The following is a 42,080-nucleotide window of genomic DNA, read 5'->3' on the forward strand; positions in this document are numbered from 1 at the left end:
AAATGAGCCTGATTGGCAGCTGCAAACATCCCGGATCCCTTGCGTAGGAACGGGCAAGCACGCCCGCTGAACGCAACGGAGATAACAAGAACAGTGCCATCTGGTATTTATTCAATAAAATCAAAGTGTTGATCAGAATAGGTACGCATCTGGGAGAATATTTCCCGCCACTGTCGACCCATACTGAGCAACCCTTTGCGCAGGTGCGCAAACAGGGGCAGGTCAGCATGACGGCTTGCTGTTCAACAGCGAAGGGCGTTTTTCAGGGGCTATGGGTGCGCAACAATTTGCGCACCCTGGTATTGGCTATTTCAGCGGTGCGAGCTGCTCTGGCAAGGCGATTTCTACCTGTATGTTTTTACGTGCCTTGAAGGGGGCGAGAAGCGAGTCGTCATCGACCGGGTTCGTGATCAGCGTCCAGGGCTGGCGCAGTGGCGTCCAGTGCTGCTGGCGAGCGCGGCCCAGCTTGGTGACGTCGGCCAGCACGAATGTCTGTGCGGCGCGGGCCAGCATGTTTTCCTTGAGGTAGGCCTGCTCGGCACTGGCCTCGCACAAGCCCAGGTCCGCCACCACGCCATCGGCGCTGATGAACAGTTTGTCGGCGCTCAGGTGCTCCAGCGCCGCCTGCGCCGCCACGCCATAAGTCGACATGCTTGAGGCGCGCAGTGTGCCGCCCAGCACCGTGACCCGACCGTCAGGGATCAGCGCCAGATCATTCAAGGCCAGCAGGTTATTGGTGATGACATGCAGGCCGCGTCGCTGGTTGAGGATGTGCGCCAGCGCGCTGGTGCTGGTGCCGCCTTCCAGAAACAACGTGTCGTGATCGTTGATGTGCGCCAGCGCGGCACGGGCGATGTCCATCTTTTCCTGGCTGTGCTGGCGACTGCGTTCTTCGAGGGAGGTTTCGGGTTCGCGCTGGCCGACATGCGCGGCACCGCCGTAGGTGCGCACGATCAGACCGTCTTCGGCGAGTGCGGTCAGATCACGGCGCACGGTGGCTTCCGAAACGCCCAATTGAGCGCACAGCTCGTCCACGTTGGATTTGCCGGAGAGAACCAGTTCGAGTATCGCGTGACGACGATTGGCGACTTTCATTACAGCCCTTGCGCTAAAACCTGGTAACGGGATGCAACCTTACAACGACGCACCGCCGCACACCACAAGGCTTTGCCCGGTAATTGCGCCAGCGTCCGGCCCCAACAGGAAGGCGGCCAGACCGGCGATTTCCTGTGGCTGCACAAAACGGCCAATCGGTGGCTTGGCAGGCGGCGTGCCGGGTCGAGCAGCATCGGGGTTTCGGTGGCACCCGGTGCGATCAGATTGACGGTGATCCCGCGCGGCGCCAGTTCCATCGCCCAGGAACGCACCATGCCTTGCAAGGCTGCCTTGGTCGCGGCGTACTGGCTGCGTCCGGCCGCGCCCTGCATGGTGCGGCTGCCGATCAGCAGGATGCGCGACCCGCTGCGCAGGCTCGGGTACAGCGCGTTGACCAAGTGACTGGCTGCCGCGACATGCAGGTGCCACATCGCTTGACCATCGGCGTCACTCAACTGGCCCAGCGGTGCGGTACGCATGAAGCCTGCCGCGTGAATCAGGGCGTCGATGCCCGGTGTCTTGCTCAGCGCCTGATCCAGCGCTTCAAAATCATTGAGGTCGCAGGGTAACCAGGTGAAATTCTCGTGCTGCAGGTCTGGCGCCCTGCGACTCAGGCCGATGACCTGCAGGCCCTGCTCCAGCAGGCGGGTGACGATGGCATGACCGATGCCAGAGCTGGCGCCGGTGACAAGGACGGATCGGATCGGTTCGGGCATGGTCGGGTTTCCGCAAAGGCGCCGCCACTCCCCATGAGGAAGGGCGGCGCAGGGGACGGTGTTGCTGAACTCAACGAATGGCGTTCAGCGGCAAGTGGACGTGTTTGATCTTCTGGCGGAAGTAGGTAAAGGCGACATGCAGGCTGCCATCGGCGGCCTGAATGATGCTGGGGTAGGAAAATTCGCGGTTGAGCTTTTCCTGTGAGTTGTTGGTCAGGCAAAAGCCATCGCCCAGTTCGAGGTCCAGCCGGGTAGGCCAGCTGTGACCGCCGTCACGGGAGATCGCCAGGCTCATCGGTGCCCGCGGGATGCCCCACACGGCGGATTTACCATCACTGCGCGCGCCGGGTGTTACACGATCGTCACCATCGTCCTCGATTTCGTCATACAGCGAAGCGCGTCGTTGCGCATGCCCTTCGGTACTGACCGGGTTGTAGACCAGCGCCAACTCATCGGTGGCCAGCCTTATGAACTGGATCGAGGAGTTGTTGTTGGGCAGTTCGGTCGGCGTCGGCACGCTCCAGGTGCGGCCTCGATCCTGTGAGCGGCTGCTGTAGATGAAGTCGGCCCAGCGGCTGCGAAACAGCCCGAGCAGGCTGCCGTCCGGCAATTGATGGACGTTCATGTGTACGCTGCCGGTGCTGTCCGGAACGTCATGGCGGGACCAATGATGGCCCTGATCGCTGGAGATCATCACTGCGCTGATGTCATGGTTGCCGACCCATTTTTCGCCTGGGCCGGTGATGCAGTACCAGACCGGCAACAGCCAATCGCCGTTATCGAGCACCACCGGAGGCTGGCGCACGAATGTGCCCGGCTCATCGAACAACGTTTCGATCGGGCCCCAGTGGTTGCCCTGGTCCAGCGACAGCCGACGACGGATGATCGCGGTTTCCTGGTTGCCGGACACCTGGGCGGTCCAGATCAGCCACAACGGACCGTCGGGTGCCTGGAACAGAATCGGGTTCTGCTCCGAGCGTGAGGTGTCTTCGGACATCTTCCGTGGCTCGCTCCAGACGCCGCTGACGGGATCGCGGCGCGACAACAACACGAAGATATCGGCCATGCCTTCCTGGGTTCCCGCAAACCAGGTGCAGAGCACCGTGCCGTCGGCCAGTTCGTGCAGGTTGGCAGCGTGGTTCTGCGTGTAGGGGGTGGGCAGGAACGCATCCTGACGGCTATCAGCGGTTGGCATTGGGAACCTCGGCTTGCGGATTTTTGGCCTGAGTGGACTTCGGCAGCAGGCGCTCGATGGCGATCACGACGGCCGGTGTCACCAGTGCGATATACATGTTGTCGATGCCGTACGGGTTGTTCAACAGGTACCAGGCGCTGGTGGTAATTGCCGAAGCGACCAGACCCAGTGTCGCGCCACGGCCCGAGCCGAAGAACGGCAGGTAGATGGCGATCATCGCGACCACGGCAATCGACAGGCGCAGGGCGCGAGTGAAGAACGAAAGGTTGAGGATTTCGGGGACGAAGAACACGAAGAACAGCGGGACGAAGCCGATCACCAGGGCGATCAGGCGAGTGGTCTTGAACTCCTGATCCACCGACGGTTTGCGCCATGGCACGTAGAAGTCACGCACCACCAGAGACGCAATAGCCAGCGCAACGGTGCTCACGCTGACGAAGATCGATGCGACCAGCGAAATGGTCACCACGCCGGCCATTACCGGGCTCATGGATTGCAGGAAGATCGGCAGCGCATACAGGCTGCTCATTTCCGGATGCAGGTACTTGGAGGCTACACCGATGAAGCCCAGCGCCAGCGCAATCGGGATGCACAGCAGCGACGCGTAGAACGTCGAGCGGCGTGCCGAGTCGGGGTTCTGGGTCGACGAAATGGCTTGAATGATGAACTGGGTGGAGAAGATTGCACCGACCGTGCCGATGATCCACGCCATGATCTTCGAGCCGCCAATCGCGCCGTCCCAGGTGAAGTAATGCTCAGGCATGTTCTGTACCACCGGTGCGAAACCACCGGTCATTTTCAACGCGACGCCGAGTACGATGAACACACCGATATACTTCACGCCGGTGTGCAGGATGCTCATGTAGGCCACGCTTTTCAGGCCGCCAAACACGTAATACAGGGTGCTGATGATTGCGGTGATAAACGCTGCGGTGGTGAGGTTGATTTTTAGCACGGTGGCAATCGCGGCGGCCCCGCTGACGTAGTTGCCGACGTTCACCAGCAGCAGCGCGTAAATCATGATGATCGAAACCGCGAGCTTGGTAGACGTACCGTACTTTCTGGCAATGAACCCGGAGATGGTGAACTCGCCCGAGCTGTACAGCTTGCGCGCCATCAGCAGGCCGAACAACGGGAAGCCGATGGCGGCGGCGATCACCGACCAGGAGGCGGCGAAACCGCTTTCGAACGCGGCCTGCGCGGTACCGACCGTGGACTTGGCACCGATGAACTCGGACATCATCAACACGCCGACCACGAAGGCCGGCATGGTCCGGGCTGCAACCATGTATTGCTCGCTGGTCTTGCTGCGCATGCGCATGCTCATCCAGGTGGTTATCGCGATGTAGACGACCACCATGGCGATGATGATCGAGGTGTCTTGTGCGTTGAAGGTATCCATCGGTCTCGCTCCATTGTTTTTGTTCTGGCGCGTTATGGGGTGTCGCACGTCCGGTCCGGTAATGACCTCAGACGGCGATGGAGTTACGGGTGTCGCGTTTGCGGGTGGCCAGCTCCACGGCCTGGCGCATGGCTTCGATCAGGCTGCGCTCATCGGCAATGCCTTTGCCGGCGATGTCGAACGCGGTGCCGTGGTCGACCGAGGTGCGAATCACCGGCAGGCCGATAGTGACGTTGACCCCGGCCTCCAGGCCCATCACCTTGACCGGACCGTGGCCCTGATCGTGGTACATCGCGACCACTGCATCGAAGTCGCCCCGGCCTGCGCGGAAGAACAGCGTGTCCGCTGGCAGCGGGCCTTCGACACGCCAGCCGCGAGCACGCAGCTCATCGATGGCCGGCTGGATCTTGGTGGCTTCTTCGCCGTAGCCGAACAGCCCGTTCTCACCGGCATGCGGATTGATGCCGCACACCGCGATCAACGGGTTTTCGATGCCTGCGCGGGTCAGGGTTTCCCGGGCCCGCTCGATGGTGCGCTTCACCAGCCCCGGTTCGATGCGTGCGATGGCGTCGATGATGCCAATGTGCGTGGTCACGTGAATGACTCGCAGGGTGGGCGTCATCAGCATCATCGACACTTCCTCGATGCCCAGCAGGTGCGCGAGCATTTCGGTGTGGCCGGGGAAAATGTGACCGCCCGCGTGCAGGGCCTCCTTGTTCAACGGCGCGGTGCAGATCGCGTCCAGCTCACCGGCTTCGGTCAGTTGCACGGTGCGCTCGATGTAGCGAAAGGCTGCGTCACCGGCTATTGGCGAAAGCTGTCCGTAAGGCAGGTCCGCGGGGATCAGGCCCAAATCGATGCAGTCCACAGTGCCTTGAACGAAACGCGCCTCGGCCGGGCTGGCAATGCTGTTGACCCGCAGTTGGCTACCAACGATGCGGTTGGCGTCTTCGAGCCGCTTGGCATCGCCGATCACCAGCGGGCGGCAGCTCGCGTAGACCGACGCGTGCGTCAGGGTTTTCATGATGATTTCCGGACCCACCCCGGCGGCGTCGCCCATGGTGATGCCAATGACAGGACGTTCAGACATAAGGAGCTTCCTCTTTGAAAGGGGTGCCGGTCGGGGCCGGTTCGTGCAGCCGTTGCCAGGCCGCGAGGAGGGTGTCGGGCTCACCAAAGCCGCCAGCCTTGGTCACCACATTGAGGGTGCGTCCCGCCAGGCTGGCATGGGCAAGCACGACGCCGGTGGCCAGTTCGCCCAACAGCGTCAGTTGCTCGATACCCGCAGCCACCAGCAGCGCGCGGGCGGTTTCGCCGCCGGTGGCGATCAGCGACCCAGCGTGCGGCAGCACGGGTGCCAGCCATTCGGCCAGAGCAGTGCTGAGCAGGACAGCCTGGCCGGGATCACGCTGCCGTTGGTCAAGACGTATCAGCACGTCAGTGCCGTTCGCCAGATGCTGGTCGAGTTGCAGGCGCAGTGCCTGGCGTTCGGCGTGTTTGTCAGTGTCGAGCAGCGTGGCGGCCTTCAAGGTGGCGCTGAATGGCTGGCTGGTGAGTGCCAGTCGGTCGGCCTGCACCTGCGAATGCCGGGACATGCTGCCCACCACCGTTAACACCGGAGAGCGCGGAATGACGGTGATCGGTGTGCAGGTCGCAAGGCCCAGGGCCTGCGGCAGATACCGGGCCAGGCCAGCAGAACCGACCCAGAACAGCTCGTCGTGCCACGCGGCCGACGCGGTCGCTAGTTGTTGCAGATCGCTGTCCAGCTGCGCATCACACACCAGCGCCTGAACACCGCTTTGCAACGCGTCACGCAAGGCTGCGCGCAAGGCCGCAGGGTCGCGAACGGTGTCCAGATCGAGCCAGTGCGTGCGCAGGCCCTGATGAGCAAACACGTCCAGCAGGTTGCTGGTGCCCGTCAGGTTTTCGTTGCGCCAGACATCGCTCTGATCGACCGGAACGCCGTCGATCAACTGCACCCCGTCAAGCGTGGTGCGTTTCATTGCCGGGAACGCCGGAGCCACCAGCGCCATGCCCCGCAAGCCCTGCAACGCATCCACTTCGCTGGCAACATTGCCGCGCAGGGTCGAGTCGATTTTCTTGTACAGCGCCATGCCTGCACGCGGTTGTTGCTGCAAGGCGGCGCGGTTTCGCTCGGCTGCCTGCTGCGGGCTCAGGCGTCGTGAGTCGGCGTCGATGGCGACCACGCTCGACGAGCCTTTGGCGCGACCCGCATGCATCACCTGAGTATCGATCCGCGAAGCAAAATCCGCTGCGCAGTCTGCGGCCCCCGACAAATCGTCAGCAATGATCAGCAGGCCGGGAAAGTCGGCGCGGTTCATGGCAGCAGGCAACGGTAAAGGCCCTGAATATCGTCCAGGCTGAGCGCCTTGGGGTTGTTGGTCATCAGGCGCGTGACTTTGGACGCGGCAACGGCCATGTCTGCAAGGTGCTCTTCTGCTACACCGAAATCGCGCAGGTTCTGGGGGATATCGAGCACCTGTGTCCATTGGCGGATCTGCTCGATCAGTTTGTGTGCGGCCACCTCGTTGCTGTCTTCCGGCAGCGCCACGCCACACACCAGCGCGGTGCGCTTGAGGCGCTCGGCGCAGCTGTCGAGGTTGAAAGCCATGACGTGCGGCAGCAGCATCGCGTTGGCCACGCCGTGGGTGACGTGGAACTTGCCGCCCAACGGGTAGGCCAGCGCATGCACGGCAGCGGTTCCAGCGGCCGTCAGTGCCAGGCCACCGTACATCGAGCCCAGCAGCATGTCGCCGCGTGCCCGCACTGAATCCGGCTGTTGATACGCCTCGACGATGCTGCCGGCGATGAGTCGCATGGACTCCAGAGCAAACGCATCACTGATCGGGTTGGCCTTGGTGGAAATGAACGACTCCAGCGCATGCGTGAAGGCGTCCATCCCGGTCGCGGCGGTAATCGGGCGTGGCAGGCTCAGGGTCAGCAGCGGGTCGAGCACGACCAGTGTCGGCAACAGATGACGGCTGACCACGCCGATCTTCAGCTCTTCATCGGGCAGCGTGACGATGGCGTTGGGCGTCACTTCAGAGCCCGTGCCGGAGGTGGTTGGCACCAGCACCATCGGCTTGCCGGGGTGGGTGACCTTGTCGATGCCCAGCAAGTCCCTGAGCGGCGTGTCATTGGTGAGCATGACCGCGAACAGTTTGGCGGCATCCAGCACGCTGCCGCCGCCGATGGCGATCAGGGCGTCGGGGGCGTGCGGTGCCACGTCTTCGCGGAATACGCGTTCGATGTTCTCGAGGGTCGGTTCGATCTCAACGTTGTCGAGCATGTGCACGTGTATGTTCAGCGCATTGAGCTGATCAGTCACGCGCTGGGTCACACCCTGGCGATGCATGGCGTTCTGGGTGACCAGTATCACGGTCTTGATCGGCACATCGAGCAGGGCCAGTTTTTCAGTCAGCAGGTCGAGGCTGCCGGGGCCGTGGACCACATGCTTGACGGTCTGAAAATGGTAAGTAGCGGGCATCGCGAATCCCTCATGCCGTCGGCGTGCAACGGCTGTATTGGTTGGCTGTCGGTGGCGCTGTCAGCGGTAGGTGGCGAGCATGCCGCGAAGCTTTTCCAGTGCGGCCGCGTCGAGCGGTTGCACAGGAAGGCGGCAAGGCCCGACAGGCACATTGAGCAGTTGGGTCGCGGTCTTCAGTACCACTGGCATGGTCCCGAGCGCGAACGCATCACGCAGTGGTCGCAGGGCTTCCTGCGCGACGCGAGCGGCGTCGTGGTTGCCTGACTGGAAGTTATTCCAGATGGACATGACAACATGCGGCACCGCATTCGCTGTGGCGGCAATCGCGCCGTCGCCACCGGCCAGCAGGTTCCAGTAGATCAGCGAGTCGGTCCCGGCAAACACGGCGAAGTCCTCGCTGCGGTATTGCATCATCTGCACGAGTGCGTCGAAGTTGCCGGCGCTGTCCTTGATGCCTTTGATCTGCGGATGCTGGCTGAGCGTTGCGACGGCGTTGATGCCGATCGACATGCCGGTCTTGGCGGGAATGTTGTACATCATCAGCGGCAGTCGGGATGCGTCGGCGATGGCGGTGTAGTGCGTGATCAGCTCGGACTGGCTGATGGCGTTGAAGTACGGCGTGATGATCGACAGGGCATCAGCGCCCACATCGATCATTTTTTTGTTCAGTTCAATCACTTCGTGCGTGGCGAAGGCACCGGTGCCGACGACTACCGGTACACGCCCGGCGGCGGCATCGACCGTGATGCGCGCAATCTGCAGTTTTTCCAATTCGGAAAGAGTGAAGAATTCACCGTTGGTACCCAGCACAAACAGCCCGTGTACACCGGCTTGAAGAAGGTTTTCGATCAGGTTGCGCAGGGCGTTTTCGTCAAGCTTGTGGTCGTCGGTAAACGGCGTGACCAGAGCCGGGATGATGCCGCGAAATTGCATGGCCGGATTCTCATTTTATTGTTAGTGGCCTGATATTGATCGAATCAATCATTTATCGCAAGTCTTCTGATCGTTTTTTTCATAATTTTGCGGTCGGTAATCAAAATTAGGTGATGGCACTTATTTTTTTCGCTCGAATGATCAGATCATGCAAATAAAAAACCAGACACGATGTCTGGTTTTTTGAAGCAGCGACAAGGTCAGGCAGGCGCAGTGACCCTGGCTGCGGATTGACGGCTGATACGCAGGGCAACGAGGCTGCCTACGATGGTCAGCGCGGCCAGCGAGTACAGTGCCATGGTGGTCGAACCGGTCTGGTCCTTGATCCAGCCCACCAGGTAGGGGCTAAGGAAGCCCGCCATCTGGCCAATCGAGTTGATCAACGCGAGCCCACCGGCGGCAACGCTGGCGCTCAGCAGGGCGGTTGGCAATGGCCAGAACATCGGCAGGCTGGTCAGCGCGCCCATGGTGGCAATGGTCAGCCCGAGAATGGCAATGATCGGGACCGTCGCAAAGTTGGCGGCAATGATCAGACCGGTCGCACCCATCAGCATCGGCACCACCAGATGCCAGCGCCGTTCGTTGCGCAGATCTGCGGAGCGGCCCACCAGCAGCATGAACACACCGGCCATCAAGTACGGCACGGCACTGATCCAGCCGATCACCAGTGCATCGCTGAAGCCGAGGTTCTTGATGATCGATGGCAGCCAGAAGTTGATCGCGTACACACCGCTCTGAATGCAGAAGTAGATGAAGCCCAGTATCCAGATGAATGGCATGGTCAGTACCGAGGCCACCGAGCTCTTGCCTTGCACCGGGCGGCTCAACTCATCGTGGGTGATGTCGGCCTTGACCCGCTGGCGCTGCTCCGCTGTCAGCCAGCGTGCGTCCTCTACCTTGTCACAGAGCAGGAAAAACGCCAGCAGGCCCAGCGCAACGGTCGGCAGACCCTGGATCAGAAACATCCACTGCCAGCCGGCCATGTCACCCTGGCCGGCAGCGAAGTGGTTGAGAATCCAGCCGGAAAACGGCCCGCCCAGCAGCCCGGACACCGGAATCGCCGACATGAACAGCGCCATGATCCGACCGCGTCGCTGATTGGGGTACCAGCGCGAGAGGTACAGCACGATGCCGGGAAAGAAGCCGGCTTCGGCCATCCCGGTCAGAAAGCGCAGTACGTAGAACTCGACAGGCGTGGTGACAAACAGCAGGCAGGTCGAGAACGTGCCCCAGGTGATCATCATCAGGCCGATCCAGCGCCGCGGACCAAAGCGGTTGAGCGCCAGGTTGCTGGGCAGACCGCACAGCACGTAACCGATGAAGAAAATACCGGCACCAAGGCCGTATACCGTCTCGCTGAAGCCGAGGGCGTCGAGCATCTGCAACTTGGCAAAGCCCACGTTGACGCGGTCCAGGTAGTTGAACAGGTAGCAAATGAAAATGAACGGGATAAGGCGCAGCGTGATGCGACGATAAATATAATCGCCGTCAGCGTCGCCAGCCTTGCTGATCGCAGGGTTGGACATGGCGTGTGTTCCTCAGTGCTTGTTGTTTTTATGAAGCTTTCTGGGTGCCAGCCGATCATAGGGGCCCTGCAACCAAAACGCTTTGGGGCTTTGCACTGCGAAACAGGCGCTGAGTTGTGACATTGCACAAAAAAAGATGGGCGCAGACAGCGTTGCAGGCAGTCACCACCTGCAACGCGAGTTTCACCCGTAGCGGCAGATTACTCGATGGCTTCGTAGGGCAGGCCGACGTAGTTCTCGGCGATGGTCTTGCGCCCGGCTGGCGAGCCGACGTAGTAGTCCAGTTCCGTCTGCTGAATGCGCTGACTGAACGCGTCGGTGTCGGGGAATTGATGCAGCACCGAGGTCATCCACCACGAGAAGCGCTCGGCCTTCCAGACGCGACGAAGGCAGATCTGCGAGTACTTTTCCAGCAGGTCGGTGCGACCTTCCTGATAGACCTTGAGCAGGATCCGGTACAGCGTGCTGACGTCACTGGCAGCAAGGTTCAGGCCTTTGGCGCCGGTGGGCGGGACAATGTGCGCGGCGTCGCCGAGCAGGAAAAGGCGCCCGTACTGCATGGGTTCCACCACGAAGCTGCGCAGCGGGGCGATGCTTTTCTCGATGGATGGTCCGGTCACCAGACGTTCTGCCAGATGCGTCGGCAAGCGTGACTTGAGCTCATCCCAGAAGCGCTCGTCAGACCAGTCCTCGACTTTTTCATCCGCGCTGACCTGCACGTAATAACGCGTGCGAACGGCGGAACGCATGCTGCACAGAGCAAACCCGCGTGGGTGATTGGCGTAGACCAGCTCTTCGTTGACGGGTGGCGTGTCGGCCAGCACACCCAGCCAGCCAAACGGGTAGACGCGCTCGAAAACCTTGAGCGTTTCAGCCGGGATGGATTGGCGGGACACGCCATGGAAGCCGTCGCAACCCGAGATGTAGTCGCAATCCAGGCGTACCGTTTCGCCGTTCTTCACAAAGGTGATGTAAGGCTGTTCGGTTTTCAGGTCGTGCGGCTGAACGTCCTCCGCGTCATAGACCGTCATGGCGCCTGCCTCGGCGCGGGCCTGCATGAGGTCGCGGGTGACTTCGGTCTGGCCGTAGACCATCACCGTCTTGCCATCTGCCAACTGCTTGAGGTCGATACGTTCGCAACGGCCGTCAAATGCCAGCTCGAAACCGTCATGGATCAGGCCCTCGGCGTCCATGCGCTCGCTGACGCCGGCCTCGCGCAGCAGATCGACCATGCCTTGCTCAAGCACGCCTGCGCGGATGCGCGACAGAATGTAGTCGGGGTCCTTGCGCTCGATAATGACGTTGTCGATACCGGCACGCTGCAGCAGTTGGCCCAGCAACAGCCCGGACGGGCCTGAGCCGATGATTGCGACTTGGGTTTTCATGGTGTGGTCCTGTCCTGTGATCCCTGCCAGGCTTGCCAGCGGGATACGTTTGTTTTTGTCTCCTGCATTTTTAATGGATGACATCGAGATAAGAAGGCACTATCCAGTGCATTATCTGTACTTTCCGAGGTTTTCATCGAGGGTGGTCGAATGTCCAGAACAGCCGTGACCAGTGTGCCGGTGTTCAAGCTCTACGGCGAAACCACGGCCTGGCCAACGCCCGACCTGATCCATTGCGAGTCCATCCCTGAGCGCAGCCAGATGCACGAATGGGAGATCAAACCACACCGGCACAGTGATCTGGTCCAGTTGCTGTATGTGCAGTCGGGGAGGGCTGTGCTGAGGGTCGAAGACGTGGTCAACGAAGTGCAGATACCTTCGTTGCAGGTGGTTCCTGCGTTGAGCGTACACACCTTCAAGTTTGCTGAAGACATACAAGGGCACATTCTCAGTCTGGCCCGGCCTCTGGTCGAGCAACTGGAAGCCGCGCTGGATGCTTCAGCGTTCAGCGCGGCGCGCTGTCATGCGCTGGGCGCCGACAGTCAGTATGTCGACACGCTGTTCAGTGCCATTGCGCTGGAGTATCGCCAGCGCAAACCGGGCCGCGATCTCATGCTGCAATCGTTGATCAACGTGCTGATGGTCTGGCTCAGTCGACGCGGCCTGGAGACCACCGCGGACGATGTGCAGACACTGGACCGTGGTCGCGAACATCTGCAGGTGTTCATGCATCAGCTGGAAGTGAATTTCCGCGAGCACTGGCCCATCGAGCAGCACGCGCGTGCCATGGGTATCAGCGCTGCTCATCTGAACGCCTTGTGCCGTCGACTGTGCAACCAGTCGGCGTTGCAGATCATCAATCAGCGCCTGCTGCTGGAAGCCAAACGCAACCTGGTTTACACCACCATGACGGTCAATCAGGTATCGGACAGCCTGGGGTTTTCCGAGCCGGCCTATTTTTCGAGGTTTTTCAAGCGGGCGACGGGGCAGTCCCCTCGCGAGTTTCGCCAGCAGAAATGAAAACGGGGCGCTCGAAAGCGCCCCGTTTTTTGATGACTCACAGGTTTCAGGTCACAACCTGATAGCAGGGCACGTAAGCCGCGCCACCTGGCAGTTTCATGCGGTGCTGGTCGACGAAGGCCTGCAGCAGCTTGTCCAGCGGCTGCATGATCGTCGGGTCGCCATGAATCTGGTACGGCCCGTGTTGTTCGATCAGGCGGATGCCTTTGTCTTTCACGTTGCCGGCCACGATGCCGGAAAACGCCCGACGCAGGTTGGCAGCCAGTTCGTGAGGCGGCACGTCGTGGTTCAGCTGCAGTTTTGCCATGTTTTCGTGAGTCGGATCGAAGGGGTGCTGGAAGCTTTCCTCGATCTTGAGCAGCCAGTTGAAGTGGAACGCGTCGTTGCGCTCGCGACGGAACTGGCGCACGTCCTTCAGGCCCTTGGCCATATGCCGGGCAACTTCTGCCGGGTTGTCGATGATGATCTCATAATGACGCTGAGCGTCTTCGCCCAGAGTGGCACCGACGAATGCGTGCAATTGTTGCAGGTAGGGTTCGGTGTTCTTCGGCCCCGTCAGGACCACCGGAAACGGCACGTCCTTGTTGTCCGGGTGCATCAGGATGCCCAGCAGGTACAGGAACTCTTCAGCCGTGCCTGCGCCGCCCGGGAAGATGATGATGCCGTGGCCGACACGCACGAACGCTTCCAGACGCTTTTCGATGTCCGGCAGAATCACCAGCTCGTTGACGATCGGGTTGGGCGCTTCGGCTGCAATGATCCCGGGCTCGGTCAGGCCCAGGTAGCGACCGCCGACGATACGTTGCTTGGCGTGGGCAATAGTGGCGCCTTTCATCGGGCCTTTCATCACGCCAGGACCGCAGCCGGTGCAGATGTCCAGGCTGCGCAGGCCCAGCTCGTGACCGACTTTCTTGGTGTACTTGTATTCTTCGGTATTGATCGAATGACCGCCCCAGCAGACCACCATCTTCGGCTCGACGCCGGCACGCAGGGTGCGGGCATTGCGCAGCAGGTGGAACACATAGTCGGTGATGCCCTGAGAATTGCTCAGGTCGATGCGCTGGCTGTCCAGTTCGCTTTCGGTGTAGACGATATCGCGCAGGGCGCTGAACAGCATCTCACGTGTACTGGCGATCATCTCGCCATCAACAAAGGCGTCTGCCGGAGCGTTGAGCAGCTCGAGGCGCACGCCACGGTCCTGCTGATGAATACGAACTTCGAAGTTCTCGTACGCTTCAAGAATGGTCTTGGCGTTATCGACATGGGCGCCGGTATTGAGAATGGCCAGGGCGCACTGGCGGAAGAGGGTGTAGGTGCTGCCTGAACCGGCAGCGCTGAGCTGCTGCACTTCACGTTGGGAAAGCGTTTCAAGGCTGCCTTTTGGGCTGACCGAGGCGTTGATGACTTGTCTTGGGATCATTCTATTTTCCATTAGAGCGATGCGGCCGAGCCAGCAGGGCTTGCGCATCAGGATGGTGAGCATCAGTGACGTTCACGCCTGACGGCTATTTTCTACAGCAGTTGGGCGGGAAAGCAAACGCCCGGCGCCTCAAGAGGATTGTAGAGAACTGTGCGTCAGCCCTGGTGGGGTTGGCGGCATCGGCGCGCAGTGGCCGGTTTGGTGCCGGGCGGTCGGGTAATAACAACCACGTGGCTGAATTTTGACGCTGAAAAGGGCCCACAGTGAACCTGACCCCTTTCGCAAGGTCTGTTAGCTGATGGACTTTTTGGACGGCCTGCACACCTCTGCGTTCACACAGCGCTGTTCAGACGATTTTTCAGCCCGTCTGAAGCACAGACAGCCCGTTCCGGCAGGAGTTGCAAACCTTTCGCTGCCTGCTTTTCCATCGTTAGCCGCCCCTTTTCTCAGGGCTTTGTGTTCATCTCGACAAAGATAATTATCGCCATGTCTCTTCATCTTTCCGCACTTCTTTCCCGTGCCCCAGGCCTTTTCTCCGTTTCGCGCCGGCTTCTGGGCGCAGGCCTCATCGGTGCCGTGCTTACCGTCATCACGCCTTTGAACGCCGACGCAGCCGACAACGATCGCTGGGTCAGCGACAGCCTGACCACCTATGTGCGCAGCGGACCTACCGACGGGCACCGGATCGTTGGTACGTTGAAGTCTGGACAGAAGGTTGAGTTGCTGACCACTTCCGGCAATTTCAGTCAGGTTCGCGGGGAAGGCGGTGCCACCGTCTGGATCCCCTCCGGCGATCTGCAGGAAGCGCCCGGCCAAGCTGAAAGGGTGCCGCAATTGACCCAACAGGTTGCCGAGCTTACCGAGCAACTGACCGGCATCGATAACACCTGGAAGACCCGAGTGCAGGGCATGCAGGAAACGCTGGATGCGCGCAAGAAGCTCATCGACGAACTGGAAGTCCGCACCAAGACGCTCAACGACCAACTGGCCGATTCTCAGGCAGAACTGCGTTCAACCCAGGCGCGCCTTGGCGACGAGAACAAGCAGGTGATGATGCGTTACATGGTCTACGGCGGCAGTATTGCCGGTGCTGGCCTGTTGGTTGGCTTGATCCTGCCTGCCCTGACGCGCGGTCGTAAAAAGAACGACGGCTGGGTGTGACAAAACGTCGCCGGGCAATGTCGACGTTTACGTAAGGTTGACATCGCCCGATGCAGGGTTGCCCGTGTTTCCTGTTTCTGCGTCACTGAGTATTTGCGGGCCGCGAAGTCTCGCGGGTTAATGTGACTCAGCGCTCTACCTTTCCCTTCTTACCTCCGCCTTTTCGATCCAGCGCTCAAAAACGCGCTTTGTCGGCCCTCGATCGCTCGCAACTTTGATGTTCGTTCTATAGTTTCTACGGAAATGGTCGAAAAACTGGCTGTTGTTCGGCTTTTGCCGGTATGTGGCGAAGCAGCGAATGACATGACGTGTTTGATGGCGTATAGCCAATTGCTGACCTGCGCGTCCTTTAAACGGCTGAAGAGCCGGGTCTGTTATTTTTCGCAGACCACGAGTTTTCTATTTTCACCTCTCCCGTGCAGGTTTCCGGATGCTGGCGTACAACCAAAAAAGCTTTCTTATCGTCGATGACTTTTCCGACTTCCGCAGCTCGGTCAGGTCGATGCTGCGCGAGCTGGGCGTCAAGGAAGTGGATACCGCCGACAACGGTGAAGAGGCGCTGCGCATGTGTTCGCAAAAGCGCTACGACTTCGTGCTGCACGATTTCAATCTGGGAGACGGTCGCAAGAACGGTCAGCAGGTGCTCGAAGACCTGATGGTCGAGCGCCTGCTGAGCCACGAAAGCGTATTTATCATGGTCACCGCCGAGAACAGCCAGGCGATGGTCATGAGCGCTCTTGAGTGGGAGCCCGACGGCTATCTGACCAAGCCGTTCAATCGCGCGGGGCTGGCCCAGCGTCTGGAAAAGCTGGTGCAGCGCAAAACCCTGCTCAAACCGATCCTGCAAGCCCTGGACCGTCGCAAGCCGGTCGAAGTGCTTGCCGCCTGCAACAAGCTGATCGAGCAGGACCCGCGTTATGCGCCGTTGTGCCTGCGCTACAAGGCAGACGCTCTGCGTGACCTGAAGCAGAACGAGCCGCTTGAAGTGTTCCTCAGAACCATTCTCGCCGACCGTGCTACGCCATGGGCGTATGGCGCGCTGGGCAGTCTGCTGCTCAAGCGCGGCAAGGCTACCGAAGCCGAGGCAGTCTATGAACAGGCGATCAAGGCGTTTCCAACCATGCCTGCGTTGTTTGATGGCCTGGCCGACGTGCTGGTTGCGCGAGGTGACGCCAAGCGCGCGCAAACCGTGCTGGAAAACGCCGTACGCCTGTCGCCGCTGGCAGTCCGTCGGCAAAAGCTGTTGGGCAAGCTGGCATTGGGTAACGAGGACTTTGACAGTGCCTCCAAGGCCTATCGTCAAGCGGTTTCCCAAGGTGCTCATTCGCGCTTCAAGGACCCTGAAACCAACCTCGGTCTGGCGCATGCGCTGATCAGCAAGGGTGGCGATCAGGGGCTGGACGCGCGCACGCGCGTGGAGATCAACAACGCGTTGGGCGACGTTGCCAAGGAGCACACCAAGGATGAAGGTCTGCAGGTCCGCACGCGTCTGATGAAGGCCTCGAGCCTGCGGCATTCAGACCCGGAAACCGCAGCCAAGCTCACAGAACAGGCCATGTCCAGGCTCGAAGGCATGGAGCAGTTTCTCAGTGCCGACGCAGCCTTGATGGTCGCGGCACAGCTCAAGCAGCTCGGTCAGGAAGAGGCGGGCGCCGGTGTTCTGAAAAACTGCGCTGAAGTATATGGCGACGATCCTGCCGTCATGAAAAGCGTCGCCAGCATGACCGACGATCCGGCGATTCTGGGTGCCAACAAGGCGGCCATCGATTTCAACCTGCAAGGTGTGCGCAGTTACAAGGCTGGCAATCTGACCGAGGCTCAGGGGTTCTTCCGCCGGGCGCTGGAGTTGCAGCCTAAAAACATCAGCATTGCGTTGAACATGGCGCAATCGCTGCTGCACCCTGGACAAAGTCTGGGTGAAGCCGGGCTTGAAGAATGCCGTACCAGCCTGAAAATGGTCGGCAAGATCATGGACAGTGATCCACGTTACGAGCGTTATCAAAAACTCAAGGAAAGGGCGTTTGGCGCATGAGTGAGGAGATGCAGCAGGGGCTCGATTTTTCGATGGTGATTGCCTCCACCGTGCATGACATGAAGAACTCGCTGGCAACGCTGACCCAGGCGCACAGTCACTGGTTGACCAAGCTCTCCGGCGAGCAGCGCGATAACCCGGAACAGGCTGTGATCGAGTACGAGTTCGCGAGCCTCAACGGCATGTTGGTACAACTGCTGGGGCTTTATAAATTGGGCGTCAACCAGTTGCCGTTGCGCCCCGATTATCACGAGCTGGACGACTTCATCGAAGCGCAACTGGCGCACCACGAGGAAGTGCTGCTCAGTAAAGGCATAGTCGCAAGCTTTGAGGTCGACAACCTGAACCCGCTGGGTTTCTTTGATCGTGAGCTGGTCGGGTCGGTGGTTGCCAATATTCTGGTCAATGCGGTTCGCTTTGCCCGCCACAAGATCGTGATCAACGCAGGCGACCACAACGGCCAGTTGAAAATCACCATAAACGACGACGGTCCCGGTTATCCGGCGCACATGATCGAACATCAGACCGACTACGTACTGGGCATCAATCAGGGCAGCGGCAGTACAGGCCTGGGCCTTTATTTCGCGTCGCACATTGCGCGGCTGCATGCGCGCAACGATATGCAGGGTCGCATCGAAATCGCCAATGGTGGCTCGCTGGGTGGTGGTCTGTTCAGTATTTTTCTGCCCTGAAGAAACCGGTACGTGAGGATCGAGATGGCTCCGCGCTACTGTTTAGTTTGCTGCTTGCTGGCCGATGAATACGTCAGCGAGATATTTCAGGAGCAGAACCGTGAATTTGTATATCAACCAACTGCAAAAAAAAAGCAGCTTTCGAAGCTCGATTTACGCAGGTGATATTTTTCTGAACACTGACCTGCAGGCGCCTGCAAAGCTGTGTGCTTTTGCCAAAGAAAGCATCACGGCTGCTTTCGACGGCGAAACTGACCATCCGGCGCTGCACACGCTGATGCCGGTCGAGGAGTTTGTCGACAAGGTGACGCGCCTCAAAGGGCAGTTCACAAATTGCCTGGAGGTCAAGGAATTGATCCAGCGGTTTGTGCTGGAAATCGGTGCGGATCCTGATGATTACCTGTTCGATGTGCCCCGCATAAGGGTAGTGCCGAACTATAACTACCTGCATGCTGGCGTCAGTTATGCTTACAAACCTCATCGTGATACCTGGTACGGTGGCTCTAGCGCCCAGATCAATACCTGGATGCCGGTCTACACCATTGATCCGGACCAGACGATGATGATCAATCCGGAATACTTCTCGAAGCCGGTCAGTAATACTTCAGCCAATTGGGATCTCGCCGACTGGATCAATGTGCAGCGTCCCCTTGCTCGGGAGAACGTAACAGAAGAGGTTCGGGTGCATCCGGTTCCCCTGGAGGATATTTCCACTGCGTCCGAAATACGCATTGCAGCCAATGCAGGTGAAATCATCACTTTTTCGGGTAGCCATCTTCACGGTACCGTTCCCAATTACACTGATCGGACACGTTTCAGCATCGACTTCAGACTGATCCACATTGGCGACTTGCATGCAGGTCATGGCGCCAACAACGTTGATAGCGGTGCGCGAGATTCTGAAGCCGGATTCAAAGACCTCTTTCATGTCAGCGATTTTTCGCAATTCCAAGGAGTCAGCCAATGACCAAGCGCCGCCTGACGGGGCCCGAGGCCGAGTACAACGAAAAACGTGCAGACGTTCTGAAACGTGTGGATTCGCAATACGTGGCCGACGCCCCGTTTGTCTTTGCGAATCGTATCGCAGTGACCGCTGCTTTATCGCGCATCGAGCTGTTCAAGATGGTTCAGGATATTCCTGGCGCCATCATTGAGTGTGGTGTGTACAAAGGCAACTCATTGATGCTTTACATGCAGTTGTCGATGATTCTCGAACCCTATGCGATCAACCGTTCGATCATTGGTTTCGATACGTTTTCAGGCTTTGCAAGCATTGATGCCAAGGAAGATCCGGCGGACATCAACGAAAAAATGTTTTCCGACACTGATGAATCGATCATTCAGGACATGATCGATGCCAATGATCTTGTCCGTCCGGTCAACCGTATTCCACGTTGCGAGATCATCAAAGGCGACATCATGGAGACCGTTCCGGCGTTCCCCAAGACTCGCCCGGACCTGGTCGTAGCCATGTTGATCCTGGACACAGACCTGTACTCGTCGACCAAGGTAGCGCTGGAGACATTCCTGCCGTTCATGCCCAAGGGTGCAATCGTGGTGCTCGATGAAGTGGCTTACCGCAACTTTCCGGGGGAGACAAGCGCATTGCGTGAAGTGCTGGACTTGAACAAGGTCGAACTCAAGCGACTGCCTTTCGATTCGTGCGTCGGCTATTTCCGCATTTGAATCCGCGCCAGTCCTGTGGAGGTTGTTCACAGGACTGGCTGCTTCTCGCTCTACCTCTCAAGCCAGGCTGTACGCAAGCCATGCAGGTGATCGCCTTCCAGCATCCAGTCTTGAAGCACCTGACGTCTCAATTCGTCACCTGATTGCGCTGCAGCGTCCAGATCGTTGATGTGCGCTCTGATTGCGGCTATCCAGTCTGGCGCTTCATGCCTGATGCGGGTGACTGGCAAAGCGCTGTTCATATCAGCCTCGCCAGCGTAGATCACCGGAAAGCCACAAGCGCCATACTCAAGCAATTGAAGAAAGTCGGTGTCAGTTCCGGTACCCGGCGCAATGATCGCCACGTCCAGCCACATACCAGCTACCGCACTCGGATAAAGCTCTCCGGATACAAGGCTGCGTCGTTCATGTAGCCAAGGGGCCAGTTCAGCAGGGCATTCGCCCATTACAACCCATTCGACTTCATGGGCGAGCGCCCTGACTACGTCTTGAATCATGTTCCAGTCAGTCGCCTTGAAGCTGCGATATGTAGTCCAGCCGACCCTGGGCTTCAACCCTGAGCGTCGAACGATCCACTGATTGCGCCATGCCGGTGAGAGCCTGCTCTCCAGCACTCGGATCTGTGGATGGATGCCATCCAGTGCGCTTGCCAGCGATGCAGATGCGACGACCAATTTGTCGATAAAACTCAACGCCTGCTTTAACGACTGTCGCGATTCTGCGGATTTCGGGTCTGAAAAAGCCGGATACTCAATCATGTCCATGATCTTCAGGGCCGATGAACAACGGGTGCTCTCACGCAACTGGTGCAGGTCTTCCAGTGTCGCCGCGCCTTGAAGAATGATCGTGTCCGGGTGCAGGCGTTCCACGTCTACAGGATTCAAGGTGGCCGTGCACGTAGCGCCTTCTACCGAGCCACTTTCCTGCAGGGTTTTCAGCGGCCTTGCGATTCGGCTTTCGGCCAGGATCGAGTGCGCTTGGCTGTGGCTCAGAATAATCGGCAAGGGCCGCCAGCACAGTGGCTGCCAGCTGAGACTATTGTCGGTGTTCAGCTCAAAGCCGGCGCCCGTCAGAGAAAGATTGCTGTTGTAGGCTCGATCGCGCGCCAGGGCTGGTAGCCATTTCTGTTTGATATGCTGACGTTCCAGTGCCATTTGCTGGCGAGCTTCATCAGGCTCATACACAACTGCAGCGTGGCGCTCCTGAAGCAGTCTGACATGAGGAGTCCAAACGATCAGATGGCCTGTTGCCGACACTCTCAAGCACAAATCCACATCACTGAAGGTCAGCACCAGGGACTCATCAAACCCACCCACGGCGTCAAAAAGCGATCTGCGCACCATCATGCAGTCTGAGGTGACTGCGCTGTAGTTCTGATCCACGATAAGGCGCTGCATATAGCCACTGGATGTGGGTTGTTCGCCGCAGAACACCCTTGAAGCGATACCCCCCAGACCCAGGATCATGCCCGCATGCTTTACGCTGCTGTCAGGATTGAACAGTTTCGCGCCGACCAGACCTACCTCCGGACGCAAGGCATGATTGAGCAGGTTCTCCAGCCAGTCGCTGTGCAGCACAGCGGTGTCACCGCTCAACAGCAGCAGATATTCACCATGTGCCTCTTCAGCGGCCAGGTTGTAAATCCATGAAACATTCAGCGGGCCGGTATAGCGGAGGATCCTGATCCTGTCGTCATCCATTGACTCGACGGCTGCCAGCCAATCCATCGCATCAGGGGCTTGGCAACCGTTGTCGATAATCAGAATTTCATAATAGGGGTACGCACTTTTCTCCAGAATGCTTTCGATACAGCGTTGCAGCAGAGCCAGGCGATCCGGGGTGGGTACCAGAATGGAGATCAGCGGGCGGTCCTGATGGCCATAGCACAATTGGTAATGACGGTCGTGGGTCTGGATGATATCGCTGTGGGGATAGCCGCGAGCTTCAAGGTGGCGCTGCAAGGCGCGGACTTCATTCGCACTTTGCTCCAGAACCGGTGAAGGGCAGGTCAGCAGTGGCTCGCAGATATGCTCCAGTCCATCGAGACCGCTGTCTTCGATCAAACGCAGGATGAGGTCCAGTTCCAGTGCGTCAGAGAAGGTCTCGTCGATGCCGCCGATGTCCATCACTGCCTGACGATTGAACAACCAGTGCCGGCTCATGCCTGCAGGAAAGCTGAGCAAATAATCCAGATTGAAGTCGGGTCGTAGCGCAGCGTGGATCGCCCCATTGGGCTGTAGATAGAGCTCATCCGCGTAGAGGGCCCTGCAGGTCGGGAGCCTGGTCAGATTCAACACTACTTGCAGTAATCCGCTTGCGGTGAACTGCTCTCCGGCGTCTGCCAGCATGAACCAGTCGGCCTGGTGTTCACGCAGCAGGCGTGTCAGCACCTGAGGTCGGCTGTCGTCGTGCGTCTCGATCCAATGAATGGGCTGGCCCGTTTTACCGTCATCCACGAAAGGCGCGCCAGACAGCAGCGCTACGCTGATATGACCTGAAAGGTTCACGCTGTCGCTCAGGCTTTTTAGCGTGGCTCGCACTCGCTGCTGCTGGTTATCCATATCGCTGATGACGATCAGTATGGTCGGCATCAGAGGATGGTTTTCAAGGTAATCGTCTATCAGGGCCTGCTGCGTGCGGTCGGGGACACGTTGAGCCAGCCAGCTGTTGATGGCGCGGTTTTCTGGATTGGGTAGCCGCATATACTGGCTGTGCAGATCAAATGCGATGAAGTTTTCCGGGTCGGCCAGCGAGGCAACTTTAACAATCGCGTTATTTTCGGAAAGTCGTGTCCAACCTGCTTTTCGGGCTATCAGGCGCAAGCGCGTAACAGAGTCGATATTGGTTCGCAGGTCTTGTTGAGTGGCGTGGCTGAATTGCTGGCGAGACACGCGAAAACTGCTAAGGGGACGAGCCAGTACTGCAAGATTGCCCCGACGCAGCAACTTGATGAAAAGTGCCAGGTCTCCAATCCCGTCCACGCCCTCTCCGCCGAAGGCCATGATGTTACGGTCCAGGCTCAAAAGATCCTGACGACGACACATGACCGCACTGGGTTCGCCAATGAAGTTGTAGGCAAACTGCCCGATAAAAGAGGCCAGCTCTGTGCCATGTATGAGCACGTCCTGCGAGAATGCCGGACGCGTCATGTCTGTGTCCGGAAGAGGCTCTCCGTGTTCGCCAATACGCCGACGCTGAGAGGTCGCAATAGTAATGCTTCGATTGCCGTCCATAGCCTCGAACAGCTGACTTACACACGCTGGTTGGAGAAGGTCGTCGTCATACAAGAACTTGATGTAATCGCCAGACGCTTCCTGCACAGCTTTCAACAGATTGAGAGCCTCACCCAAAGGGACTTCGTTACGAAAATAGCGGATCGGCCACCGGCTTGCCACCGACAGCCGATCGACAATGCGTTTTATGGCGTCGCTGGGGCAGTCGTCACAGATCACGATTTCCAAAGCATCATGATCCTGCGAAAGGGCGCTTGTCAGAGCCGCCTCAAAATAGTCAGCCTTGTAGGCTGGGGTAACGATGCTGACTAGTCGGGAGGAGATCATCAAAGTTCCTGAAGCGAGGAAAGCCTACTGCAAAGGGATCAAAGGCTGGCTGTTCGTGGGCATGTCCATCGACGAGGTTTGAAGAGACGAGCGCTTTACCCGTCTCTTCGTGCCCGCAAGGGTTGCTCAATAAAAATACAGGCAGGTGTCCCACCGTTCTTCGGTGTGATGGCGGATACCGATTTTGTAATCGCCACGCACACTTTCTATGTAGTCGGTTATGTCCAGCAGATCCGTCGCGCGATGATAGGCTGAGATCGCCAATCTTGGCTTGCTGTGGACGATGTGGTTTTGCCCGCCTTTTAGCGTGGGAAGCTCTGAGCCTTCAATGTCCATTTTGATGATGCTTGGCTCATCGCTCAGAATATCGTCAAGCTTGCGAATGGCGACATTTTTGCAAGCGGCATTGTCATTCGGAACAGAAAGCAGGTGCCCGCCGTGCCCGCCTTGATGCATGAATGGCATGTCTCCGGTCTCATTGCCCAGCGCATACCCCAGCAGCTGAATGGAGCCTTTCTCCATCAGAGAGTAATTCTGTTCATAGTCGGTGATGAAACTTGAAATCGTTTTCTGGTTGATTTCGTCAGGTTCAATCATCCAGATCTTTTTGAAAACGCCTTGGGTCGCATCAATGAACGCCTTCGCCGACTCTGCGATCGAGGCGCCGCAATCCACAAACACTTCGTGTTGATCGGGCACCCACAACCCGGAGCGGAAATAGAGGGTTGGATAAGGCTTGGCGATATTCAGAATCCATTCAGGGTTGCACGTCAAGTGGCTGAGCAACACGCTGAACAGTGTGATTCGGGAATAGTCGTCATCCAGGCGATCTGCAAGTTTGATGAACCGGGATAAATTGCCCGCAATGTAGGAGCCCCAGTCATCAATACGGTGGTCTTTGGTGGGCGATGCTGCCAGCCATCGCATACTTTGCTCGAAGTTGAGCATCGGGATCGTATGACGCTGAGTCAGATTTTTGAAGTAACGTCGGGAGTAGTCATACCTGCATGCATTGACGCTGACGAGCTCTGTCGAGCGTGCGAGGCTTACGAATGCATCGCTGGTGATGATCGGGTAACCACGGAAATCGTTGTTGTCTTTTGCCTTGAAGTCGTCAACAACCGCTATGATGTTGGCGCGGTGTCCCACTTCGTTGATGAAAGCATGAGAGAAATCGCCCGTCCCCAGCAATACAATCGGGCAGGTCTCGCCGTGACTTGCATAACGAGCCTGTGCAAGAGCCGGGATACAGAAGCATGGATTCAACTGATATTGACCCACAGCAGATTCAAGCTGGGCCTGGAGCTGTTGAGAGTCTCCACTGACGCCAGAAATTGAAGGAAGTGATAAAAAGCTTTGCATGTTGCCGCTACCTTTTTTGAGTGGGGAACCTTGCGTCTGGAAGCCCATCAGTGTTTAAAGATCCGCGCGCCCTCAGGCATAAGATCATCGAAGAATGAGTAATCAGGAAGACGAGACGGGATTTTGCCGCCTAACAGCCATTCACAATGTCGGCCTATTTGCGCTCCTTCTGCCGCCTGACTTCCGCTGGAAAGAGTTGATCCTCTGCCTATCTCGACGCTGCGTTCTACGATGACGCCAGCACGCAGGGTGACACAAGCGCCTAGCCGTACGCCGTGCTCAAGTGTGACTTGCCTGTCAAGCCAACAACCAACGCCAATACTGCTGTCACCCGCAATGCTGCAGCGGGATCCGATATACACGTTGCCGAGCAGGCGAACATTATCTTCTACCGCAGCAGTAGGAGAAATTAGATTTATCAGCGGGTAACCGGCCAATCGTATGTCGGCAATCAGTTTGTGCCGCGCGAAATTAACGGCTCTTTCGTCAAGTGCCACAAATATCCGGGTGTCAGTGGCGGAGTAGTGTTGAAGTATTGGCGTCAGGTCGTAATTATAATGGTCGACCGAAGTCAGCGAGATCTCACTGAACGACAAGCCCATTTCGCTGGCGGTATATCGGGCTTGTGTCAGCGCATGACCGTCCCCGATTAATAGATGCTTTGTCATGCATGTGCCTTCAAAATATTGTCCCGGTACCAGAGGTGCTGCTGAACGATATGAGCCTCGTAGTCACCGTGCATGAACCTGCCCGAGTGTGAGCCCAAGCCATCCTGAAGTTTCTCAAGAATAACAGTGTCCTCTGCGATGACCTTACGCTCGCCACGCATTAGCGTGCTCAGTAAGGCAGTAAAGTCAGTTTGAACACTTTTGCGTTTCGCCGTCATCATCCAGAGATGGTAGTCCGTGACGCCCGGCGACACGGGGTCATATTGTTGAAACAAGAAATGCTCGCCTCTGACTCCGCAAAAGTTGACGTTGGGGTACAGAAACCAGTTGTAATAATTGTTGTCGTCGCCTGGCGTATCACACAGGTGAGAGAACCAGTTCGTGTGCGGTTTCAGAGGGCCGACGGTGCTGTAACTCAACGACGACAGGGACGGTGCCTCTCGCGATTTGAGAAGCTCGACCACAACCGAGACTCCGCCGGGTTCGATTGGCTGGGTGTGTCTCGTGTTTTTTTCCAGCATGGGCGAAAATGTGGTGGGGTGTACAAATTGGAGGTGGTTGTAGTCCTTTACGTTTTCCATGTTCAGCTTCCAGTTATATCTCACTGGATGGCAACTATAAATAATGTGGGTGTCCAGACGAGACGATACATCACGCAGCACTTGCAGATGTTCCTCTGAAAACTGCTGGCTGATAGGCATCGGCTCGCTGTCAAAGTTGATAAACAGTAACTGGCCTACTTCGAGGATATGCAGCTTTTTCAGGCAGATCTTCTCTCGCTCAGGAGGGGTGAACTGGTAGAGCCCCTGATTTGGCATACCCCGCAATTCGCCTTCCGCGCCGAATGACCACGCGTGGTACGGGCACACCATGGCGCGTTTACCGGTGGCATCCGTTTGAATAGCTGACAAACGGTGAGGGCATTCGTTTACGAACGCTCGTATACCCGCTTCGGTACGCTGGACAAAGATGGGTACGCCGGCGACTTTTCTGGAAAAAAATTGATTCTGTTGTTGGACCATTGAAGTGAAGCCAACAAATGTCCATAACTTCCCAAAGAGATTTTTTTGCTCTTGCGAGAAGGTTTCTGTACTCAGGTAATGTTGTGCATCTAATGCGTGACGCGGCATGAGTGAGTCCTTGGGGCTTCCTGCTGTCAAGGCAGCTCACGGCCTGACTGGCGGGTGCAGTTGTTTTCTAGCGCTGAAATGTAACGCGCGCAGGGTTACCGAGAACGGTTGCGCCGGGTGGGACGTCCTTGAACACAACGGCGCCCATGCCGACTACAGCGCCATCACCAATGGTGACTCCTCGGGAGATCATGGCGCCGGAATGAATAACAACCCCTTTTCCAACCTTTACGTATCCTGCCAGCAAGCAACGAGCACCCACATGAGCATAATCGCCCAGGACGACGTCATGACCCAATAATGCATCCTGATCTACATAGCAATAAGCGCCGATTCGACAGTCCACGCCGGTGCACACGTTATAAGCGAAGAACGTGGGTCCGTATTGGGTGCGTACTCCTATTTGACAGCGTGTTCGCACAGAAATGAACTCCGCCCCTTTCTCAGCCAACTGCACTACTTGACGCTCTCTGCTCGCAGGGTCGCCGATGGCTGCAACGAAAAGATATTCCGAACGGGGTTCAAAACTTTCCGGATGACCAAGCCAAGGGTAAAAGAGGTCATCGGATACCGTCGATGGGCCTCTTTCGTCAAGAAATCCTGCAATCACCCAATCAATACCATGAGCGTAATCGGTTTGCAGTTGGGCCAGGCTTTGGCGGCCCAGACCTCCGGCGCCAACAATAATAATTTTTTTCATGTAGCCGCCCTGTGTCAAGTGACTGTCAATCCACCGTCCATTATTAACGTTGAGCCTGTTATCCAACGGCTTGCATCTGATAAGAAAAATACTGCTGCGTTAGCAATGTCCTCTGGTTTTCCAAACCCCAGCGGGTGGCTTGCATGATGCTCTTCTATAGGCTTTAAGTTCATGACGTCGAACGTCAGCATGGGGGTATCCACAAACGAGGGCGCAAGGCAGTTGGACCTTATACCGTGCTTGGCGACCTCCGTAGACAGGCAGCGGGACAACGCAATCAGCGCCGCTTTACTGCCCGAGTAGGCGCCCACGCCAGCGATACCGATCTTGGCAGCTATTGACGAGATGAACAGGATTGATCCATTTCTGGCGATCTTGTTCCGGATAAGCAGTCCCTGGGTTATCAGCATCGGGGCTTCGACATTGATCGCGTGGATACCTCGAAGATGCTCCTGAGTCATCATGCGAACCGGGGAAAGTCTGGAGATTCCCGCACAATGCACCAGCCCGTCAAAGCGTTCTTCAGCGGCAGAAATCAAGCGCGTGCGATCCACCTCAATTGTCAGGTCAGCCGAAACTGCCTGATGCGCCAGATCAGAAATGGCCTGAAGTGAAGAGAGTGTCTCTGCCAGACGCTGTTCATCGCGACCTGTCGCCAGGACCAGGGCACCCATTTTAGCGCAGGTGAGCGCTACCTCCCTGCCGATACCGGAAGATGCGCCCGTTACCAGAATGCGTTTTCCGGCCAGGCTGAAAGGATTGAATGGCGTATCAGGGCTTGCTGTCATCTTTACTACTCTCCGGCTCTCGGACTCTCAGGATTCAATAAGATCTGGAAACTTGGCACCATCAAGATCAATCAGGCACGTTCCCCAGGACAGGCCTATTCCAAAGCCTGACAACAAAATTTTCTTTTTACCTTCAAGCTGCTTATTGATTCGAGCCGTCATGGTGACGGGAAGCGAGGCACCGCTGGTATTGCCGAAATCACGTAATGTTGAGGGCACTTTTTCTACCGGCAATGCGAGTTTTTTACGAATGGTCTCGTTGATCATTCGATTGGCTTGGTGGAAGATGAAGTAGTCCACATCTTCCTTGGGAGTATCGGCATACTCGAGCAATTTTTCGACCGCTGGCGGGATACGCTGGGTCGAAAAGCTCAATACGGCTGAGCCGTCCAGTTGCAAATCAGTAGGGCGGCGCCAATGGTCGGTTTCATGTTCACGGTAAGGAATCAGATGCTGAAAACTTACAGGTTCACGATGGCCGCCGACAGGCAGAATAATTGCTTTGTAACCACTACCATCGCTATTCAGATCAAAGTACATGGGGGGTGCATCGGCACAGAACTCGAGCGCCGTAGCAGTGCCTGCATCAGAAAAAATGGGATCATCCATACTCGCGGCCCGATCGCCAACCAGCACCAGGCCTTTCTTGACGCCGCCCGCTGCGATCATCGAACCCAGCAGATTTATACCGAACGGGTAGCCTGAGCAGCCCAGATTTACGTCAAATGCTATTGTGCTGTGACTAAGCCCCAGTCGATCCTGCAAAATGATTGCAGTGCTTGGAATGAGATAGTCCGGCGACTGAGTCACGACGATCAGAGCGTCGATCTCATCACGTTGCCACTCCAGCGTCTCGAGCAGCTTTTGCGCAGCATCAAAGGCCATGTCCGAAAAGCACTGCCAGGAAGGCGCCATGCGCCGGAACTCAATACCGATGTTGCGAACCAGCCGTTCACGCTCTCCGCGGATTTCCGGGCGGCAGTCAACCAGATTGGAAACAACCGCTTTAGGAACGCACGTGGCCATTCCGGCAAATCTGACGTTGTTCAGCGTGGACAGAGGCATAAGCTCAACCTACCAGTTTGTAGAGGTCGGAGACGGTGACAGCATCATGCAGATGCTGTCCGGTAATGACTTTTTTATATTGAATATCAAAAAGCACTATCACGCCCAGCGCTGCCAGTGAGTCCCACTCGGCCAAGCTGCGCAGCTCTGTTTCCATGGTCAGTACTACTGGAACCTGGAAATCAGTAGCGGCCAACAGGTCTTCGATAAATTGTTCCTGATTCATACATCTACTCCAGTTAAAAAGGGTATTGAAACGTATAGTCGCAGCGAACTTAGGTGTAGCTGACGCCTTCACTGGCAACGTTTCGACCGCGCTCGCGGATGATCGAGACGACTCTTTCTATATCGGCCGCCTGCAGATCTGGATAGATCGGCAGGCAAATGACTTTGCGAGCTACTTTTTCAGCCTCAGGTGTGGGATGTCGCCGCATCGAATCGATTTCCTGATAGGCAGACATATGGGTAATCAGAGGATAGAAATAGCGTCGTGCGAAAATGTTTTGTTCTTTGAGCGCCTCGTACAACTCATCCCGGTCAAGTGGGTAATCGTCTTCCACAATCATCGGCAGGTAAGCATGGTTGGCGACGCAATCGGATCGTGTCTTGTGCAAACGGATGCCGGGTGTAGCGGCCAGGGCTGTTCGGTAGGCGTCATCAATCGATTCGCGCCTCTGCAACGCCTGATCAATGTACTGCAGTTGCAGGAGCCCAAACGCTGAGCTGATCTCGTTCATCTTGCCGTTAATGCCAGCGGTGACCACAGTGACCTCATCGACGAAACCGAAGTTACGCAACTGATCAACGTGTTCTTTGGTTTCAGCGTCCGGGCTGATAATTGCGCCGCCTTCGAACGTATTGAACACCTTGGTTGCGTGCAGGCTCAATACGCTCAGATCGCCGTGGCGCAGGACGCTACCGTTTGCGTCTTTTACACCGAACGCGTGGGCAGCGTCGTAAATGACCCGCAAATCATGTTTGTCAGCAATGGCCTGGATAGCGTCCGTATCGCAAGGGTTGCCGTAACAATGAACCGGCATGATAGCGGTGGTTTTCGACGTAATGGCCGCTTCGATCCTGTTTGGATCAATATTGAACGTAAGCGGATCAATGTCCACGAACACCGGAGTCAGCCTGTTCCATACCAGGGCATGTGCAGTCGCGACGAAAGAGTAGGGCGTTGTGATGACCTCGTCCTTGATCTCAAGTGCCTGTAGCGCGGTGATGAGAGCGGTAGTGCCGTTGTTAAAGAGCGAAAGGTGCCTTACACCCAGATGGTCAGCCAGCGCGGTTTCGAGTTGCTGATGAAAAGGTCCATTGTTGGTCAGCTGCTTGCTGTGCCAGATCTGCTCCAGGTACGGTATGAATTCTTCCAGAGGTGGGAGCAGAGGGCTGGTGACCGGGATGATTTTGTCCATAATAATCACTAATTTTCTCAGAGCCGAACATCGGCAACCGCATTGAGCGCCCCACCTGCAGTGGTTATTTACCTAATCGGCCGTTGGTGCCAATAAATTAGCGCGTGTAGAAGGTTTATTTGTCGCATGCAAGACATCTGCCAGTTTTTTGGGCTCAGGCCCTGCCGGGATCCAGGATCCAAGGCTGTTGTCTTGCTCGGAAACGCCGTTTCTGCGCGAAAAATTCACTTGGGCAGAGCTCATTTGTGAGACCTGTCCTGCAGTTGGCAGATACCCGTCAAGGATTGAGCAATGACCCGCAATGACCCCCTCTCACTGGCGCAGCAGCTCGTGGGGATTGATGAAATTGAATGTGTCACTCCGGACCTGAACGGTGTGCCGCGTGGCAAGGTGATGACGGCCGAGGGTTTTCTGCAAGGGCGTCGTCTGCAGATGGCCCGAGGGGTATTGCTGCAATGCATCATGGGCGGCTATCCGCCAGCGCGGTTCTACGGCAGTGATGACGGTGATCTGGCGCTGATCGCCGACCCTGAGCAGATTCACCGACTGCCCTGGAGTGACGAGCCGCGTGCGCTGGCGATCTGCGACGCCGATGAGCTGACCGGCGAGTCCTGCGCGCTCTCGACACGCGGGCAGCTCAAGTCGGTGATCGCCCGGTACGCGTCACGCGGGTTGGTGCCCGTCGTAGCGACCGAACTCGAATTCTTCGTGTTCGCACCCAATCCCGATCCGCTTTTGCCGTTTGTGCCACCCTCCGGGCTGGATGGCCGACAAGAGCAGGGCTATTCGGCGTTCAGCGTCAGCTCCAACAACGGACTGCGTCCCTTCTTCAAAGAGGTCTACAGCGCCATGAATGCGCTGGGCCTGCCCCGCGATACGTTCATGCACGAGATGGGCGTCAGCCAGTTCGAGATCAATCTGCTGCACGGCGACCCGCTGCAGTTGGCGGACCAGACCTTTCTGTTCAAGCACCTGCTCAAGGAAGTGGGGCTCAGGCACGGTTTGAGCGTGGTGTGCATGGCCAAGCCGCTGGCCCTGACGCCCGGCAGTTCAATGCACCTGCATCAGAGCGTCATTGATGCAACGTCCCGACGTAACGTATTCAGCGACGAGGACGGGCAGCCAACGACAACCTTTCGCCACTTCATCGGCGGCCAACAGGCTTGCATGGCTGATCTGACAGCCTTGTTCGCGCCCAACGTGAACTCTTACCAGCGCCTCTGCCATCCGTTTGCATCCCCCAATAACGCCTGCTGGTCGCATGACAACCGGGCGGCGGGTCTGCGGATTCCAGCCAGCGGCCCCGAGGCACGCCGTGTGGAGAATCGTTTGCCGGGTGCCGATGCCAATCCGTATCTGGTCATCGCGGCGAGTCTTGCGGCGGGGTTGTACGGGATCGAGAACGCACTGGAACCGACCGCCGCTGTGCAGGGCGAAATCGAGGTGCCGCAAGAATTGTCATTACCCTGTACCTTGCATGCCGCTCTTGAACGTCTGAAATGCAGTCATTTGGCCAAGGAACTGTTCGGGCGAGAGTTCATCGAAGGTTACATCGCTTCGAAGACCATGGAATTGACCAGTTTTTTTGATGAGATAACCCCTTGGGAGCGGCGCGTGCTGGCTGCTCAAGTTTAACAATCGTCGTACTGGACGCGTCCCTCGGGGAGGCGTCCTTATTTATGGAACGTTGATGCGTCAAATCTGGAAGTCTTTTCGAGCGCTTTATTTTGCCTCGCTGATGATGTTGATCGGCTCGGGTCTGCTGAGTACCTACCTTGCGTTGCGTCTGGCCGCTGATCAGGTTGACAGCCTGTGGGTCGGTGCGTTGATGGCTGCCAACTATTTTGGTCTGGTGCTGGGGGGCAAGATCGGCCACCGCCTGATCGGTCGTGTCGGTCATATCCGCGCTTATGCCACCTGCGCCGGGATCGTCGGCGCAGCGGTGCTGGGCCATGGCCTGATCAGTTGGCTCCCCGCCTGGCTGATCCTGCGGGTCATTGTCGGCCTGGGAATGATGTGCCAGTACATGGTTATCGAAAGCTGGTTGAACGAGCAGGCAGAAGCCAAGCAGCGCGGCATGGTGTTCAGTGGCTACATGATCGCCTCTTACCTGGGCCTTGTGCTCGGGCAGCTGGTGCTGGTGGTCCACCCGCAACTGGGCCTTGAGTTGCTGATGCTGGTCGCGCTGTGTTTTGCCCTGTGCCTGGTACCGGTCGCCATGACCCGTGCGATTCACCCTGCGCCGCTGCATCCGGCCCCGCTGGAGCCGCGTTTCTTCATGAAACGGGTGCCGCAGTCGTTGACCGCGGTGCTGGGCGCAGGGCTGATCATCGGCTCGTTCTACGGCCTGGCGCCGGTCTATGCCGCCGAGCAGGGGTTATCGACAGAGCAGGTGGGTCTGTTCATGGGCTGCTGCATTCTGGCGGGCTTTCTTGTGCAGTGGCCGCTGGGTCTGTTGTCGGACCGCTATGATCGATCGGTGCTGATGCGTGTGTTCGCGGCAGCGCTGGTAATTGCTTCTCTACCGTTGGCGGTGCTGCCGAGCGTGCCGGTTGAAGTGCTGTTCGGCGTGGGCTTCCTTGCTTCTCTGATGCAGTTCTGCCTGTATCCTCTGGCGGTCGCATTCGCCAATGACCACGTAGAGGCCGAGCGGCGCGTGTCGCTGACTGCCATGTTGCTGATGACCTACGGCATCGGAGCCAGCATCGGGCCGCTTGCGGCTGGTGTGATCATGAAGGCTTTTGGCGGGCATATGTTGTACGCCTTCGTCTGCGGCGCGAGCGTGATTCTGGTATTGCTGATCCGTCCGAAGGCAGTCACCCACCTGCATCAGGTCGAAAATGCGCCGCTGCATCACATCGCGATGCCCGACAGCATGTCCAGCTCACCGCTGGTCGTCGCACTTGACCCACGTGTGGATGAACAGGTGGTGCAGGATCAGATGCAGACAACCGCAGAGCCGGAAGTCGTCGATGAAGTGCACGACGAAGCTGTGGCTGAGCCGCTGGAAGAGTCCGTGCACGCAGCTGCCCCTACGCCACCTGACGGTGAGCGTGAGAGTGAGGATGAGACCTGGAAAGCCTGATGCAGGCGATACAGCGCCAAGAGCAGTGGCTTGGGCTTGCAGCCTGGGCCTGGCGCTTGGGCTTGAAGTCTGCGGCCTGATCGAAGAGCGTAGAAGAGGAAAGTGATTGCGGTGCAGCGACCGCAATCACCTGACAACGTGGCGTATCAGAAGTCGTCGTCTTTATCGAAGCGACGTGCCTCGCGTTGCAGCTGATACACAAAACGCTCCACCTGACGCTGCACGAGCCCACTCATGTTGTGAAAGCGCACGCCAGCGAATGTGGTGTGAACCCTTTCTTCAAAATGCAGATACCGGAGTTCGACCGGCGCAGTCATTGCTCCGAAAGGCAGGCGTGCGATAAAGCGCTCATAGACTTGGCCCAGCTGCATGCGCTCAGACAAATCCCCTTCGAAACGCAGCTTGCAGCCGGTCGCAGAGATGTCGAGCAGTTTGCCTTTGAGGGGAGACTTGAGTTTTTCGCCACCGATCTCGATGTCGACCAGCTGTGCCAGCTTGAGTGCCGCGCGAAACGCATTGCGGCGCTGGTGATAGATCACTTCCTCAGGGAGCGGGCCACGGTAGAGGCGCTGACCGTCTGTGTCGACGATTGTCATTTGCTCAGAGCTTTCCCAGGCAATACGCACACCGTCGTGAAAGCCTTCGACACGGAAAGATTCACCGTTGCTCAGGAATCGTTCGCCATCGCGCGGGATCATTTCATCGAGGGCCATGACGTTACTGTCACGGTCGACTTCTATCAGATAACTCTGGAAGCGCTGGGCGCGCTCATGAAAGGTGATGATCAATGGATCATGACTTTCGAGAAGTAACCGCAGGTTAGCGGCGATTTCCAAGGATGTGTTCAACACCTTTGGGGGCTGCGGAGCATCATCCGCGCTTGAGCCATTCACGTTCTTACATCTCCAGGCAAAATACTACGGCAATGCAACAACAAGCATTCTGCCACTACGCACAGAACCTTTATACAGGAAGTTACGCTTGGCTGAGAGGGCGTGGTTTCGCTCTTCCTGCCGTCGATCCCCGATTGTCATAAAGTGTCGGTGTATCTCCACCATTCAAAATGCGCAGTTGATGAGCTGTCGTAACCTGCTGCAACTGGATGAGGCCGCCATTTTGTTCATTGACTGCCTGGCACTGAGCGAGCAAAGCCGTGAGTTCTTCACCCGCTGCAAAGAGCTGCTCACCCAGAGCAGACTGACTCGCAAGCAACCCCAGACCCTCTCGGTTGGGAGGCAGGCCCAGATCGACAAGCAATTGGCTACGTTTGCGGCCATGCTGTTCGAGCACAATGACCAGCGCCTGTTTCTGCGCCAGAATATGCTCCATTTCGAACATGTCACGGCCTTGCAGAACGATAGATTCAGCCTGCAGGAGCTCAAACAGCTGACGTGCAGGAATGATGTCGTCATTGATCATCTGAAGCAAAATAGTGTCTTGCATCGCATGCTCTGGTTATCAAGCGTCCAGAATATCCAGCGCGAGCAAAGTGCTAGCGTTGGGTCTCGAAATTAAGCAACTTGCTGGCTACGCGGTTGCTGTCCACTGTATAGGTGCCGTCAGCGATGGACTGCTTGAGTTCGGCAACGCGAGCGCTGTTGACGGTCGGCAGATCGGACAGCTTGTCAGTGATTTTCTGCAACTGTTGAGCCTCACTGCTCAGAGAAACGGTTTCCCCGGTGCTTTTGACGCCTGCAGTGCTGCTGGCAGCCGTTGACGCATCGGTCTTGCTGATTTCTTTCGTTGCGTTGGTGCGCGATGCGCCACCCACGGACTGGGAACTGTTAAGGCGACTGAAGTCTATGACCATGATAAAAAACCTCTGGGTGTTTGGACGCTTGCCTTGTTTTCGGCTAACCCCGATAAAACTTTAGGCTCGTCGTGATAAAGCTTCTCAATAGAAGCCGGCACCGTCGGGAAATTCACCGCAGTCTAGAAAAAACGCACGTTCTACGCTACCTCAAAGTGTTCACATGGCGACTTCCACCTGCCCGGGCCCGGTTATGCTGGCCTTGATGACCCGGTTGGAATTCAGGTTTTTCACCCGTATCTGTTCGTTGAAGCCTCCATCTGACAGCGCCTCGCCCGGCATGCGGACCGCCAGCGACCCAGTGCGCGCAATGATCACCACTTGATCACCCTTGTGGATCATTTGCGGCTGTTGGAGCGCCACCGGCGTCACGACCTGGTCGATGACCATTTGTCGGACAACCTTCTGCCCGACTGCCTGGTCCAGCGAAGCCAGAAATCCCAGGCCAAGGCTGCTGACATCACGCTCACGCATTGCGACATCGTCCTCGGTCACAATGGCATCACGTTTAAGCGGGCGCATTACCGTCACTACGTTGCGAAACAGCTGTACCTGAGCAGGAACAAACACGGTCCACGGGGAGGAGCCTTCGCAACGCACGCGTACTGTCACTCTGCCAACCGGGCGCGGGCTTTCCAGTGTGGCTGTCAAATCCTTGTCGCAAAAACCCATGCGCATCCGGGGATCAAGTTGCTTGACCTGTATGTCGTGACGCCCATCAATCTGATTGGTCGCCAAATAGTCTTCCACAGTGAACTCAAGAAACCCCTGGGTGACGCCGATAAGCTGTTCAGGCAGTGTGAAATTCTCTGCATGGCTGTAGCTGGCCGTGCTTGAAACGCACAGCAAGGCGATTGCGCATAGAAGCCTTCGGGTCTCTAATGCAAGGTGTCGAGAAATTGTCGTCAGTGTGTTCATGACGTATAAAAAGCAAAGCCCGTGCCGTTTACCAATTTGGTGTGGGGTCAACGGTCTCTTGGGTAAGGGGGGTTCGGCATGGCAGGTGTAATGGATTCGGTAAACCAGCGAACTCAGTTGGTGGGTCAGAATCGCCTTGAGCTGCTCTTGTTCCGTCTCGACGGCAAGCAGCTCTACGGGATCAACGTATTCAAGGTCAAAGAAGTACTGCAATGCCCGAAACTGACCATCATGCCCAAGTCGAGTCCGATCGTACGTGGCGTTGCCAGCATTCGCGGCGGCACCATCCCGATTCTTGACCTGGCAATGGCGACAGGCTCAACGGGCATGATTTCGCTCGTCAATTCGTTTGTCATCATCACTGAATACAACACCAAGGTTCAGGGCTTTCTGGTGCATTCGGTCGAACGCATTGTCAACATGAACTGGGAAGAGATTCATCCACCACCCAAGGGCACGGGCCGCGACCATTATCTGACCGCGGTCACACGCGTCGATAACCAGTTGGTCGAGATCATCGACGTGGAGAAGATCCTCGCCGAGGTTGCGCCCATTTCCGAAGAGGTTTCGGTTGGGGTCATTGATGAAGAAGTTCATCACAAGGCGATTTCGCTGCGCGTCCTGACGGTCGATGACTCATCAGTGGCCCGCAAGCAGGTAAGTCGCTGTCTGGAAACGGTGGGTGTCGAGGTAGTTGCCTTGAACGACGGTCGTCAAGCGCTGGATTACCTGCGCAAGATGGTCGAGGAAGGCAAAAAACCCCACGAAGAATTTCTGATGATGATCTCCGACATTGAAATGCCGGAGATGGATGGCTATACCCTTACAGCGGCCATTCGTAATGACCCGCGCATGCAGAAGCTGCACATCACCTTGCACACCTCGCTTTCCGGGGTATTCAACCAGGCGATGGTGAAGAAAGTCGGCGCTGATGACTTTCTGGCGAAATTCCGCCCGGATGATCTGGCGGCCAGGGTTGTTGCGCGAATAAAGGCAGCAGAATAAATAGCCGGGGGCGTCGCTCCTGGTGATTCACATGATTTGAGAGGCGGCACCTTGTCTACGGGTAATTTGGATTTTGATCAGTTCCGGGTATTTCTGGAAAAAGCCTGTGGCATCTTGCTTGGTGAAAACAAGCAGTATCTGGTGTCCAGCCGCCTCAACAAGCTGATGGAACAGCAGAGCATCAAATCGCTCGGCGAACTGGTTCAGCGCATTCAGACCCAGCCGCGCAGTGGTTTGAAGGAGCAGGTGGTCGATGCAATGACGACCAACGAAACCCTGTGGTTTCGCGATACCTACCCCTTTGAAGTGTTGAAAAACAAAGTGCTTCCGGAGCAGATCAAGGCCAGCCCCGGCCAGCGTCTGCGTATCTGGTCGGCAGCCTGCTCGTCGGGTCAGGAGCCGTTCTCGTTATCGATGTCCATCGACGAGTTCGAGCGTAGCAACCCGGGCCAGCTCAAGGCTGGCGCGCAGATTGTTGCCACGGATCTGTCCGGTGCGATGCTTAACAACTGCAAGACCGGCGAATACGACAGCCTGGCAATCGGTCGTGGCTTGTCGCCGGATCGTCTGCAGCGTTTTTTCGACGTGAAATCACCGGGTCGCTGGGCGATCAAAGCGCCGATCAAGAGTCGCGTGGAGTTCCGCTCGTTCAACCTGCTCGATAGCTACGCGGCGCTGGGCAAGTTCGACATCGTGTTCTGCCGCAACGTGCTGATCTACTTCTCCGCTGAAGTGAAGAAAGACATCCTGCTGCGCATCCACGGCACGCTCAAGCCGGGCGGCTACCTGTTTCTGGGGGCCTCCGAAGCCCTCAATGGTTTGCCCGATCACTACCAGATGGTTCAGTGCAGCCCAGGAATCATCTACAAGGCCAAGTGATTGGCGACAGGTGCACTCAATAAAAAGAGACTTCCGAGTCTCTTTTTTTATGGGTATCGGGTTGAACCGACGGCTGATATTGCTACTTCATTTCTGCGAGAGACGGCGCACCTCCAAACGCACTCCCACTGAAACCTCGATTTCAGGTTGAACACCATACCCGTTGACGCCCCTGTGGGAGTCAGCCGGGCGGCGTACCGTTTGCTGACGAAGAGGCCGGTATGTTCACAGAGTTTTCTCAACAAGATCAAAGAAAGCCCAGCCAAGTAAGCCCGAAAACAAACAGCGCTTTTCTCCCACGATAGCCGCGACACCACAGAATGCGACGCAAGGTGCAGGCTGAGTCCTGGCGCTGATCCGGTTGGCAATCGGCAGGATGCCGATTGAGCTGCACCGGGCCATGGATGGCCCGTTGCAGCGACCGCCGGATCAGCGTCAGAACGAAGGAATCCGCCGCAGGCGGACCCAGCCGGAGCCTGGGGCTTTGCCCACTTTGGCCCCATCAAAGTGGCTCGCCGAGGGGCGAAAAGGTGACATGAGTCAGACTCCGATACCACTGAGTTCACAGCCTGGCACGCCTCAATAAAGTCACACCACCTGAACCCGGCCGTGAGCAGGCATCGAGCCGCGACCCTCTGATGGCATCCCATACTGGCAAAAAAACGGCACCCACCTTGCCGCTTTGCCTCTCAATAGCGGAAATGTCTTGCCGCTTTTCTGGCATTGCCGCCTGTTCTACGTCTCCGGTGCCCGTAATCATTGGGTTTTACAACATGGCACGCCGATTGCTTTGTCAGTAACAACAGAATCAGGTCAACCGGCAAAGGTTTCCCGACATGAGCATCAGTTTCGATAAAGCGCTAGGCATTCACGAAAAGGCCCTCAACTTCCGGGCTCAGCGCGCAGAGGTGTTGGCCAACAACATTTCCAACGCCGACACCCCGAACTTCAAGGCACGCGACCTGAGCTTTTCTTCGGTGCTGGCCGCCGAAAGCGAAAAGACCCAGAACGGCCATTTCGTACTGAACAAGACCAATAGCCGTCACATCGAAGCTGAAGGCATGAGCGACGAGGACGGTACTTTGATGTATCGCACTCCTTCGCAACCTTCGTTGGACCAGAACACCGTCGATTCGCAAGTCGAGCAGGCCAGCTACACCGAGAATGCCATGGGCTTCCAGGCCAGCTTCACGTTGCTCAACAGCAAGTTCAAAGGGCTGGTTGCAGCCCTCCGAGGAGAATAATTCATGTCCCTCGCCAATGTATTCAACATTGCCGGTAGCGCCATGAGTGCCCAGACCACGCGTCTGAACACCACGGCCAGTAACATCGCCAACGCCGAGACCGTGTCGTCGAGCATGGATCAGACCTACCGCGCTCGTCACCCGGTGTTCGCCACCGTGATGCAGGGTCAGCAGTCCACCGGCGGTTCGCTGTTTCAGGATCAGGGCGAAGCCGGGCAGGGTGTTCAGGTCAACGGCATTATCGAAGACAGCTCCAACCTCGAAGCGCGCTACGAGCCTAATCATCCTTCGGCTGACAAGGACGGGTATGTCTACTACCCCAACGTCAATGTCGTGGAAGAAATGGCCGACATGATTTCCGCCAGTCGTTCGTTCCAGACCAACGCCGAAATCATGAACACCGCAAAATCCATGATGCAGAAGGTTCTGACCCTCGGTCAGTGATAGAAGGCGAACGACATGGCCGTTGAAAATAATATTGCGACAGGTTTTTTAGACAAGCTCCAGAACCCTACGCCAACGAAAACCGATTCGACAGGTACGTTGGGCAAGGATTCATTCCTGCAATTGCTTGTCACGCAGATGAAGAATCAAAACCCGTTGGACCCTCAGGACAACACGCAATTCGTGGCACAGCTGGCTCAGTTCAGCAGTCTCGAAAGTATGCAGAACCTGACCAGCACGGTTGATTCGATTGCAACCAGCTACAAGTCCTCCCAGGCGTTGCAGGCATCGTCTCTGGTTGGGCGCTCAGTGATCATTGATGCGAGCTCGACCACCGTCGATACCGCAAAAGGCATGACCGGCTCGATCGTCGTGCCGGGTTCCAGCTCTGTGACCTCGGTCAAGATCTACGATGCTCAGTCAAATCTGGTCGACACCGTCGATCTGGGCGCACAGAAAGCCGGCACCACCAGTTTTGCCTGGGACGGCCAGGCCAGTGATGGAACGACTGCACCTGCTGGCAGTTACTCGTTCATAGCCGAAGGTTCGATCGACGGCAAGAACACCCAGCTTTCGACGTATCTGCCAGCGACCGTCAACAGCGTCACGCTGGGCGTCAATGGTGCGGAAACAATGCTGAATCTGGCCAGCGGCAGTGTCGCCCTGTCCAAAGTTCAAACGATCGGAATATAGAGCCGACTAGACGGCGCAGGAGTGGATTATGTCTTTCAATATCGGTCTTAGTGGGCTCTATGCTGCAAACAAAAGCCTCGACGTAACCGGCAACAACATTGCCAACGTCGCGACCACCGGTTTCAAATCATCGCGTGCCGAGTTCGCTGACCAGTATGCTCAGTCTATTCGTGGTACCTCAGGTACGACCAATGTGGGCAGCGGCGTAAGTACGGCTGCAGTTGCTCAACAGTTTTCACAGGGCAACCTCACGACGGGCACTGCCAACAGTCTTGACCTGGCGATCAATGGTAACGGCTTCTTCATGCTGAGCAATAACGGCGAGAAGCTCTATACACGTGCCGGCGCGTTCCATACGGACAAGGACGGTTTTGTCGTCAACAGTTCCGGGATGAACCTGCAGGGCTATAACGTCGATGCCAATGGCGCGGTTGTTGCGGGCGCGTTGAGCAATCTTCGTGTTGACTCCTCCAACCTGACACCTTCGTCGACCAATGCCATCACTAACGTTGCCAACCTGAATTCAACGGCAACTATTCCTGCGATCAGTACTTTTGATCCGGCGGATACCAAAAGCTATAACGTGAAATACAGCACGCCAACCTACGACTCTCAGGGTAATGCGCACACGCTGGATCAATACTTTGTGAAGACCGGCACCAATACATGGAGCATGTACTCGTTGATGGATGGTCGGAGTATCAGTTCTCCAGCCTCGACCACACCTCCTGTTGCCCCGGTACCTGACAAGAATGACCTCAGTTTCGATGCCAACGGCAAACTTGTCATTGCTGCAACGGGAACTCCACCGGGTGTGGTACCTACGGACAGTCCTAACATCAAGTTCAATACTGACGGCACGTTCACCGTAAGTAACTGGAAGCCGGCCGTACAGGTGGGTACCGGTACGTCAGCCACCTGGGCGGAAAACGGCGCTACCGGCGCTGCTGAAATCAAGCTCGATATGATAGGCATCACTCAGACCGCTTCGGTTTCGGGTCTGATCACTCAGTCCCAGAACGGTTACGCGACGGGCCAGATCAGTGCCATGAGCGTGGACTCGACGGGTAACCTGTTTGCAACCTACACCAACGGTCAGTCGAAGGTGATCGGTCAGGTGTCGCTCAGCAATTTCGCCAACGTTCAGGGATTGGCGCAAGCGGGTGGCACCAATTGGCGTGAAACGTTCTCCTCGGGTGTTCCGGTCAGCGGCGCTCCTGAGTCAGGCACCCTGGGTTACCTCACAGGGCAGGCACTTGAAGAGTCCAACGTTGACCTGACAATGGAGCTCGTCAACCTGATCAAGGCGCAAAGCAACTATCAGGCGAACGCGAAGACGATCTCTACGCAGAGCACCATTATGCAGGCCACTATTCAGATGACCTGATAAAGGTCTGTCCAAAGTGATAAAAGCCCCTGTTACAGGGGCTTTTTTTTGCGCTGTGTCCCGTCCTGAATAAGGTTTACACCTTCTGACCTTTCCTCAGGAGGATTCAATGGACTCAGGCAAAAGGCGTAGCCAGCGCGATTACACGCTAGC

General features: G+C 57.1%; 38 protein-coding genes. 14 read left to right on the forward strand and 24 right to left on the reverse strand.

From position 1 onward, the window contains the following. Positions 1-306: 306 nt before the first annotated feature. The 10 genes from KDX37_RS25125 to pobA form a co-directional block, all read right to left on the reverse strand. A complete protein-coding gene (locus KDX37_RS25125) occupies positions 307-1,095 on the reverse strand; it encodes a DeoR/GlpR family DNA-binding transcription regulator (RefSeq protein WP_231655808.1) in 789 nt (262 codons plus the stop codon). Then, positions 1,095-1,811: an SDR family NAD(P)-dependent oxidoreductase gene (locus KDX37_RS25130; protein WP_264759382.1), complete on the reverse strand. Its 717-nt coding sequence runs from the start codon at positions 1,809-1,811 to the stop codon at positions 1,095-1,097. Before KDX37_RS25130 ends, KDX37_RS25125 begins: the two co-directional genes overlap by 1 nt. A gap of 70 nt (positions 1,812-1,881) precedes the next feature. Then, complete coding sequence (locus KDX37_RS25135; protein WP_231655809.1) at positions 1,882-3,006, reverse strand: sialidase family protein; 1,125 nt, start codon at positions 3,004-3,006, stop codon at positions 1,882-1,884. Then, positions 2,993-4,408: a sodium:solute symporter family protein gene (locus tag KDX37_RS25140; RefSeq protein ID WP_231655811.1), complete on the reverse strand. Its 1,416-nt coding sequence runs from the start codon at positions 4,406-4,408 to the stop codon at positions 2,993-2,995. Before KDX37_RS25140 ends, KDX37_RS25135 begins: the two co-directional genes overlap by 14 nt. A gap of 67 nt (positions 4,409-4,475) precedes the next feature. Beyond that, a complete protein-coding gene (gene pdxA / locus KDX37_RS25145; RefSeq protein WP_231655813.1) occupies positions 4,476-5,498 on the reverse strand; it encodes a 4-hydroxythreonine-4-phosphate dehydrogenase PdxA in 1,023 nt (340 codons plus the stop codon). Next, positions 5,491-6,750 carry a four-carbon acid sugar kinase family protein gene (locus tag KDX37_RS25150; RefSeq protein ID WP_231655815.1) on the reverse strand — a complete coding sequence of 420 codons (1,260 nt, stop codon included), beginning with the start codon at positions 6,748-6,750 and terminating at the stop codon, positions 5,491-5,493. The genes pdxA and KDX37_RS25150 overlap by 8 nt, the downstream gene beginning before the upstream one ends. Then, the gene (locus KDX37_RS25155; RefSeq protein WP_231655816.1) at positions 6,747-7,916 is read right to left on the reverse strand and encodes an iron-containing alcohol dehydrogenase; all 1,170 of its coding nucleotides are present in this window, start codon (positions 7,914-7,916) and stop codon (positions 6,747-6,749) included. Before KDX37_RS25155 ends, KDX37_RS25150 begins: the two co-directional genes overlap by 4 nt. A gap of 60 nt (positions 7,917-7,976) precedes the next feature. Beyond that, positions 7,977-8,849 (reverse strand): 4-hydroxy-tetrahydrodipicolinate synthase, encoded by an 873-nt coding sequence (gene dapA / locus KDX37_RS25160; protein WP_231655818.1) that lies wholly within the window; start codon positions 8,847-8,849, stop codon positions 7,977-7,979. A gap of 200 nt (positions 8,850-9,049) precedes the next feature. Beyond that, positions 9,050-10,375 carry an MFS transporter gene (locus tag KDX37_RS25165; protein WP_231655820.1) on the reverse strand — a complete coding sequence of 442 codons (1,326 nt, stop codon included), beginning with the start codon at positions 10,373-10,375 and terminating at the stop codon, positions 9,050-9,052. A gap of 200 nt (positions 10,376-10,575) precedes the next feature. Beyond that, positions 10,576-11,760 (reverse strand): 4-hydroxybenzoate 3-monooxygenase, encoded by a 1,185-nt coding sequence (gene pobA, locus KDX37_RS25170; RefSeq protein ID WP_231655822.1) that lies wholly within the window; start codon positions 11,758-11,760, stop codon positions 10,576-10,578. Between the two features lie 150 nt (positions 11,761-11,910). Between pobA and KDX37_RS25175 the strand changes: the two genes are divergently transcribed. Next, on the forward strand, positions 11,911-12,780 hold the full coding sequence (locus KDX37_RS25175) for a helix-turn-helix domain-containing protein (protein WP_231655824.1): 870 nt from the start codon (positions 11,911-11,913) through the stop codon (positions 12,778-12,780). Between the two features lie 46 nt (positions 12,781-12,826). Here the strand turns inward: KDX37_RS25175 and ppnN are convergent, their stop codons facing one another. Next, the gene (gene ppnN / locus KDX37_RS25180) at positions 12,827-14,200 is read right to left on the reverse strand and encodes a nucleotide 5'-monophosphate nucleosidase PpnN (protein ID WP_231655826.1); all 1,374 of its coding nucleotides are present in this window, start codon (positions 14,198-14,200) and stop codon (positions 12,827-12,829) included. 486 nt (positions 14,201-14,686) lie between these two features. Here ppnN and KDX37_RS25185 point away from each other — a divergent pair, with 486 nt between their 5' ends. The 5 genes from KDX37_RS25185 to KDX37_RS25205 all read left to right on the forward strand — a co-directional run bounded on the left by KDX37_RS25185 (position 14,687) and on the right by KDX37_RS25205 (position 19,771). Further along, complete coding sequence (locus KDX37_RS25185) at positions 14,687-15,361, forward strand: TIGR04211 family SH3 domain-containing protein (protein ID WP_231655827.1); 675 nt, start codon at positions 14,687-14,689, stop codon at positions 15,359-15,361. Between the two features lie 430 nt (positions 15,362-15,791). Then, positions 15,792-17,393, forward strand: a complete 1,602-nt coding sequence (locus KDX37_RS25190; protein WP_231655830.1) for a tetratricopeptide repeat-containing response regulator — start codon at positions 15,792-15,794, stop codon at positions 17,391-17,393. Beyond that, positions 17,390-18,085, forward strand: coding sequence for a sensor histidine kinase (locus tag KDX37_RS25195; RefSeq protein ID WP_231655831.1), 696 nt, complete (start codon positions 17,390-17,392; stop codon positions 18,083-18,085). The genes KDX37_RS25190 and KDX37_RS25195 overlap by 4 nt, the downstream gene beginning before the upstream one ends. 100 nt (positions 18,086-18,185) lie before the next feature. Continuing rightward, entirely contained in the window at positions 18,186-19,052 is an 867-nt protein-coding gene (locus KDX37_RS25200) for a hypothetical protein (protein WP_231655833.1), read from the forward strand. Further along, the gene (locus KDX37_RS25205) at positions 19,049-19,771 is read left to right on the forward strand and encodes a TylF/MycF/NovP-related O-methyltransferase (protein ID WP_231655835.1); all 723 of its coding nucleotides are present in this window, start codon (positions 19,049-19,051) and stop codon (positions 19,769-19,771) included. The genes KDX37_RS25200 and KDX37_RS25205 overlap by 4 nt, the downstream gene beginning before the upstream one ends. Before the next feature lie 50 nt (positions 19,772-19,821). Here KDX37_RS25205 and KDX37_RS25210 read toward each other — a convergent pair whose 3' ends face one another. The 9 genes from KDX37_RS25210 to KDX37_RS25250 form a co-directional block, all read right to left on the reverse strand. Beyond that, positions 19,822-23,331 carry a glycosyltransferase family 2 protein gene (locus KDX37_RS25210; protein ID WP_231655836.1) on the reverse strand — a complete coding sequence of 1,170 codons (3,510 nt, stop codon included), beginning with the start codon at positions 23,329-23,331 and terminating at the stop codon, positions 19,822-19,824. A 126-nt stretch (positions 23,332-23,457) separates the two neighbouring features. Continuing rightward, positions 23,458-24,693, reverse strand: coding sequence for an FkbM family methyltransferase (locus tag KDX37_RS25215; protein ID WP_231655838.1), 1,236 nt, complete (start codon positions 24,691-24,693; stop codon positions 23,458-23,460). Positions 24,694-24,740: 47 nt separating this feature from the next. Further along, entirely contained in the window at positions 24,741-25,361 is a 621-nt protein-coding gene (locus KDX37_RS25220) for an LbetaH domain-containing protein (protein ID WP_231655839.1), read from the reverse strand. After that, positions 25,358-26,491 carry an aromatic ring-hydroxylating oxygenase subunit alpha gene (locus tag KDX37_RS25225; RefSeq protein ID WP_231655841.1) on the reverse strand — a complete coding sequence of 378 codons (1,134 nt, stop codon included), beginning with the start codon at positions 26,489-26,491 and terminating at the stop codon, positions 25,358-25,360. Before KDX37_RS25225 ends, KDX37_RS25220 begins: the two co-directional genes overlap by 4 nt. Before the next feature lie 67 nt (positions 26,492-26,558). Beyond that, a complete protein-coding gene (locus KDX37_RS25230) occupies positions 26,559-27,191 on the reverse strand; it encodes an acetyltransferase (RefSeq protein WP_231655843.1) in 633 nt (210 codons plus the stop codon). A 14-nt stretch (positions 27,192-27,205) separates the two neighbouring features. After that, the gene (locus tag KDX37_RS25235; protein ID WP_231655844.1) at positions 27,206-27,979 is read right to left on the reverse strand and encodes an SDR family NAD(P)-dependent oxidoreductase; all 774 of its coding nucleotides are present in this window, start codon (positions 27,977-27,979) and stop codon (positions 27,206-27,208) included. A gap of 27 nt (positions 27,980-28,006) precedes the next feature. Then, the gene (locus KDX37_RS25240) at positions 28,007-29,044 is read right to left on the reverse strand and encodes a ketoacyl-ACP synthase III (protein ID WP_231655846.1); all 1,038 of its coding nucleotides are present in this window, start codon (positions 29,042-29,044) and stop codon (positions 28,007-28,009) included. 4 nt (positions 29,045-29,048) lie between these two features. After that, positions 29,049-29,270, reverse strand: coding sequence for an acyl carrier protein (locus KDX37_RS25245; RefSeq protein WP_231655848.1), 222 nt, complete (start codon positions 29,268-29,270; stop codon positions 29,049-29,051). Between the two features lie 49 nt (positions 29,271-29,319). Beyond that, complete coding sequence (locus tag KDX37_RS25250) at positions 29,320-30,462, reverse strand: DegT/DnrJ/EryC1/StrS family aminotransferase (protein WP_231655850.1); 1,143 nt, start codon at positions 30,460-30,462, stop codon at positions 29,320-29,322. Between the two features lie 393 nt (positions 30,463-30,855). Here KDX37_RS25250 and KDX37_RS25255 point away from each other — a divergent pair, with 393 nt between their 5' ends. Both KDX37_RS25255 and KDX37_RS25260 read left to right on the forward strand, forming a co-directional pair. Continuing rightward, on the forward strand, positions 30,856-32,097 hold the full coding sequence (locus KDX37_RS25255) for a glutamine synthetase family protein (RefSeq protein ID WP_231655871.1): 1,242 nt from the start codon (positions 30,856-30,858) through the stop codon (positions 32,095-32,097). A 55-nt stretch (positions 32,098-32,152) separates the two neighbouring features. Then, entirely contained in the window at positions 32,153-33,547 is a 1,395-nt protein-coding gene (locus tag KDX37_RS25260) for an MFS transporter (protein WP_231655852.1), read from the forward strand. A gap of 146 nt (positions 33,548-33,693) precedes the next feature. Here KDX37_RS25260 and KDX37_RS25265 read toward each other — a convergent pair whose 3' ends face one another. From KDX37_RS25265 to flgA, 4 genes are all read right to left on the reverse strand, one after another. Beyond that, positions 33,694-34,440, reverse strand: a complete 747-nt coding sequence (locus KDX37_RS25265; RefSeq protein ID WP_231655854.1) for a flagellar brake protein — start codon at positions 34,438-34,440, stop codon at positions 33,694-33,696. Between the two features lie 82 nt (positions 34,441-34,522). Continuing rightward, complete coding sequence (locus tag KDX37_RS25270) at positions 34,523-34,990, reverse strand: flagella synthesis protein FlgN (RefSeq protein WP_231655856.1); 468 nt, start codon at positions 34,988-34,990, stop codon at positions 34,523-34,525. 49 nt (positions 34,991-35,039) lie between these two features. After that, positions 35,040-35,357, reverse strand: coding sequence for a flagellar biosynthesis anti-sigma factor FlgM (gene flgM, locus KDX37_RS25275; protein ID WP_231655858.1), 318 nt, complete (start codon positions 35,355-35,357; stop codon positions 35,040-35,042). Positions 35,358-35,516: 159 nt separating this feature from the next. Next, entirely contained in the window at positions 35,517-36,275 is a 759-nt protein-coding gene (gene flgA, locus KDX37_RS25280) for a flagellar basal body P-ring formation chaperone FlgA (RefSeq protein ID WP_231655860.1), read from the reverse strand. A 78-nt stretch (positions 36,276-36,353) separates the two neighbouring features. On the opposite strand from flgA, the gene KDX37_RS25285 reads away from it, so the two are divergent. The 6 genes from KDX37_RS25285 to flgE all read left to right on the forward strand — a co-directional run bounded on the left by KDX37_RS25285 (position 36,354) and on the right by flgE (position 41,927). Next, entirely contained in the window at positions 36,354-37,280 is a 927-nt protein-coding gene (locus tag KDX37_RS25285) for a chemotaxis protein CheV (RefSeq protein ID WP_231655862.1), read from the forward strand. Positions 37,281-37,331: 51 nt separating this feature from the next. After that, on the forward strand, positions 37,332-38,159 hold the full coding sequence (gene cheR / locus KDX37_RS25290; protein WP_231655864.1) for a protein-glutamate O-methyltransferase CheR: 828 nt from the start codon (positions 37,332-37,334) through the stop codon (positions 38,157-38,159). Positions 38,160-38,995: 836 nt separating this feature from the next. After that, on the forward strand, positions 38,996-39,403 hold the full coding sequence (gene flgB, locus KDX37_RS25295) for a flagellar basal body rod protein FlgB (protein WP_231655865.1): 408 nt from the start codon (positions 38,996-38,998) through the stop codon (positions 39,401-39,403). Between the two features lie 3 nt (positions 39,404-39,406). After that, a complete protein-coding gene (gene flgC, locus KDX37_RS25300; RefSeq protein ID WP_002554316.1) occupies positions 39,407-39,847 on the forward strand; it encodes a flagellar basal body rod protein FlgC in 441 nt (146 codons plus the stop codon). A gap of 15 nt (positions 39,848-39,862) precedes the next feature. After that, a complete protein-coding gene (locus KDX37_RS25305) occupies positions 39,863-40,540 on the forward strand; it encodes a flagellar hook assembly protein FlgD (protein WP_231655867.1) in 678 nt (225 codons plus the stop codon). 28 nt (positions 40,541-40,568) lie between these two features. Next, complete coding sequence (gene flgE / locus KDX37_RS25310) at positions 40,569-41,927, forward strand: flagellar hook protein FlgE (protein WP_231655869.1); 1,359 nt, start codon at positions 40,569-40,571, stop codon at positions 41,925-41,927. Positions 41,928-42,080: the final 153 nt, after the last annotated feature.

Source organism: Pseudomonas californiensis (assembly GCF_021147775.1).
Lineage (GTDB): Bacteria > Pseudomonadota > Gammaproteobacteria > Pseudomonadales > Pseudomonadaceae > Aquipseudomonas > Aquipseudomonas californiensis.

Bases quoted from the DNA above. Each gene is read 5' to 3' on its own strand.
- KDX37_RS25205 (WP_231655835.1), top strand. From the start codon at position 19,049: ATGACCAAGCGCCGCCTGACGGGGCCCGAGGCCGAGTACAACGAAAAA.
- KDX37_RS25185 (WP_231655827.1), top strand. From the start codon at position 14,687: ATGTCTCTTCATCTTTCCGCACTTCTTTCCCGTGCCCCAGGCCTTTTC.
- flgC (WP_002554316.1), top strand. From the start codon at position 39,407: ATGTCCCTCGCCAATGTATTCAACATTGCCGGTAGCGCCATGAGTGCC.
- KDX37_RS25130 (WP_264759382.1), bottom strand. From the start codon at position 1,811: ATGCCCGAACCGATCCGATCCGTCCTTGTCACCGGCGCCAGCTCTGGC.
- flgM (WP_231655858.1), bottom strand. From the start codon at position 35,357: ATGGTCATAGACTTCAGTCGCCTTAACAGTTCCCAGTCCGTGGGTGGC.
- flgE (WP_231655869.1), top strand. From the start codon at position 40,569: ATGTCTTTCAATATCGGTCTTAGTGGGCTCTATGCTGCAAACAAAAGC.
- KDX37_RS25270 (WP_231655856.1), bottom strand. From the start codon at position 34,990: ATGCAAGACACTATTTTGCTTCAGATGATCAATGACGACATCATTCCT.
- KDX37_RS25135 (WP_231655809.1), bottom strand. From the start codon at position 3,006: ATGCCAACCGCTGATAGCCGTCAGGATGCGTTCCTGCCCACCCCCTAC.
- KDX37_RS25240 (WP_231655846.1), bottom strand. From the start codon at position 29,044: ATGCCTCTGTCCACGCTGAACAACGTCAGATTTGCCGGAATGGCCACG.
- KDX37_RS25155 (WP_231655816.1), bottom strand. From the start codon at position 7,916: ATGCCCGCTACTTACCATTTTCAGACCGTCAAGCATGTGGTCCACGGC.
- KDX37_RS25195 (WP_231655831.1), top strand. From the start codon at position 17,390: ATGAGTGAGGAGATGCAGCAGGGGCTCGATTTTTCGATGGTGATTGCC.
- KDX37_RS25225 (WP_231655841.1), bottom strand. From the start codon at position 26,491: ATGCCGCGTCACGCATTAGATGCACAACATTACCTGAGTACAGAAACC.
- KDX37_RS25255 (WP_231655871.1), top strand. From the start codon at position 30,856: ATGACGGCCGAGGGTTTTCTGCAAGGGCGTCGTCTGCAGATGGCCCGA.
- KDX37_RS25190 (WP_231655830.1), top strand. From the start codon at position 15,792: ATGCTGGCGTACAACCAAAAAAGCTTTCTTATCGTCGATGACTTTTCC.
- KDX37_RS25150 (WP_231655815.1), bottom strand. From the start codon at position 6,750: ATGAACCGCGCCGACTTTCCCGGCCTGCTGATCATTGCTGACGATTTG.
- ppnN (WP_231655826.1), bottom strand. From the start codon at position 14,200: ATGATCCCAAGACAAGTCATCAACGCCTCGGTCAGCCCAAAAGGCAGC.
- KDX37_RS25175 (WP_231655824.1), top strand. From the start codon at position 11,911: ATGTCCAGAACAGCCGTGACCAGTGTGCCGGTGTTCAAGCTCTACGGC.
- KDX37_RS25235 (WP_231655844.1), bottom strand. From the start codon at position 27,979: ATGACAGCAAGCCCTGATACGCCATTCAATCCTTTCAGCCTGGCCGGA.
- KDX37_RS25245 (WP_231655848.1), bottom strand. From the start codon at position 29,270: ATGAATCAGGAACAATTTATCGAAGACCTGTTGGCCGCTACTGATTTC.
- KDX37_RS25260 (WP_231655852.1), top strand. From the start codon at position 32,153: ATGCGTCAAATCTGGAAGTCTTTTCGAGCGCTTTATTTTGCCTCGCTG.
- pobA (WP_231655822.1), bottom strand. From the start codon at position 11,760: ATGAAAACCCAAGTCGCAATCATCGGCTCAGGCCCGTCCGGGCTGTTG.
- KDX37_RS25220 (WP_231655839.1), bottom strand. From the start codon at position 25,361: ATGACAAAGCATCTATTAATCGGGGACGGTCATGCGCTGACACAAGCC.
- dapA (WP_231655818.1), bottom strand. From the start codon at position 8,849: ATGCAATTTCGCGGCATCATCCCGGCTCTGGTCACGCCGTTTACCGAC.
- KDX37_RS25215 (WP_231655838.1), bottom strand. From the start codon at position 24,693: ATGCAAAGCTTTTTATCACTTCCTTCAATTTCTGGCGTCAGTGGAGAC.
- KDX37_RS25165 (WP_231655820.1), bottom strand. From the start codon at position 10,375: ATGTCCAACCCTGCGATCAGCAAGGCTGGCGACGCTGACGGCGATTAT.
- KDX37_RS25230 (WP_231655843.1), bottom strand. From the start codon at position 27,191: ATGAAAAAAATTATTATTGTTGGCGCCGGAGGTCTGGGCCGCCAAAGC.
- KDX37_RS25250 (WP_231655850.1), bottom strand. From the start codon at position 30,462: ATGGACAAAATCATCCCGGTCACCAGCCCTCTGCTCCCACCTCTGGAA.
- flgB (WP_231655865.1), top strand. From the start codon at position 38,996: ATGAGCATCAGTTTCGATAAAGCGCTAGGCATTCACGAAAAGGCCCTC.
- KDX37_RS25210 (WP_231655836.1), bottom strand. From the start codon at position 23,331: ATGATCTCCTCCCGACTAGTCAGCATCGTTACCCCAGCCTACAAGGCT.
- KDX37_RS25285 (WP_231655862.1), top strand. From the start codon at position 36,354: ATGGCAGGTGTAATGGATTCGGTAAACCAGCGAACTCAGTTGGTGGGT.
- pdxA (WP_231655813.1), bottom strand. From the start codon at position 5,498: ATGTCTGAACGTCCTGTCATTGGCATCACCATGGGCGACGCCGCCGGG.
- KDX37_RS25125 (WP_231655808.1), bottom strand. From the start codon at position 1,095: ATGAAAGTCGCCAATCGTCGTCACGCGATACTCGAACTGGTTCTCTCC.
- KDX37_RS25305 (WP_231655867.1), top strand. From the start codon at position 39,863: ATGGCCGTTGAAAATAATATTGCGACAGGTTTTTTAGACAAGCTCCAG.
- KDX37_RS25140 (WP_231655811.1), bottom strand. From the start codon at position 4,408: ATGGATACCTTCAACGCACAAGACACCTCGATCATCATCGCCATGGTG.
- flgA (WP_231655860.1), bottom strand. From the start codon at position 36,275: ATGAACACACTGACGACAATTTCTCGACACCTTGCATTAGAGACCCGA.